General features: G+C 41.8%; 48 protein-coding genes, 3 tRNA genes, 1 rRNA gene and 1 pseudogene (1 of these 53 running past the window's edge). 38 read left to right on the top strand and 15 right to left on the bottom strand.

Annotation, left to right across the window (positions count from 1 at the left end):
- From cyoB to BM232_RS13465, 4 genes are all read right to left on the bottom strand, one after another.
- On the bottom strand, positions 1 to 1,586 hold the 5' portion of the coding sequence (gene cyoB / locus BM232_RS13480; RefSeq protein WP_245752964.1) for a cytochrome o ubiquinol oxidase subunit I. Its footprint begins 397 nt before the window's first position; only the first 1,586 of its 1,983 coding nucleotides appear in the window; it begins with the start codon at positions 1,584 to 1,586; its stop codon lies off the left edge, out of view.
- A 40-nt stretch (positions 1,587 to 1,626) separates the two neighbouring features.
- The gene (gene cyoA, locus BM232_RS13475; RefSeq protein ID WP_091715690.1) at positions 1,627 to 2,535 is read right to left on the bottom strand and encodes a ubiquinol oxidase subunit II; all 909 of its coding nucleotides are present in this window, start codon (positions 2,533 to 2,535) and stop codon (positions 1,627 to 1,629) included.
- A gap of 622 nt (positions 2,536 to 3,157) precedes the next feature.
- Complete coding sequence (locus BM232_RS13470) at positions 3,158 to 4,414, bottom strand: diguanylate cyclase (protein WP_091715688.1); 1,257 nt, start codon at positions 4,412 to 4,414, stop codon at positions 3,158 to 3,160.
- 98 nt (positions 4,415 to 4,512) lie between these two features.
- Positions 4,513 to 5,748: a cyclic di-GMP phosphodiesterase gene (locus BM232_RS13465; protein ID WP_091715686.1), complete on the bottom strand. Its 1,236-nt coding sequence runs from the start codon at positions 5,746 to 5,748 to the stop codon at positions 4,513 to 4,515.
- Between the two features lie 295 nt (positions 5,749 to 6,043).
- On the opposite strand from BM232_RS13465, the gene BM232_RS13460 reads away from it, so the two are divergent.
- From BM232_RS13460 to BM232_RS13425, 8 genes are all read left to right on the top strand, one after another.
- On the top strand, positions 6,044 to 8,161 hold the full coding sequence (locus tag BM232_RS13460) for a VTT domain-containing protein (protein WP_091715684.1): 2,118 nt from the start codon (positions 6,044 to 6,046) through the stop codon (positions 8,159 to 8,161).
- Between the two features lie 8 nt (positions 8,162 to 8,169).
- The gene (locus tag BM232_RS13455) at positions 8,170 to 8,856 is read left to right on the top strand and encodes an endonuclease/exonuclease/phosphatase family protein (protein ID WP_091715682.1); all 687 of its coding nucleotides are present in this window, start codon (positions 8,170 to 8,172) and stop codon (positions 8,854 to 8,856) included.
- Positions 8,857 to 9,002: 146 nt separating this feature from the next.
- Positions 9,003 to 10,349, top strand: coding sequence for a cell envelope integrity protein TolA (locus BM232_RS13450; protein WP_245752962.1), 1,347 nt, complete (start codon positions 9,003 to 9,005; stop codon positions 10,347 to 10,349).
- Between the two features lie 44 nt (positions 10,350 to 10,393).
- Positions 10,394 to 12,382 carry a BCCT family transporter gene (locus BM232_RS13445; protein WP_091715678.1) on the top strand — a complete coding sequence of 663 codons (1,989 nt, stop codon included), beginning with the start codon at positions 10,394 to 10,396 and terminating at the stop codon, positions 12,380 to 12,382.
- Between the two features lie 79 nt (positions 12,383 to 12,461).
- A complete protein-coding gene (locus BM232_RS13440; protein ID WP_091715676.1) occupies positions 12,462 to 12,791 on the top strand; it encodes a DUF2845 domain-containing protein in 330 nt (109 codons plus the stop codon).
- Between the two features lie 76 nt (positions 12,792 to 12,867).
- Complete coding sequence (locus tag BM232_RS13435) at positions 12,868 to 13,185, top strand: PepSY domain-containing protein (RefSeq protein ID WP_245752960.1); 318 nt, start codon at positions 12,868 to 12,870, stop codon at positions 13,183 to 13,185.
- Complete coding sequence (locus BM232_RS13430) at positions 13,185 to 13,850, top strand: response regulator transcription factor (protein WP_091715671.1); 666 nt, start codon at positions 13,185 to 13,187, stop codon at positions 13,848 to 13,850. The genes BM232_RS13435 and BM232_RS13430 overlap by 1 nt, the downstream gene beginning before the upstream one ends.
- On the top strand, positions 13,850 to 15,184 hold the full coding sequence (locus tag BM232_RS13425; RefSeq protein WP_091715669.1) for an ATP-binding protein: 1,335 nt from the start codon (positions 13,850 to 13,852) through the stop codon (positions 15,182 to 15,184). The genes BM232_RS13430 and BM232_RS13425 overlap by 1 nt, the downstream gene beginning before the upstream one ends.
- Here BM232_RS13425 and BM232_RS13420 read toward each other — a convergent pair.
- A complete protein-coding gene (locus BM232_RS13420; RefSeq protein WP_091715667.1) occupies positions 15,181 to 15,507 on the bottom strand; it encodes a PepSY domain-containing protein in 327 nt (108 codons plus the stop codon). The genes BM232_RS13425 and BM232_RS13420 overlap by 4 nt on opposite strands.
- Before the next feature lie 115 nt (positions 15,508 to 15,622).
- On the opposite strand from BM232_RS13420, the gene BM232_RS13415 reads away from it, so the two are divergent.
- From BM232_RS13415 to BM232_RS13385, 7 genes and pseudogenes are all read left to right on the top strand, one after another.
- Positions 15,623 to 16,126, top strand: a complete 504-nt coding sequence (locus BM232_RS13415; RefSeq protein WP_091715664.1) for a MarR family winged helix-turn-helix transcriptional regulator — start codon at positions 15,623 to 15,625, stop codon at positions 16,124 to 16,126.
- Between the two features lie 52 nt (positions 16,127 to 16,178).
- Positions 16,179 to 16,625, top strand: a complete 447-nt coding sequence (locus tag BM232_RS13410; RefSeq protein WP_091715661.1) for a YybH family protein — start codon at positions 16,179 to 16,181, stop codon at positions 16,623 to 16,625.
- 304 nt (positions 16,626 to 16,929) lie between these two features.
- Entirely contained in the window at positions 16,930 to 18,183 is a 1,254-nt protein-coding gene (locus BM232_RS13405; RefSeq protein ID WP_091715659.1) for an alginate export family protein, read from the top strand.
- A gap of 357 nt (positions 18,184 to 18,540) precedes the next feature.
- Positions 18,541 to 19,404 carry a nitrate- and nitrite sensing domain-containing protein gene (locus tag BM232_RS13400; RefSeq protein WP_091715657.1) on the top strand — a complete coding sequence of 288 codons (864 nt, stop codon included), beginning with the start codon at positions 18,541 to 18,543 and terminating at the stop codon, positions 19,402 to 19,404.
- A gap of 11 nt (positions 19,405 to 19,415) precedes the next feature.
- Positions 19,416 to 20,024: an ANTAR domain-containing response regulator gene (locus BM232_RS13395; protein WP_091715717.1), complete on the top strand. Its 609-nt coding sequence runs from the start codon at positions 19,416 to 19,418 to the stop codon at positions 20,022 to 20,024.
- Positions 20,025 to 20,294: 270 nt separating this feature from the next.
- Positions 20,295 to 21,533, top strand: coding sequence for an EAL domain-containing protein (locus BM232_RS13390; RefSeq protein WP_091715655.1), 1,239 nt, complete (start codon positions 20,295 to 20,297; stop codon positions 21,531 to 21,533).
- A 408-nt stretch (positions 21,534 to 21,941) separates the two neighbouring features.
- A pseudogene (locus tag BM232_RS13385) lies at positions 21,942 to 22,846 on the top strand (GGDEF domain-containing protein).
- A 69-nt stretch (positions 22,847 to 22,915) separates the two neighbouring features.
- On the opposite strand, the gene BM232_RS13375 reads toward BM232_RS13385, so the two are convergent.
- The 3 genes from BM232_RS13375 to rnr form a co-directional block, all read right to left on the bottom strand.
- Positions 22,916 to 22,991: transfer RNA gene (locus tag BM232_RS13375), tRNA-Thr, on the bottom strand.
- Between the two features lie 193 nt (positions 22,992 to 23,184).
- Positions 23,185 to 23,260, bottom strand: a tRNA-His gene (locus BM232_RS13370).
- A 180-nt stretch (positions 23,261 to 23,440) separates the two neighbouring features.
- On the bottom strand, positions 23,441 to 25,618 hold the full coding sequence (rnr, locus tag BM232_RS13365) for a ribonuclease R (RefSeq protein WP_091715715.1): 2,178 nt from the start codon (positions 25,616 to 25,618) through the stop codon (positions 23,441 to 23,443).
- 40 nt (positions 25,619 to 25,658) lie between these two features.
- On the opposite strand from rnr, the gene BM232_RS13360 reads away from it, so the two are divergent.
- The 4 genes from BM232_RS13360 to coq7 all read left to right on the top strand — a co-directional run bounded on the left by BM232_RS13360 (position 25,659) and on the right by coq7 (position 28,939).
- Positions 25,659 to 25,745 (top strand) — tRNA-Leu (locus BM232_RS13360).
- A 371-nt stretch (positions 25,746 to 26,116) separates the two neighbouring features.
- Positions 26,117 to 27,064, top strand: coding sequence for a chemotaxis protein (locus tag BM232_RS13355; RefSeq protein ID WP_091715649.1), 948 nt, complete (start codon positions 26,117 to 26,119; stop codon positions 27,062 to 27,064).
- A 149-nt stretch (positions 27,065 to 27,213) separates the two neighbouring features.
- Positions 27,214 to 28,272, top strand: a complete 1,059-nt coding sequence (locus BM232_RS13350; RefSeq protein WP_091715646.1) for a GGDEF domain-containing protein — start codon at positions 27,214 to 27,216, stop codon at positions 28,270 to 28,272.
- 19 nt (positions 28,273 to 28,291) lie between these two features.
- Entirely contained in the window at positions 28,292 to 28,939 is a 648-nt protein-coding gene (gene coq7, locus BM232_RS13345) for a 2-polyprenyl-3-methyl-6-methoxy-1,4-benzoquinone monooxygenase (RefSeq protein ID WP_091715712.1), read from the top strand.
- Between the two features lie 3 nt (positions 28,940 to 28,942).
- On the opposite strand, the gene BM232_RS13340 is transcribed toward coq7, so the two are convergent.
- The gene (locus BM232_RS13340) at positions 28,943 to 29,251 is read right to left on the bottom strand and encodes a PilZ domain-containing protein (RefSeq protein ID WP_091715643.1); all 309 of its coding nucleotides are present in this window, start codon (positions 29,249 to 29,251) and stop codon (positions 28,943 to 28,945) included.
- Positions 29,252 to 29,328: 77 nt separating this feature from the next.
- Between BM232_RS13340 and BM232_RS13335 the strand changes: the two genes are divergently transcribed.
- The 5 genes from BM232_RS13335 (at position 29,329) to BM232_RS13315 (ending at position 34,863) form a co-directional block, all read left to right on the top strand.
- On the top strand, positions 29,329 to 31,719 hold the full coding sequence (locus BM232_RS13335; protein ID WP_091715641.1) for a Lon protease family protein: 2,391 nt from the start codon (positions 29,329 to 29,331) through the stop codon (positions 31,717 to 31,719).
- 70 nt (positions 31,720 to 31,789) lie between these two features.
- A complete protein-coding gene (locus BM232_RS13330) occupies positions 31,790 to 32,197 on the top strand; it encodes a hypothetical protein (RefSeq protein ID WP_091715638.1) in 408 nt (135 codons plus the stop codon).
- A 97-nt stretch (positions 32,198 to 32,294) separates the two neighbouring features.
- Complete coding sequence (locus tag BM232_RS13325) at positions 32,295 to 33,533, top strand: hypothetical protein (protein WP_091715636.1); 1,239 nt, start codon at positions 32,295 to 32,297, stop codon at positions 33,531 to 33,533.
- Between the two features lie 51 nt (positions 33,534 to 33,584).
- Positions 33,585 to 34,223 (top strand): MBL fold metallo-hydrolase, encoded by a 639-nt coding sequence (locus tag BM232_RS13320; protein ID WP_091715634.1) that lies wholly within the window; start codon positions 33,585 to 33,587, stop codon positions 34,221 to 34,223.
- A 10-nt stretch (positions 34,224 to 34,233) separates the two neighbouring features.
- The gene (locus BM232_RS13315) at positions 34,234 to 34,863 is read left to right on the top strand and encodes a carbonic anhydrase (protein ID WP_091715631.1); all 630 of its coding nucleotides are present in this window, start codon (positions 34,234 to 34,236) and stop codon (positions 34,861 to 34,863) included.
- A 24-nt stretch (positions 34,864 to 34,887) separates the two neighbouring features.
- Here the strand turns inward: BM232_RS13315 and BM232_RS13310 are convergent, their stop codons facing one another.
- Positions 34,888 to 35,427, bottom strand: coding sequence for an outer membrane protein assembly factor BamE (locus BM232_RS13310; RefSeq protein ID WP_091715628.1), 540 nt, complete (start codon positions 35,425 to 35,427; stop codon positions 34,888 to 34,890).
- 78 nt (positions 35,428 to 35,505) lie between these two features.
- On the opposite strand from BM232_RS13310, the gene fur reads away from it, so the two are divergent.
- Positions 35,506 to 35,928: a ferric iron uptake transcriptional regulator gene (gene fur, locus BM232_RS13305; protein WP_091715625.1), complete on the top strand. Its 423-nt coding sequence runs from the start codon at positions 35,506 to 35,508 to the stop codon at positions 35,926 to 35,928.
- A gap of 7 nt (positions 35,929 to 35,935) precedes the next feature.
- Here the strand turns inward: fur and recN are convergent, their stop codons facing one another.
- The gene (gene recN / locus BM232_RS13300) at positions 35,936 to 37,609 is read right to left on the bottom strand and encodes a DNA repair protein RecN (RefSeq protein ID WP_091715622.1); all 1,674 of its coding nucleotides are present in this window, start codon (positions 37,607 to 37,609) and stop codon (positions 35,936 to 35,938) included.
- Entirely contained in the window at positions 37,603 to 38,478 is an 876-nt protein-coding gene (locus tag BM232_RS13295) for an NAD(+) kinase (protein WP_091715619.1), read from the bottom strand. The genes recN and BM232_RS13295 overlap by 7 nt, the downstream gene beginning before the upstream one ends.
- Positions 38,479 to 38,647: 169 nt before the next feature.
- Between BM232_RS13295 and ndk the strand changes: the two genes are divergently transcribed.
- From ndk to pgi, 7 genes are read left to right on the top strand one after another with little or no spacing between them, the layout of a single operon-like run.
- Positions 38,648 to 39,079, top strand: coding sequence for a nucleoside-diphosphate kinase (gene ndk, locus BM232_RS13290; RefSeq protein ID WP_091715616.1), 432 nt, complete (start codon positions 38,648 to 38,650; stop codon positions 39,077 to 39,079).
- Positions 39,080 to 39,088: 9 nt separating this feature from the next.
- Positions 39,089 to 40,189, top strand: coding sequence for a dual-specificity RNA methyltransferase RlmN (rlmN, locus tag BM232_RS13285; RefSeq protein ID WP_091715614.1), 1,101 nt, complete (start codon positions 39,089 to 39,091; stop codon positions 40,187 to 40,189).
- Positions 40,186 to 40,953 carry a type IV pilus biogenesis/stability protein PilW gene (gene pilW, locus BM232_RS13280; RefSeq protein ID WP_091715612.1) on the top strand — a complete coding sequence of 256 codons (768 nt, stop codon included), beginning with the start codon at positions 40,186 to 40,188 and terminating at the stop codon, positions 40,951 to 40,953. Before rlmN ends, pilW begins: the two co-directional genes overlap by 4 nt.
- A complete protein-coding gene (locus BM232_RS13275; protein WP_091715609.1) occupies positions 40,953 to 41,849 on the top strand; it encodes a RodZ domain-containing protein in 897 nt (298 codons plus the stop codon). The genes pilW and BM232_RS13275 overlap by 1 nt, the downstream gene beginning before the upstream one ends.
- Positions 41,846 to 42,976 carry a flavodoxin-dependent (E)-4-hydroxy-3-methylbut-2-enyl-diphosphate synthase gene (ispG, locus tag BM232_RS13270; RefSeq protein ID WP_177207336.1) on the top strand — a complete coding sequence of 377 codons (1,131 nt, stop codon included), beginning with the start codon at positions 41,846 to 41,848 and terminating at the stop codon, positions 42,974 to 42,976. The genes BM232_RS13275 and ispG overlap by 4 nt, the downstream gene beginning before the upstream one ends.
- Positions 42,977 to 42,978: 2 nt before the next feature.
- The gene (hisS, locus tag BM232_RS13265) at positions 42,979 to 44,235 is read left to right on the top strand and encodes a histidine--tRNA ligase (RefSeq protein ID WP_091715606.1); all 1,257 of its coding nucleotides are present in this window, start codon (positions 42,979 to 42,981) and stop codon (positions 44,233 to 44,235) included.
- Positions 44,236 to 44,264: 29 nt separating this feature from the next.
- The gene (gene pgi / locus BM232_RS13260; protein WP_091715603.1) at positions 44,265 to 45,902 is read left to right on the top strand and encodes a glucose-6-phosphate isomerase; all 1,638 of its coding nucleotides are present in this window, start codon (positions 44,265 to 44,267) and stop codon (positions 45,900 to 45,902) included.
- Between the two features lie 60 nt (positions 45,903 to 45,962).
- Here the strand turns inward: pgi and glgB are convergent, their stop codons facing one another.
- Positions 45,963 to 48,137, bottom strand: coding sequence for a 1,4-alpha-glucan branching protein GlgB (glgB, locus tag BM232_RS13255; protein WP_091715707.1), 2,175 nt, complete (start codon positions 48,135 to 48,137; stop codon positions 45,963 to 45,965).
- Between the two features lie 104 nt (positions 48,138 to 48,241).
- On the opposite strand from glgB, the gene glgC reads away from it, so the two are divergent.
- From glgC to BM232_RS13235, 4 genes are read left to right on the top strand one after another with little or no spacing between them, the layout of a single operon-like run.
- The gene (gene glgC, locus BM232_RS13250) at positions 48,242 to 49,510 is read left to right on the top strand and encodes a glucose-1-phosphate adenylyltransferase (RefSeq protein WP_091715600.1); all 1,269 of its coding nucleotides are present in this window, start codon (positions 48,242 to 48,244) and stop codon (positions 49,508 to 49,510) included.
- Positions 49,500 to 51,182 carry a glycoside hydrolase family 57 protein gene (locus BM232_RS13245; protein ID WP_245752958.1) on the top strand — a complete coding sequence of 561 codons (1,683 nt, stop codon included), beginning with the start codon at positions 49,500 to 49,502 and terminating at the stop codon, positions 51,180 to 51,182. The genes glgC and BM232_RS13245 overlap by 11 nt, the downstream gene beginning before the upstream one ends.
- A gap of 3 nt (positions 51,183 to 51,185) precedes the next feature.
- On the top strand, positions 51,186 to 52,634 hold the full coding sequence (malQ, locus tag BM232_RS13240; protein WP_091715597.1) for a 4-alpha-glucanotransferase: 1,449 nt from the start codon (positions 51,186 to 51,188) through the stop codon (positions 52,632 to 52,634).
- A complete protein-coding gene (locus tag BM232_RS13235; protein ID WP_091715594.1) occupies positions 52,621 to 53,010 on the top strand; it encodes a glycine cleavage system protein H in 390 nt (129 codons plus the stop codon). The genes malQ and BM232_RS13235 overlap by 14 nt, the downstream gene beginning before the upstream one ends.
- Here BM232_RS13235 and BM232_RS13230 read toward each other — a convergent pair.
- Both BM232_RS13230 and BM232_RS13225 read right to left on the bottom strand, forming a co-directional pair.
- Positions 52,986 to 54,107: an anhydro-N-acetylmuramic acid kinase gene (locus BM232_RS13230; RefSeq protein ID WP_091715592.1), complete on the bottom strand. Its 1,122-nt coding sequence runs from the start codon at positions 54,105 to 54,107 to the stop codon at positions 52,986 to 52,988. The two genes, BM232_RS13235 and BM232_RS13230, sit on opposite strands and share 25 nt — an antisense overlap.
- A 5-nt stretch (positions 54,108 to 54,112) precedes the next feature.
- Positions 54,113 to 55,699, bottom strand: coding sequence for an OapA family protein (locus BM232_RS13225; RefSeq protein WP_091715590.1), 1,587 nt, complete (start codon positions 55,697 to 55,699; stop codon positions 54,113 to 54,115).
- A 132-nt stretch (positions 55,700 to 55,831) separates the two neighbouring features.
- Here BM232_RS13225 and tyrS point away from each other — a divergent pair, with 132 nt between their 5' ends.
- Together tyrS and BM232_RS13215 are read left to right on the top strand one after the other, a co-directional pair.
- Positions 55,832 to 57,028, top strand: coding sequence for a tyrosine--tRNA ligase (gene tyrS, locus BM232_RS13220; RefSeq protein ID WP_091715588.1), 1,197 nt, complete (start codon positions 55,832 to 55,834; stop codon positions 57,026 to 57,028).
- Positions 57,029 to 57,572: 544 nt separating this feature from the next.
- Positions 57,573 to 57,671 (top strand): 16S ribosomal RNA (locus tag BM232_RS13215); the annotation flags it as partial.

Genomic DNA, 57,671 nt, shown 5'->3' with positions numbered 1-57,671 from the left:
GGAGAAGATGTTGACCACTCCAGTGTACGACCACCCCATGGATCACCAGTGACGTCCTGATTTTCGTGACGATCACGAATACTGACGACTAGTTGAACTATGGTGAAGATAATGCCCATCAGAATAATCAAAGCACCGAATGCAGCGAGTATTAACCATGGCTGGAATGCTGGATTATCATAATGGTCGAGGCGACGAGTCATACCTAAGAAACCAAGATAATAGAGTGGCATAAAGGCCAGGTAGAAGCCTACCAACCAGCACCAGAATGAATATTTACCCCAGCGTTCATTTAGTGTGAAACCAAATGCTTTCGGGAACCAGTAGGCATAACCAGCCATTGAACCGAAGACCACACCACCGATAATCACGTTATGGAAGTGAGCAATCAGAAACAGACTGTTATGCAACACAAAGTCAGCACCCGGCACCGCCAGAAGAACTCCGGTCATACCACCGATACTGAAGGTGATCATAAAGCCAAGTGTCCACAGTAAAGGCGTGCTGAATTCAACACGACCGCCATACATAGTGAACAGCCAGTTAAATATTTTCACACCTGTCGGAATGGCAATAATCATCGTCATGATGCCAAAGAAGGCATTGACGTTTGCTCCCGAGCCCATGGTGAAGAAGTGATGCAGCCAGACTACAAACGAAAGTACGGTAATTGCAATGGTTGCATACACCATAGATGTATAGCCAAACAGCGGTTTTTTAGAATAAGTTGCAACGACTTCAGAGAAGACACCAAATACTGGCAGCACCAAAATATAAACTTCCGGGTGGCCCCAAATCCAAATCAGATTGATGTACATCATCATATCGCCGCCCAGAGCATTGGTGAAGAAATGCATGCCGAGGTAGCGATCCAGTGTTAATAATGCCAGCGTCACCGTTAATACTGGGAATGCACCGATGATCAACACATTGGTACATAGTGCAGTCCAGCTGAATATCGGCATTTTCATCAGCGTCATGCCAGGGGCACGCATCTTGATGATGGTGGCGAAGAAGTTAATACCGGTAAGCAATGTCCCTATCCCGGATATCTGTAGACTCCATATATAATAATCAACACCAACATCCGGACTGTATTGCATTTCAGACAACGGTGGATAGGCCAGCCAGCCTGTTTTAGCGAAATCGCCGATAGCGAGTGACAGATTGACCAATATCACACCGACGACAAACAGCCAAAAGCTGACTGAGTTCAGATAGGGGAAAGCCACATCGCGGGCACCGATTTGCAAGGGAACCACAATATTGATGAGACCAATCACGAACGGCATGGCGACAAAGAAAATCATGATGACGCCGTGCGCTGTGAAAATCTGGTCATAATGTTCAGGTGGCAGATAGCCTTGATCAGCACCTAGCGCCACTGCCTGTTGTGAACGCATCAGAATGGCGTCGGAAAAACCTCGAAGTAACATCACCAATGCCACTACGAAATACATCACACCAATTTTCTTGTGATCAACTGATGTCAGCCAGTTTTTCCATAGATACGTCCACTTACCATAGTAGGTAATCAGGGCAAAAATAATCAGCCCAGTAAGCACCATAAAGCCGACCGCACCCATTACGATAGGGTTATCGTAGGGAATGTCCGCAAGCGTTAATTTACCTAACATCAGTTACTCCTGAATCTGATTGCATTTCTACTGAGGCCGTATCCGAGTTCGAATTCATGTAGCTAGCTACAATTGATTTGAACAAGTCAGGCTTCACTGACGAATAGTAAGCAACTGGATTTTGCTCACTGGGTTTGGCTAAGGCGTCATAACTGGCTTGATCCAGTGGGTCTTGCGCCTGTTTAACTTTATTAACCCACTCATTAAATTGAGATTGGCTTGTCGCGATTGCTTTGAAATTCATATGTGCGAAGCCATCACCGCTAAAGTGAGCTGACATACCATCAAAAGTACCGGTTTCATGGGCAAGCAAATTGACTTCAGTTTGCATGCCAGCCATTGCATATATCTGACTACCCAGTTGAGGGATAAAGAAGGAATTCATGACTGTGTCTGAGGTGACCTTGAAACGAACAGGTACATTTTCAGGGAAGGTAACTTGGTTAACCGTTGCTATATGTTGTTCTGGGTAGATGAACAGCCACTTCCAATCCAAGGCAACGACTTCAATCGTGATTGGTTTCTGATTATCAGCTGTTTCAAGTGGTTTAAATGGGTCGAGAGAATGTGTTGTTTTCCAGGTTATCGTTCCTAAAATCAGAATGATGATACAAGGCACAGTCCAGACAACAACTTCGATTTTATTTGAATGTGACCAGTTCGGTCTGTATTCCGCTTTTTTATTGGAAGCCCGATATTTCCATGCGAAAGCTATCGTCATCACGATGACAGGAATAACGACGACCAGCATGAGTAATACTGCAGTAATGATCAGCGTGCGTTCATCATGACCTATAGGCCCTTTTGGATCTAAAACACCTGCCTTACAACCGCTCAGCAGAACTGCTGAAGCCATTGATAACCATCTGACAAAAGCAGAATACTTTGTTCTTTTCATTTAAAATCCTCGGCTTAGGCGCCTCTTCATGCAGTTTTCCCTGCCATTTTCTTCCTGAGCGAAAAAAATGTTGTACATTTATTTAGCAACGGTGCGGAATAATGCGATGTAATACCTGAGTCGACCAGTATCAGCTGAATAAATCCTATAGCGTCCGTAAATATAGGCTTCGCTAAGAATCTCTTTTGTTAAAGACTTTTGATTCAGCCACTGGGTCTATCTCGTTGTTGCGCAAGATAATACTGGTAAAGCAGTGCTGTTGCCTATACAAACTCGCAATTTTAACAATACTTTACATAACGGCAGTGCTATTGAAGGCATCGAAGTACCTCAAAACTCATCAAAATTGACTGGATAGTGGAAGGGCGGTTAACGGTAAATTGGTAGTGAGACCCAAGGTAAATATCACGCTGTAAGGACACTGGTCTGTTTGAATGACACAGCAGTGGAAGGCGTGTCGAAAAGTCGACGTCTATCTGCTAACTGCAGACTCAAGTTCAAACCGTTTCCAGACCATTTAAATTGCTCATTGGCTGAGTTTGAGTACCATGACCAGACCGAAACTGTAGCGATAATGCTAAAAATTAACTTCGAATTTATGTCAATTTATTTGAAGTTTTGTCTACATCTTTGTAGCTAAGGTCAGCCTGTTTCTGCCATTCGCTTTTGATTCATACAGTGCTTTATCAACGACGAAGAATAAGTCTCTTTGATTGGATATTGGAAAAAGTTCAGTATGGTATAAACCTACACTGATCGTGGCATTGATTTGTTGACCTTCAAACCTAAAGTGATGAGAGCTGGTTTTATTGATTAAGTCCGATATGATTTCTTGTGTTTTCTCACATGGAATTCGGTTTAGCATGACAACAAATTCTTCACCACCGACCCGATAGACTTTATCGGTGCCACGTCCCAGAGACTGCAAAATAGTGGCAAACTCTTTCAACACCTGATCACCAGCTAAGTGGCCGTATGCATCATTAATCTTTTTGAAAAAGTCGATATCGATAAGGGCGATACCAAAAGGGCATTGGTGGGCATGAAAGCCTTTAATTAAGGTTTCTATATCGACCTCTAGTGTCAAACGGTTATTTAAGTTTGTTAATGGATCTTTGCTGGCTAATTCTCTTAGTTTTTTATTGGCTTCTTCGAGTTTATAAGTACGTAACTCAACCTGATCTTCCAAGCTATTGAGTAAACGTTGCTCTGCATCACGTGACTTGATGACTTCTTTTGCCATCGGTCTAAAGATAAAAATAACTTCCAGCCCAAGCGTGAGTAGCGTGATTAACCACAAACCTATTTCTAAGCGTTGAATGATATCAAGTCGTTCATCGCCTTCACGTTGATATTGATTAACGGCCTCATCTAAATCGATTAATAAGTCTTCAGAAGAATTATCAATCTCGTTCATAATCTGTAAAAAAGGTTTCTCAGACGTTGTCTCTATGATTTGAGTAGCCATTTTTAAGTAATAGTTCACACGGTCATATAAATCTGTGTCGCCAAAATAGATATCCCGGATTGCTGGAGAGAGCTTGAGTTGTTGTCCATTCTTGAGCTGCCCTGAGGCAAGCTGGTGATTGGCCGATTTCATTTTTTCTATATGTTGAGTCAGTATGGTTTCAGTTTCGGTCTGTTTTGTCTTCGTCACAAAACGTTGCTGATACAAACGGTGAATATCCAATGCAATATGTTGACTCAGCATGCGTTGGCTACCAGAGATATTGACAAGATAAGCGGTGTTATCAACATCAGAGAGAGCAGACTTCATGATATATGCTGCAAAACTGGATAACAGGGCGATAAGCGTTACAGCCAGTACATAACGCTTGGTGATGAGTGTATGTAAGGAGGAGTCTGTCTTATCTGCCATTATATCTATCCCTCAATATCGTTTAACAAGACAAAACTCATTCATCTTTGCTCCATCAATCTGGTGATGAGTTTTTATAACTTGGTATGCATACTAACCTATAACCATAGATTATCTAAGGATTTAAAATCCCAGTCTCTAGGCTCTTCTGGCCCTTCAATGCGTTCTTTACAGTTTTTTGCTGCAAGATCGATAATTTGTATTGGAATAGGGGCTTTGGAACGAATAGAAAAAAATACTTTTACTATGGGTGAGAGTAATGAACCAGGATGAGTTTCAATAACAACAGCCAACCGCTGTGAACTGAGACGTACAAGTGAGCCAATAGGGTAGATACCAACAGATTTTACAAAGGCGTTAAAAATTTGTTTATCAAAATGCCCATCCCATTTAGCCATCTCCCGAATACTATTCGCTGGTTCCCAGGGCTTTTTATAGGATCGCTCAGAGGTTACTGCATCATAGACATCACAAATAGCAGCCATACGAGCCAACAGAGAGATTTTTTCAGCTGGTAGTTGATTCGGATAACCTGTGCCATTGATTTTTTCATGATGGTTTAAGGCGATATCAATCACTTCGGCTTCTGCACCGCTGTCTTCAAGTATTTTGGCACCGACCAGGGTATGTTTTTTCATTACGGCGTACTCTGCATCACTGAGTTTGCCTGGTTTATTCAGAATTTCCAGCGGCATAACCGCTTTACCTAAATCGTGCATCAAGCCGCCGATACCTGCCAGCCGGGTTTGTTCATTATCTAATCCCATTTGATTGGCTAGAGACAACATCAGCGCACAGACTGCAACAGAATGCATATAGGTATAGTCATCATGAGTTTTTAAACGAGCGACACTGAGAATAGCAGCAGAATTACGTTGTACTAATGAGTTAATCTCGCCGACCAATGGCAGAGTAGTTTGTGGATCGATGGCTTTGCCAAGACGAATATCATTAAACATCGATATGATCTGGGGTTTTGCATCCTGGCAGAGTTTTTTAGCCCGTTCAATTTCATTCTCGATTGACGTGGAATCTGTTTTAGCTTTTACGTCTGAGTGAGGTTTGTCTTGAACTGGATCAGCATCAGCATCAGTGCTCTCGATTGTCTCTTGCGGTGAATCTGGCGACTCAACAGTCTCTGTCTCGGGCAGTTCACCTTTCTCATCATCAATCCATAACTCTTTTATACCGGCTTGTTTGATGCGTTTGATGTCATTGGGATCGGTGAGCAAAAAACTACTGCGAACAAACGGATGCTGAATCCATGAACCGCCTAGCTTTTGAATATACATACCTATATGTAATTCATTTACAGCAATGCGTTTTATCGCCATTGCTTCTCCCCTTAAAGTGAAAATATTTTTATAGTTTTTTTGTAAAACATACCCCGCCTATACGGTGGCATCAATAGATATTTTAATTATTCCTTTATGACTTATATTCTGCTTTATGTGAGTCTGAAATTATTGTGAAAAAGCAGAACTGGATTCACTAATAATGTCGATTATTTTGCAGCCCTAAGGGAGATTAAAACGACGTATTCTTAACCTAAGTTAACGGTGTGGTGACATATTCTTATGTTATGCTCAGTGGCAAAATCCCTCTATATATATCATTTAGGAAGAAAGTGTGACGAAAACACCCATACTGAAAGAAGGCAACAATTGCTGGCATAAAAAACACGCGGACCAAGTTGCTTTACTTATTGATGGGGAAAATTATTTCGGTGCATTGCATGCTGCCATTCAGCGAGCTAAACACACGGTATATATCCTTTCATGGGATATTGATAGCCGTATGCAACTTGTACGTAATAGTGATGAAGTACAAGAGCTGCCTGTAGAACTGGGTGCTTTTATCAGTGCAGTGCTTAACCGAAACCCTGATTTACATGTTTATATTCTGAACTGGGACTGGGCCATGGTGTATACCTTGGAGCGTGAGTGGTTGCCCATGTATAAACCGGCGTGGAAGTCCCAAGCCAGATTGCATTTCAAACTCGATGGCGAGTGTCCAATGGGAGCATCTCAGCACCAGAAAGTGGTGGTCATTGACGATGAGATTGCCTTCTCCGGCGGCTTTGATATTGGCAAAAGCCGCTGGGACAGCTCAGAACATAAAGCCAAAGAATCAAGACGTATTGATCCTGATGGTCATCATTATCCGCCGTTTCATGATGTACAAATGATGGTGCAAGGTGATGCTGCAGTCGCTTTAGGTGATCTGGCACGAGAACGCTGGTTAAAAGCAACGGGTGAACAACTCAATCAACCACCACAAAAGACCGGATCTGCATGGCCGGACTATATCGAACCCTGGTTTAAAGACATTGAAGTCGCTATCAGTCGGACAATACCTCAATACAAAGATCAGCAAGAAATTCGTGAGGTTGAACAGCTCTATATTGATAGTCTGAAAGCAGCTGAAAATCTTATATATATGGAGAATCAATATTTTACTTCATGGAAAATTGCTGACTTATTAGCTGAACGTCTTCAGGAACGTGATGGTCCTGATGTGGTTTTAGTGCTGCCATTAATGACCGGCGGCTGGCTGGAACAAGCCACCATGGATGTTTTACGTTTTCGTGTGGCTTGCAAATTAAAAGAAGCTGACAAACATAATCGTTTACGTCTTTGTTATCCGCACCGTGATGAGCTTGGTGATGTATACATCAGCGTTCATGCAAAAATTACAGTGATAGATGATTGTTTGATGCGAGTCGGTTCAGCGAACTTAAGTAACCGTTCCATGGGGTTCGACAGTGAATGTGACCTGGTGATTGAAGCGGAGACAGACGAACATAAAGCAACAGTCAGTCAGTTTCGTGAGCGTTTATTGACAGAACATTTTGGTATGTCAGCAGATGAGCTCCGGCAAAATTTATCTCAGGAAGGCTCTCTTCTTCGCTTGATCGATGCTTGTCAGGAAAATAGTCATACATTACGTGAACTTGATTGTTCGGTGTCTGATTATGCAAATCAGATGTTACCCGACTCTGCCATTGTGGATCCTGAAAGACCGATTGAAACGGAAAAACTCACCAAGATGTTTATTCCGATTGATGAACCAAAATCAGCCCAGAAACAGTGGTGGAAAATCGTTGCTGTTTTACTTGTTGTATTAGCGTTAACGGCTATTTGGCGATGGACTCCACTCAGTGAATGGTTAAACCCGGAAACATTACAGCATGCTGCTGAAGGCATTAAAGCACATCCATTAACGCCGTTAATTGTGATTGGTATTTTTGCCATTGCGGGCTTGATTGCTTTCCCTGTGACCTTGCTGATTATTACAACGGCGCTGACATTTGGCCCTTTATGGGGAAGTGTTTATTCGATTGTTGGTTCGCTGGTCAGTGGCTTGATGGGCTATGCCGTTGGGCACTATATGGGGCGAAATACTATTCAGAAATTAGCTGGTTCCAGTATCAATAAATTAAGCAGACGTCTGGCTAAACATGGTGTTTTGGCGATTATTACCGTACGTATTATTCCGGTAGCACCGTTTACTGTGATTAACCTTGTTGCAGGCGGCTCGCATATTAACACCCGTGATTTTACCATTGGTACGGTAATTGGTATGTTGCCCGGGATATTGGGCATTACCGTGTTTGCTGACTCACTAATGCGAACTGTGCAAAACCCTGAACCTGAACAAATCGCTATATTTGTCGGAGTGGTCATCATCATTGTTGGCATTATGGTGGGGTTGAAGCGACTGATTAATCGTAAAGAAGATGCATAAGAGATTGAATGGAGCTTAAGTTAGCCAGTTATAACATTCATGCCTGTATCGGCACCGATGGACATTTTGATCCGTTTAGAATAGTGGATGTCATTCGTGAGATGGATGCTGACATTATTGCACTGCAAGAGGTCGAGCATCACATGGTCAATGATATTGATCTGCTGGACTTTATTGCCCAACAAACAGGCATGATCGGCATTGCCGGACCGACGATGTTTCGTGAAAGTCGTCATTATGGCAATGCGGTGTTGAGCAAATATCCATTAACCTCGCATGAACTGATTGATTTGAGTCTGGAGCCACATGAGCCCCGAGGGGCTATTCAAATAAACCTGACTATAGAACAACATCAACTAGTCATTATGACAACGCACTTTGGTTTAAAACCAGCTGAACGGCAATATCAGGTCGAAAAGCTGTTGAGTCGACTTCCTCAGCATGAAGTTGATACGGCGGTGTTGATGGGGGATTTAAATGAATGGTTTATATGGGGAAGTACTCTTCGCCGCTTAAAAGCCTATTTTGATACAACCCCGGCAAAGAAAAGTTTCCCAAGTTTTTTCCCGATATTTGCATTGGATCGTATTTGGGTTCATCCTCGTCAGCATCTACTATCTTTAGATGTACACAAAACAGCTCTGGCAAAAAAAGCATCAGATCATCTGCCTGTCGTGGCCCGAATTCTATTCTGATAATTTGAAGTAATGGCTTCAAATTGTTAGGGTGATTTATATGTGTCCTGAACACACCTCTTCGTTTTCACATAGTGAATAACGTTTCTCAAGAAAGTTCATCAGTAATCTAAACGGAAAATTACATGATAAAACGAGGAGCTATCTTGTCCACAAGAAGCTTGTTTTTTAGTCAATCAGTTATTGTTTTATTAGCGATGGGGCAATTATCAATTGCTTTTGCTGATACTGAACGAGAAACGGTTGAACAACTACAGACCCGCGTTAAAGCGCTACAAATTGAGCTGGAAAAAACACGTGCTGCTCTTGCTAAAGCCGAGCAGGAAAAGCAGCAATCAACAGCGAAACTGGAAGCACTATCACAATCTCAAGTCGAGGCTGAAGCTAAACCAGATAATAAAATTCGGTTTGGTCACCTTAAGGTAGGTGGTGCCATCCGGGCTAATTATGCGATTGGTGATTACCCTGAGACAGGAGGTGCCTCACGATCTTTTGATGATGATGGTAACTTTGCTCTCGATACGTTTCGCCTGAATCTTGACTATGAAAATGGCCCTTATCTGGGGAAATTAGAATATCGTTGGTATAACGGTTATAACTTTCTGCATACCGGTTGGTTGGGGTATCAGTTTGATGATAAGCGTCAAATACAAGTCGGTGTAAACAGAGTGCCATTCGGTCCTGGACCATATGGCGTCTCACAAAGCTGGTTTTTTGATCAGCATTATTATCTTGGTTTATCCGATGATATGGATCTGGGGGTTAAATACCATCAGTCCACAGAACAATGGGACTGGGATGTAGCCTATTACGTCTCTGATGAAGGTTCATATACTGGCTCCTCTCATCAGAGTGCTCGTTATTCTTATGATGTGGTCAACGAGTCTGGCCATGGTTATAAAGAACGTAACCAATTTAATTTACGTGGTATCACTCACCTTGGTTCCGGTGAATTAAAAACTGATCTTGGTTTCTCATTGCAGTATTCGCAACTAAAAAGCAGTGGTTCACAAGATGATGGTCATCAGTATGCTGTATCTGGCCATATGCTGAACAAATGGCAAGCATTTACACTGGCAACACAATTAACTTACTACCGTTTTGACGTAGACAAAGATCAGCCTCTGGGAACGAGTAAGTTAGTACAAATGGGAGCTTATGACTTCCCTAATACGGTAGCCGCAGAAGCCTGGATACCTGCCGTTTCTCTCAGTTATCGCTACGACACAAATCAGTTGCCATGGCTTGATTATGTGATGCCATATGTTGAATACAGTGTTTTATTAAAAGATGAGAGTGACTTTAACGATAGTGCGCTGGCAACCTTGGGCGCCGCATGGGCAAGTGGTAACTGGTATATCTACACCGATTTAAGCGCCTCAAATGGTAATGAATTCATTGGTGGTGACGATCCATTCGGTGATCGTTTAGGTGCCAACCAGAATGATGATTGGCAGACTCGCTTTAATATCAATTTTGGCTATTACTTCTAAACAACCCGCATTAATAAAATAATAATCAGAGAGTTCATATATATATGACTAGTCCGACTATAGATAATAAGAAAGCACGTAAAGCAGAAATCAATCCGCCGGTATTTTTTGGCTCAGCTATTTTAATTATCGCTTTTGTGATTTTTGCTGCCTTTTTTTCTGATACCGCCTCAACCGTATTTACGGCCACTCAAACCTGGATAGTGGAGACTTTTGGCTGGTTTTACCTGCTTGCTGTCGGCTTTTTCCTTATCTTCAGTATTGGTCTGGCGATGAGTTCCTATGGTGCTATAAAACTTGGCCCAGATCATTCTGAGCCTGATTATGGTTATTTATCCTGGTTTGCCATGCTGTTTAGTGCTGGCATGGGCATAGGTTTATTATTTTTCGGTGTTGCTGAACCTATCATGCACTTTTCTTCACCACCTGTAGGGCAGGGGGGAGATATTGAGGCTGCCAGAGAAGCGATGTCGATCACGTTTTTCCATTGGGGCTTACATGCCTGGGCTATTTATGCCGTGGTGGGGTTATCATTGGCCTATTTTGGTTTCAGACATAATTTGCCATTAAGCATTCGCTCGTCACTTTATCCATTAATCGGTGAACGTATATACGGACCGATTGGCCATACCGTGGATATTTTCGCGGTATTAGGCACCATGTTTGGTGTCGCGACCTCACTTGGTCTTGGGGTGTTACAGGTTAATGCCGGACTTACCTATATGTTTGGCTTACCAGCAGAATCAGTGGGGCTGCAAATCGGCTTGATTGCAGGGATTACCTTACTGGCGACTATTTCTGTGGTGGCCGGACTGGATTCTGGCATCAAGCGTCTGTCTGAACTCAATCTGGGGCTGGCAATTCTTTTATTGTTGTTTGTTTTATTTGCTGGTCCGACGCTGTTTTTATTGCAAACATTAGTACAAAACACGGGTAATTATTTAAGCGAAGTCGTTAATAAAACATTTAATCTATATGCCTATGATCCTAATGGCTGGATAGGTGGCTGGACATTGTTCTATTGGGGCTGGTGGATCGCCTGGTCACCCTTTGTCGGGATGTTTATTGCCAGAGTTTCAAGAGGTAGAACAATCCGTCAGTTTATTTTAGGTGTGTTATTTGTGCCTGTTGGTTTTACCTTTATGTGGATGACCTTTTTTGGTGGAACAGCCATCCATATGGAATTGGGTAATCTTGCCGGGGTTATCTCTGGTGCGGTAAGTGAGAATAGTGCCATTGCCGTTTTCTCGATGTTTGAGCATATGCCGCTGAGTATGATTTCTTCCGGCTTAGCCACAATACTCGTCATCACATTCTTTGTGACATCATCGGATTCAGGCTCGCTGGTAATCGATATGATTACCTCTAACGGACATCCAAAACCGCCGGTTTGGCAGCGTATTTTCTGGGCGTTAACAGAAGGTTGTGTCGCAGCTGCGCTATTGGTCGCGGGTGGATTAAAAGCCTTACAAACGGCTTCTATTGCTGGCGCTCTGCCATTTGTTGTCATCATGTTACTGATGTGTTTTGGCCTCATGAAAGGCTTAAGAATGGAAGGCATAAAACGCTTGATTATCGGTGTGCCGCAGACCCCAGTCAGTACGGGACGACAAGTGAACTGGAAACAACGCTTAAAGAATTTAAGTGAATATCCCGATAAAGCATCCATGCAGAGTTTTCTGGTTGATGTAGTTAAACCCGCTTTGAAAAAAGTGTCTGCTGAATTAAAAACAACTGGGGTTGAAGCTGAAATTGTCACCAAAAAAGATTCGGTTGAACTTGCGGTCTACTATGGTGGTGAGAGAGATTTTGTTTATGGTGTTCATAGCGTCAGGCATATAATGCCGAGCTTTGCCTTAGATGCATTAGACGATGATGATGAGACAAAACGTTATTATCGTGGTGAAGTGTATCTTGCTGAAGGCAGCCAACATTACGATATGTACGGATATAATCAGGAACAGGTTATTGATGACATTCTGATTCAGTACGAAAAACATATGCATTTCCTGCATATTGTTGGCGAAAGTTAAATTTGATTACAAAATCTGGCAAGATTTTTCAGCACAGTTCATGATATTGTCCTGAAAATAAAAATGAACGGAGAGAGAAATGCGTTTTTATTGCTTGGCTTTGACAGCCTTAGGTTTGAGTTTTACGAGCTTAGCTCATGCGGGTAGTAGTCAGTATTTAGATCAATATTCCTGCGGCAAAAGTGCCATAGAAGTGGGCATGGATATTGACCAGATTAAGCATGTATGTGGCGAGAGTTGGCATCCCAGCAATGTCGTGAAGTCTGTCAGACCGGCATTGAAAGTGGGTAAAGATGGTGAGCGACTTCAGGATAACTTTGAAAAATGGATGTTTAAAACGATGAGTAAAGGTAGCACTCACGTTTTACTTAAAAACGGTAAAGTTATCCGCATTTTTACAACCCAGTAAGACATCGTTATTCAGTTTGGTTTAAGTTTGAATTTCTACACTTAAGCTTATTTAAACCATATAAATAATGTATACGATGAAACGTACTCTCTCGATATTCAGATACATACTTGTTTCCGTGAGTGCTCTGCTTGCTGTATCGCTAGTGCAAGCCGATGAAAGTGCCAGTGTTGCCAGACAATTGCTGAAAGAGGGCAAAATTATGCCTCTTCAGGAAATCCTGACAAAAGCAAAAGCAATAAAACCCGGCCAGGTCATTGAAACTGATTTAGAAAAAGATGATGGCCGTTATATATACGAACTCGAGATTCTGGATGAACAAGGTCAGGTCTGGGAATTGGAGTTGGATGCTCAAACAGGTGAATTTGTTGAGCTGGAAAATGAGGATAATTAATGCGCTTGTTACTGGTTGAAGATGATCCTTTATTAGGACCGAACCTACAGCAAGCATTAAATAAAGCCGGTTTTGCCACAGATTTATCTGCTGATGGTATTGATGGCGAAGCCATGGGTGAAATCGAGCCTTATGATCTGATTGTATTGGATCTGGGATTACCTGGAAAACCAGGTTTAGACGTGTTAGAAACCTGGCGAAGCAAGGACAATGCGGTACCAGTGATTATTCTGACTGCACGTGATGACTGGGAAGATAAAGTACTGGGGTTTAAAGCCGGTGCAGATGATTATCTTGCTAAACCTTTTCAAACCGAAGAACTTATCGTTCGGATTAATGCTGTGTTACGACGCTGTTCTGGTCAGAATCCGGGTGAGCTTAGTTATGGTGGTTTATCTCTGGATGAAGCAGAACAAGCCGTGATATTAAAAACCGGTGATAAACACAGCCTGACCGGCACGGAATTTAAGCTGTTAAGGTACTTTATGCTGCATCCCAAGCAGTTACTTTCTAAAACCACATTAACAGAGCATGTCTATCAACTGGATAGTGATAAAGACAGTAATGTGATGGAAGTGTATGTGAATCGATTACGTCAGAAAATCGGAGCTGACTGGATTGTCACCCGACGAGGCCAGGGCTATATTTTTGGTCAGCCAGACTAATGCGATCAGTACGTAGCCGTTTATCAATTGGCTTAGCTATTTTTTTAGCTGCTCTGTTGATAGGACAATGGCTATGGCTTACCTTCACCATCGATCGTTTGATCGAAAAACAAGTTATTACCCGCCTGCAGGAAGAAACCCAAACCTTAGTTGCTCATATCCATATTAATGCTGATGGGGAAATCCTGCTGGATGATCGCCGGTTGAGCAGCAGCTATCAGCGGGCATTCTCCGGTCTGTACTTTTCTATTCAAACACCTCAGCAGCAACTGTTCTCCCGATCTTTGTGGGATTTTGATTTATCTACACCGGCCTTAAATGTTGGAGAAAAAGCTACTCTTTATCTGGAAGGGCCGGGACAGCAACCTTTAATGGCTGTCTCTGCGGGCTATCTGAAGCAGGGTCAGCAAGTGACGATTACTGTAGCTGAAGATATTGCCTGGATGTTGGAAGATAAAGCCCATTTCCAATGGACATTTACGACCTTATCACTACTTGGCGTTTTAGCTTTATTGGGGCTGCAGTTTTGGATTGTCAGACGTGCATTGAGACCACTGAATAAAGCCAAGAATGAATTAAAACTGTTGGGGCAGGGCGATATTGAGAAAATTGATGAGCAGGCCCCTGATGAAATCCGGCCATTGCTGGTGGAATTAAATCGCTTGATGGCCAGTATGGTGATAAAAACGCGTCGCTCAAGACAGTCGTTAGGCAATCTGGCTCATCGCTTAAAAACACAATTAACCTTATTAAACCAGATCGCCGACAGTGATGAGCTGCAGAACGACGCTGTGACAAAGACGGAAATCTATAAGCAGACCCAGGAAATCAGGCAAATTATAGATCGTGAATTAAAACGCGCTCGTGTGTCAGGTTTAACATTGCCTGGAAGAGGTGTTGATATTCATGAATTAGTGACGAGTCTGGCTGATACATTAAAACGTATTTATCAGGATAAGCAGCTGACTATTACCTGCCAGGTAGACAAACAACTGCGTTTTCATGGTGACCGAGAAGATTTGCTGGAACTGCTGGGAAATATCATGGATAACGCCTGTAAGTGGTGCCAAAGCCAAGTGGAATTACAGATTTATAGTGATGAAGGAATTGTTATCCGGGTGATAGATGATGGGCCTGGGTGCCCCGATAATGACTTGTCAGCTTTGACGCAACGTGGTTTTCGGGCTGATGAGTCAACGCCTGGAAGTGGCTTAGGGTTGGCAATCGTATTTGATATTGTTGAAAGCTATGACGGTAATATGCAGTTTACTCAATCCCAGAAATGGGGAGGCCTGCAGGTGGATATTCACCTGCAGGCCTCAGTAGCTGATTAGAACCAGTCTTTAGTTGTTTTACGAACTTCACCAGTTTTGGCGTCGATTAGGACTTCCCACTCGCCACCATCGGCGTCAACAATCTCAAATTCATAATCCCAACCTTTATCAAAGGCGCGGTCTTCCAAATCGGCATCTTCTACAATACCGGGTTTGGCTTCAAGCGCTTTAGCTTCTGCTTCTTCTAAAGAGATTAAGCCAAAACCTTCAGAGATTTTTCTGATTTCACGCATATCATCAGCATCTAAATCCGCATGAGCAACACCCATTTGCATCATCATTGTTGCCGCACCAATTAAGCCAATTGTTTTTACGTTTTTCATTTTGTGCTCCTTTTGTTGAGGTACGGGTCACATACTAGGAGGCGTAGCTTAAACCAAGCTGAATTTATTTAAGATAAAGGTTTACTAAAAATTAGGAAGCTAACTATAATGCGTTATGCTTCAACTTAAAGACCTGCCAGATAAGGCAATATTAGAAAAATTTGCTTCCCGCTACCCTGAAGTAGATATCAATGCAGTGATGCAGTTTCTACATCTTTTAGGGGTAGCGTCTGAGCTTTCTCTCGGCTTAGATAAGTTTTTGAGACGCCATGATTTACTCCAGGGGCGCTGGTGGGTGTTAATTCTACTTATGCGTGAAGATAACTTTATGTCTTCACCTTCAAAGTTAGCTGAACAATCTGGGGTAAGCCGAGCGACGATGACAGGCCTGTTAGATGGTCTGGCGCGAGAGGGATTAATAAAGCGTATTGTCGATGAAAAAGATAAACGGCAAACACAAATCAAACTTACCAAGCAAGGTCAGCAAAAATTAGATGATGTCATGCCTGATTATTATCAGCGTTTGGGACAATTGATGTCCGCGATAGATAAAGAAGAAGGCGAGGCATTAATGAATGTGCTGGCAAAGTTAAAGCAAAATTTAACGATTTTTGATTGAACGTTAAAGCAGCTAAGCAATAGGTAACACTAAATTTAATGAGGAGTGTGTAATGAAAAAGTTTTTAGTTTTTATGTTCAGTATGTTTTCTGTGCAATTTTCTGTGATGGCTGAAGAGCTATCGGTAAAGAATCAGATTGAGTTTGCTAATGGGCAATGGAATAAAGCGTTTAATGCAGGCGATGTCGATAGTTTGAAACAGTTATATAAAAATGATGCAACCTTGTCACCGGGCAATGGCGCTATATTAAAAGGTAGAGATGCTGTTGCACAGTTGTTTCAAAGTTTTGTTGATAATGGTGTGACCAATCACCAAATTGAAACAGATGCCATTTATTCAACTGACGATCAGATAACACAAGTTGGTTACTGGCATGCAGATGGAAAAGATTCTAATGGCGAGAAAATAAGTTTTGGCGGTGTTTTATCGTTGGTTCTGGTTAAAACAGAAGATGGTTCATGGCTAATCCAATCACATATCTGGAATATGCAACCTTAAACACTGTCTGCAAGTTTGACTAAAAAAAGCCCTTCTGATGAAGGGCTTTTTTTTATGTGTTCTCAAAGTGGTGCATAGATCCAAAAAATGGTGCAAAAATAAGTGTCTAAACTACTTAATTAAAAGCTGGCACTAATTACGGTTCCCGTGTGCCGGGGCTGAAAAATTACTCGCTCGTTAATAATGAGTAGTTGTTATTGAAAAGAAAGTCTGCCTGCAAAGAAGTTGTTGAAACGATTAGATTTGTCGATATTGATGTTAAAGACATTGATTCATTGAAGAATAGCTTGCAGAGGAAAAAATTATGCTAAAACGAAAAACTCTAAACCTAATGTCATTACTCAGCTCAGGGGTTATGAGTGTTGCTTTGCTACCTGGCACAGTAATGGCCGAGGACAGCTTTTATGAGGCTTTAACTGGAGGAAAAGTCAGTTTTTCTGCCCGTTTACGCTATGAGTCTGTTGAGCAGGATAATGCACTAAAAGATGCAGATGCGGTGACTTTACGGACAACCTTAGGTTATAAGACCGGCGATTTTCATGGCTTTGGTGCCTTTCTGGAACTGGAAGATGTGTCGGATTTAGGCGGTAATTATGAAGAGTACCCACAAACAGCAGTTAAGAAATACTCGGTTATAGCCGATCCGAATGGTACAGAAGTGAATCAGGCTTACCTGAGTTATAACGGTTTTGATACAGAAGTGAAACTAGGACGACAAGAGCTGACCTATCGTGATGCACCATTTCATCGTTTTATTGGTAATGTGCTCTGGCGTCAAAACCATCAATCATTTGATGCCGTCAGTCTAAGTAATACCTCAATTAAAGATCTCAAATTGAGTTATGCCTATATCAATAAAGTGAACACCATCTTCGGTGATGATCTTACTGCAGGCCTTATCGATGATGGTGTGATTGATATGGATAGTCACTTATTTAATGTTCAATACACAGGCTGGTCTGTTGGAAAATTAGAAGCCTACAGTTATTTGCTGGACTATGAAGATGCGGCTAAAGATAATCCTAATTCAACGGCAACCTATGGTTTGAGATTATCAGGTGCCAAGCCTATCAATGAAAATGTAACGGCAATTTATACTGCAGAGTATGCAACGCAACATGAATATGCCGATGGCAAAATGGATCCACAAGATTATTACTTGCTGGAATTAGGTGGCAAATATCAAGGTTGGTTAGCTAAGCTATCTTATGAAGTTCTGGAAGGTGATGGTCAGTACAGCTTCAAAACTCCTCTGGGCACAAATCACGCGTTCCAAGGTTGGGCAGATATGTTCCTGTCAACACCTGCTCAAGGACTGAAGGACATCTATTTCACAGTGGTCGGTAATGTGGCAGGCGCTAAATTGATTGCTGTGTACCACGATTTTGAAACAGACAAAGGTAGCCTTGATGCCGGTAATGAATTCGATGTGATGCTGCAAAAAACCTTTATGCAACACTACACGCTGGGTATCTCCTATGCTGATTACAATGCAGATAAAGAGTTAGGTGGTGCTGATACTGATAAATTTTGGTTATATGGACAGGTCAAGTTCTAAATCATTCTCCTCAGTTTGCCGGGCAATGCCCGGCTTTTTTTTATCTGTTAAATCTGCACCACAATTGTTCAATAGTAATCTCCCTAACGCCATTTTGAAGCAGTCGAAAATTATTGATTCAATTTAAGTTGTTGTATTTAAATATGTATTTTTTTTGGCATAGCTTATGCAGAATTGTGATTGTCGTCCAATACTGCAAGGAGCATGTTATGGGGTATTTCGTTGATTTAATGATGGCAGTAAAAGAACTAGTGAAATTAGTTTTTATGGTGATGATTTCGCCTCTAGGGATTTTGGCTGGATATTTAGCGACTTGGGAATGAATCAGGTCTGATCGAGTTTCACTGGAGAACAAAGATGTATCCAATGATAATAAGTGGCGTAGTTGTCACATGCATAGTGCTGGTAATTTATAAACTTCTGTCTCGTCATTTGCAGCAGAAGCAGAAAATAAAACAAGGTATTTTGCTGACCAGTCACTTGAAACTAATTATTGATCGCTGCCAAAAGCATCGTGGTACAACGAATGCCTATATGCAAGGTAATGCTAAGTTGTTACCACAATTAACTGATTTACAAGCAGATATTGATAGTCTTATCAATAATGATGTGAGTTCATCATTAGCTGAATTCCCACAGTGGTCATCATTTGCTGAACACTGGCCAAAACTCAAAAAGCATGCTCTGGATAATGATCTTCCTGCACAAAATATCGTCAGACAACATAGTCTTATGATTGATGGTCAACTGATGCTGCTGGATGATGTTATGAGGGCATATGACATTCATCGCTTAATGCTGGATTCATATACCCATGTTTCCGAGATATGTCTTGATACCCTGCGTGCGGCTGAAACTCTTGGTTATACCCGCACCATTGGTTCTGGTGTTTGTGCCAGAGGACTATGTTTAGCGGCTGACAAAGTTCTTCTTGAGTTTTTACGTATCTCAGTTAGAACTTCCTCAGAACGACTACTTTCTGAAATTAATCGCATCAAAAATAAAGACCTGACGTCATTATTGGCAACATCATCTGTGGCTATCCAGCAGCAGGTTGATGCTCTGTTAAATATGGTTGATAAACGTGTGCTTCAGCATGGTCAGCTGAAGCTTGATAGTCATGAATACTTTACCCTTTCTACCCGGGCAATTGATGAAGTGCTTAAGATTTTCAGCATCGTTATTCAGTATGCCTCCCGACAACAGACACGAATAATATGAGCAATGCTGCTATGAAAACAGTCACTAAAACGATTAACACGGTTGTTATCAGTGAATTTACGGAGTTTATGAACACCTTGCAAAAGGTCTTTGAAAATACCGACTATAAGGTTATTTTTGAAGCAACCAATTTACAACAATTACTCAATCTGAAATGGACTATCGAGCCTGACTTGATTATTGCCATTATGAATACCAGTGATAGTCAGTTGTTGAGTAAATTTAAGATCATTAATGAACGCTTTCCTTTGCCGATTGTGATCTTCACCCATGATGACCGAGATGAAGCGATTGAAGAAGCGATTGAAGCTGGTGTTAGTGCCTATATCGTTGATGGTTTTCATGAGAATAGAATTCACGCCATTTTACGCACTGCCATAGCCCGGTTTAAGCAAGTGCAGAATATGCAAAAACAGCTGAAAGATTTAAAAACATCATTGGCTGACAGAAAAATTATTGATAGGGCAAAAGGGCTTATTATGGAGCAGCGTAAATGCACCGAGAACGAAGCATACAGCCTGATGCGAACGTCAGCCATGAATCAGAACATGCGACTCGGCCAACTTGCTCAAAATATCCTGGCTGCAGCTAACTTACTTGAACCTCAAAAAAATGTTTAATAATTAATACGATAAACATAATTATTGAAGCCACTTAAATAGAGTGGCTTCTTGTTTTTATATGGAAGACTGTCGTTTTATTATCATCTGATTCGGACTCAATATTATTGGCTTAGATCCTGCTTATGCTTTGTACCCTCTAGTGGTTGAAGCTGTCATCGGGATATTTGATTTGAACTATTGTGGTAATTGATAAACGGACGCATTAAGATTTAAGGTAAAGTAATGTTAAAACCACATTGCACACACAAATCAAAGGTACGAGTAGGGATGACTGAACTGTCACTGAATGAACACCATTATGAAACAACATATAAATCGTTCTGCCTGACATCGGTTTTTCAACCTATTTTCAGTATTGCTCACCGAAAAGCGGTAGGCTACGAAGGTTTACTACGTGCTAATGATATTGAGGGAAAAGCGGTATCGCCGATTGAGATTATGTCTCAACCAAGCAACCAGCGTGAACATCTGGAGCTAGATCGGACCTGTCGGTTTCTCCATGCGTCCAACTTTTCTCATCAACCTGATAATAATGCCTGGTTATTTCTCAACCTTAATTCTCAATGTCTTGTCGCTGAGCGTCCTGATGCAGGGTTTATGCATGACCTGATGCAAAAAACTAAACTGCCTGCCAGACGGATTGTGATTGAAATCCTTGAGAGCGAAATTGACGATCGTGAATACCTTCTAGAACTGATTCAACATTTCCGTCGGTTAGGATGTTTAATTGCGATTGATGATTTTGGGGCTGGGCATTCTAACTTTGATCGTATCTGGAATTTGCAGCCTGATATTGTGAAAATTGATCGCAGCCTGGTTAAGAAAGCCGGCCAGTCTATGAAGGTGGAAAGAATACTCACCGGTATCGTGTCATTGATACATGAGACTGGGAGCCTAGTCGTCATTGAAGGTGTTGAGTCGGAAAAAGAAGCACTGGTCGCTATTTCCAGTAATGCCGACATGATCCAGGGGTTCTATTTTGCTACACCTAAACCTGATCTACAGCAGGACGTTGATTTTGGTAAGGCGATGGATCAGCTTTTACAGCAACATCAGAATGTACGTAGTCAATATGACCGTAAGCTTCAACAACACTTCCGGGCTTTCCAGTTAATTTTTGAAAAAGAGGTTAGTACATTTCAACACGGTCAGGCTTTTGAAGAGTGTGGGACTGAATTGTTTGACGATGAACGAGCTGTGCGCTGTTATTTACTTGATGAATCTGGTTATCAGATTGGTAGAAGCCTGTATTCAAAAAAATACACTGCAAAACTGGATATCCGCTTTTCACCATTACTTTCCGGAGATAATGCGAACTGGTCGCACAGACACTATCACTTCAGAGCGATACACAATCCAAATACAACACAAATAAGTCGACCATACCTGTCTGTAGCTGGCTCTCATATGTGTATTACTGTGTCTCAGGCTGTAGAAGTTAATGGAAAGATGTTTGTATTCTGTTGTGATCTTGATTGGCCTGACGAAGATCTCGCCATAAACTGATCTATCTGTAATCAGAGCTTTTCATTGGCTCGATATGCTGTATCAGACCTGTTTTCGTTTATGAAATGCTAACGCGCAAACTTCCATATGGCGAAAACTGGCATCATCTGAATTTACAACAGACTTGATAAAACCCAATCCGGCTTATTTAAATGATGAAAAATTACCGCTGATGTATCGATATCCGGTTAAATTCTGGCAAGTATGTTCTCTAATTTTACTTTTATCGAATTGTCTGTTTTTATATTTTTTGCTGAAATAATCTGACATAGCTGGGTTTCCCCGATGGGTTATTGCCATGACCGCTTACTCATTCAAACCATGATTATTCAAATATTTACACTATAGCCATGCGGAGAGTATGGTTGTTTATAGAGGCAGTAAATGTAAACCATAGTTGAGATTAAAATGGAACTAAAGCCAAGATCAAAAGAAAAAAAATCAACGGATTTAATTAGTCTGGAGCAAATTGATTCTGCATGGCCTTTGCTGGATGTTTTACCTTATCCTGTGACTGTAATTGATAACAACTATATGGTGGTGCGTGCCAATCAAGAGGCTATTCATGAGTATAGTCACATTGACCAGCCGTGCTACAAAATGAGCCATGGTTATGACAGCCCATGTAATGAGAATGGTGAAGCTTGTCCAAAGCTTGATGCTCAGACTCTGAAAACAACAATCAGCCATTTACACATTCATCAAACCAACAGTGGTCCCCAGAAATTTAAAGTGATGGCAATGCCTATGGAAAATGGTGGGGCGATGGAAATGCATATTCCACTGGATGATGTGACTTCACTTGATGGCGTAACTGGACTGACAAACCGGACAGAAGGCGAGCAGGGGGCACGCCGTTTAGTTGCGTTAATGCAGCGTTTGAGCAGTCCTTATAGTGTCATCATGGTGGATTTGGACTATTTCAAACGGATTAATGATCAACATGGTCATCATGTAGGAGACATCGTTTTAAGGCGTACTGCTGAAGCCATGGCGGATAGTATCCGTGCTTCAGATATTCTTGTGCGTTGGGGGGCGAAGAGTTTCTTGTGATTCTGTCAGGAGCTCAAGCAGAACATGCTGCCAAGTTTACAAAAACATTATTAGACGCTATTCGTAATATCCGTGTTGAGTTACGTAATGAGACGCTTTCTGTTTCGGCCAGTGCTGGTATTCGTGCCGTCAGTTCTGATGAGCTAAGCCAAACAAATTTTGATTTAGCTTTAAAACATGCCGATCTGATGCTTTATGCCGCTAAAAAAACAGGTAGGGATCAACTGATGGTTTATAAAGAGTGTTGTAATTTAGCCTGAGATGGCAGATAACAATACCGAAGAAATAAAAAAAGCCTCGGCAGTAAACTGACGAGGCTTTTTATATTCTGGAGCCGGAGATAGGACTTGAACCTACGACCCGCTGATTACAAATCAGCTGCTCTACCAACTGAGCTACACCGGCAATGAAGAAGCGCATTATACGGAGGCATTTTGGAGCTTGCAAGCCAAAATCGAGATTAATTTTTAGTTTTCATGCAAGTCATTGTTTCAAAATGATGAAAATTTTTAATAAAAAAGATGGAGGTTGTCGTCGACGCGATATAGACAAACGTTACGCTGGGTATTGTCTATTTATCTGGAGTTTGGGGGGAAGGTGGGGTGAGTGATGGGGCTCGAACCCACGACAACCGGAATCACAATCCGGGACTCTACCAACTGAGCTACACTCACCATTATTCTTGTTTGAGGTGTGGATGACTTAGGATGTCGACCTCAAGAAAGACGATAATTCTACTGTGATTATTTTTCTGGTCAAGGAAAATCTCTGTTTAGATGCAAAATAACATGATGACTCTTTCATCTTGTATTGAGAGAAATGGCTGTTATTGTTTCTCATAACAGCCATTTATATTATTTCGTCTCGACTAATTCCAAATCGATTTTTTTCTCATCAAGATCAACGCGAGCCACTTTGACTTTTAATGTATCACCTAATCGATACACTTTGCGCGTTCGCTCACCGGTAAGGCGATGTCCAGTCGGGTCAAATTGGTAATAGTCGTTTTTCAATGAAGTGACGTGGACTAAACCTTCTATATAGATATCACTTAGTTCGACAAAGAGTCCAAAGCCAGTGACGCCACTTATCACGCCGTCATGAACTTCACCCACACGATCACGCATATATTCACATTTAAGCCAGTCACTGACGTCTCTGGTGGCTTCATCGGCTCGACGGCTGGTCATTGAGCAATGTTCACCCAGTTGAGCCATTTCCTCATGAGAATAACGCCACTTTTTGTCTTTTCTCTGATTGAGAACATGACGAATTGCACGATGCACCAATAAATCAGGGTAGCGACGAATCGGTGAGGTGAAATGAGCGTATGCTTCAAGCGCTAAACCAAAGTGTCCAACATTATCCGGACTGTAAACCGCTTGTTTCATGCTACGCAGCATAACAGTTTGTAATAGATGACCATCAGGCCGTTTACTGGCTGTCGCTAGTAATGAGGCGTAATGGCGAGGTTCTGGTTCTTCACCACCGCCTAAAAATAAACTGAGTTCACCTAAAAAGTCCCTCAGGCCAGAGAGTTTTTCTTCTGACGGGGTTTCATGAATACGATATAAAGCGGGGATTTTATTTTCCAGCAGGAATAACGCAGCGCTGACGTTGGCTGCAATCATAAATTCCTCAATAAGACGGTGAGCATCATTACGTTCACGTGGCTCTATCGATTTGATTTTTCTGTTTTCATCAAAAATGAATTGCGTTTCCGTCATCTCAAAGTCAATTGCACCACGTTCATGGCGGGCTTCCAGCATGACTTTATATAAGTCATACATGGTTTCAACAGCAGGTAATACATGCTGATATTGCTCGCGTAAAGCCGTGTCATTATCAACAAGCATGGCCGCTACTTTGTCATAGGTTAACCGGGCTTTTGAGTGCATCACCGCTTCATGGAAACGGTAAGAAACGGTTTTACCTTGCTGGTCAATTTCCATTTCACAGACCATACACAATCTATCGACTTCAGGGTTCAGTGAACACAGGCCATTAGATAAAGCTTCAGGCAACATGGGGATAACTTGACTAGGGAAATAGACAGACGTGCCTCTTTCCTGTGCGTCCTGATCCAGCGGGCTGTTAGGCAGAACATAATGTGACACATCGGCGATAGCCACCCATAAACGCCAGTTGCCCGATTCCAGTTTTTCAGCGTAAACAGCATCGTCAAAATCTCTGGCATCAGCACCATCAATAGTGACCAGAGGCATATCACGAAGGTCGAGTCTGCCTTCTATTGCATTCTCAGGAATCGTTTCACCCAGATTATTGGCTTGTTCTTCAGCTTGAGGTGACCATTCATGTGGTAATTCAAACGCACGCAGGGCGATATCAATTTCCATACCTGGTGCCATATGGTCACCCAGAACATTCACAATTTTGCCTAGAGGGGAACGGTGTTTATTTGGCTGCTCGGTAATTTCTGCTTCGACAATCTGATTAACTTCAGCATTCAATAAATCGCTGGGCGGGATCAAAATGTCCTGACTGATTCGACGGTTATTGGGAATGAGATAATAAATTCCAGCATCCTGAACCAAGCGGCCAACAATACGTTCATTGCTGCGTTTAACTACCTCAACAATCGCACCTTCTTTACGACCTTTTCTATCTGTTCCGGTGATACGGGCTAGGGCACGGTCACCATGAAGCACCATTCGCATTTCACGTTCGGTCAGGAAAAGGTCGTCGCCTCCCTCATCAGGTATAAGAAAGCCATAACCTTCCGGATGGCCCATGACGCGACCACTGATGAGGTTCATCTTAGAAACCACACCATAGGCGCCTTTTCTGTTGCGAAGGAGTTGTCCATCACGTTCCATCGCACGTAAACGCCGCCGAAGTGCTTCGTTAGCATCTTCACCTTTAACATCAATTAGTTTGGCGATATTTTTGCGCGATAATGGGGTGTTATTTTGTTTAAGAATATCTAAGATAAATTCACGACTGGGGATTGGGTTGTCGTATTTTTCGGCTTCTCTATCGAAAAAGGGATCGTTTTCGTTATTATTGGTCATTGACAGTTTTTGTTTCACTCTGTATCTTTGCGCGTCTGTTGCCCAGGTGGCGGAATTGGTAGACGCGCTAGCTTCAGGTGCTAGTGTACTTATGTACGTGGGAGTTCGAGTCTCCCCCTGGGCACCATTCCGACAGCATTCTTTTGCTGTATATGTCTCGATTTTCAATTGTATTCTATTTCTAAAGTCATTATTGAACAATCTTTAAACGACTTCAGTATCCTACTCTAACAATCATCGAATTTTACTGCTACTCAATTCTGATTGATCATTTTTTATTTCCACGCACGCTCTTTGGCATCAGTAAAAAATGACTTCTCGATATGAATAATTTTTCTCTGGCAGCTAAGATAACTTCATGATTTAATTGAGGCTTGTTAACACGTCTGATAATTTTTCAGATATTGTGGCTAACTCTGCTCAAGCTTTCGTGCTAATGTCCGCTATTATTTTTAGACATATTCACGTTAATTTATCTGAAGTTTTGCGAGAATTCATATGGCCACATTTATTGATTCCATCGACGAGCGCACCAAGCTAGCTGGTACAAATCACCTTGAGGTGTTGTTGTTCAGTCTGGGGACAAGTGATGAAACAGGAAGAAATGAACTGTTTGGTATCAACGTTTTTAAAGTCAGGGAAGTGTTGAATATTCCTGAGATAACAACAGCACCGGAAATGCCTGACGGGGTAGAGGGCTTTGTTAGTTTACGTGGCGATATGGTGCCTATCATCAACTTGCAGAAGTTTTGCAAACTCAGATCTAAAGATAAGCCACGTATTTTGATGATTACTGAATATAACACGCATGTTCAGGGATTCTTAGTCAGTTCAGTAGATACGATTCAAAGGCTTAATTGGGAGCAAGTTAAAGAGCCGCCTCAACTTATCTCTCAACGCATGGGCGGATTGGTGACGGCTGTCGCAGAGTTAAATGATAAACGACTCGTTATGATTATGGATGTTGAAAAAGTGCTGGCTGATGCTGGTGACTTTTATGACGACAATGTGTTTGATGGTATAAGACAGGTCGATAAAAAAGGCCATTATCGTTTACTTTTTGCTGATGACTCGAACATCGCACGTAAACAGATTACCAAAACACTTGATGTTATGGGGGTTGAGCATATCGGCACTGTTAATGGTGCAGAAGCATGGAAAATGCTAAACAAGATCGCTGCCCAATGTGAACAGGAAGGACGCGATATAACCTCAGAAATTCAGATGGTCTTGACCGATGTTGAGATGCCTGAAATGGATGGTTATGTTCTGACACAGAAAATTAAATCTGATCCACGGATGGTTAATTTACCCGTCATCATGCATTCATCGTTGACGGCTAAAGCAAATAAAGCAATGGGCGTGGGTGCAGGTGCTGATGACTATGTGTCCAAGTTTCAGCCAAGAGATCTGGCGGATACACTATTTAAGTATCTGGAACATTAGAGCCTAAAGTCTTTTAAATCAAGGCATAACCATTGATTTAATAATAAAAAAAGTATATGTTGTGCGATTGGGTAGGGGATTCCCATACTAATATTAAGTGATACTGCAACATCGATCACTTAATTCATGAGCATACAAGGCATGTGGCAATGAATCATAACAGTATAAGGATTATAGATAATCTTGCAGAGATTACGAGCTATCATGATCGCCACGTTCTAGAAAAAAGCCTTCTAAAAACACTTAATGAGATTTTTCCTTCTCAAGACATCAGATTGTTTCGCGTAAGAGAACACCGAGGCAGTCATGAGCTAAGTTTATTAGCTTTTTGTGTGAATAGTGTCATCGTATCGAGCCAAGAAAATCCACGCCTGATAACCGAGCCATCCGAGCTTAGTGAAGCCATTTTTCGAGCCATTAATAATGCAGATGTTGAGTTAATCTCAAATGATGAAGGTAAGTGGAATGTTATTTATCCTGCATTTGATGCTCATGGCGCTATTTTTGCCGTCTTATTGATATCAACCGATCTGGTACCATCAAATGGTGACCAAAGATTAATTTATGGTTTACTTCGAGTCTATTCTAATTATCTTGTCCTGATTGAAAAAACACAGAAAGATAAATTAACGGGTTTATATAACCGCGAAACATTAGATGATGAAATTACCAAAGTTTTGGTACGCCAAGCTCCCCATTTTAATGAGGAGATGTCATCTCCTAATGATTCCCGCCGTCGTACTTTTGCAGTCAAATATTGGTTGGGTGTGATTGATATTGATAACTTTAAAACCATTAATGACAATTTTGGTCATTTATACGGTGATGAAGTCATCATTCTTGTTGCTCGATTAATGACCTCTGGTGTTATTAGAGATGATGATCTGGTTTATCGTTATGGTGGTGAAGAGTTCGTAGTTGTTCTGAAAGCACCGAATGAAGAAGATGCAATGAGGACGTTTGAGCGCATCCGAGAAATGGTTGCAACTCACGACTTTCCTCAGATAAAACAAGTAACAATAAGCATTGGTTTTGTTGAAGTCTCTTCCCAGCCATCGCCTGCAGATGTTATTGGGGAGGCGGACGAAGCGCTCTATTATGCAAAAGGTAATGGTAGAAACCAGGTACATAGTTACAGTCGCTTACTGAGTGAAGGAAAGGTTAAGCAAGTATCTCAAGTTGTACATGGTGATATTGAGTTATTTTAATGTCAGGGGAGTTGTTAGGTTGAAATTAAGACAGTTGAGTTTTTCTGATCGGGTTATTGTTGAATTAGATAAAGCCATCACGACTGTAGTCGGACAGCCAGAGACGACTCAACGTCAAGTACCAGGCAGCGAACTCATTGAGGACTCAGCTTTAACATCTGTCGAGCAAAGACAGTCAGCTGGGTTGATGAGAGTTAACCACTCTGGTGAGGTTTCTGCACAAGCTTTGTATCAGGGGCAAGCGTTAACGGCGAAGCTACCTGAAGTGCGTCAAGCTATGGAACAAGCTGCACTGGAAGAAAATGATCATCTGGTTTGGTGTGAGGATCGTCTCAAATCACTGTCTTCTCATCGTAGCGTTCTAAATCCTTTCTGGTATATAAGCTCTTTTGCTATAGGAGCAGTAGCAGGCAAGATCGGTGATAAATGGAGTTTAGGATTTGTTGCTGAAACAGAAAAACAAGTCGTCAAACATTTGGATGAACATTTAGAAAAAATCAGCTCTCATGATGTTAAAAGTCGTGCTGTCCTTGAGCAAATGCGTGACGATGAGCTGCATCATAGAACAACGGCTTTGAATGCTGGTGGTGCTGAGCTGCCAACGCCGGTTAAAATACTGATGGCCATCACGTCCAAGGTGATGACGAAAACAAGTTACTGGATATAAATTCTACTGACTCTGTTCTATTAAAATAGAAATCAGATAATGTCCTGATGATTCGGCCTCAGACTCTACTCTTAGTACACGTCCCTGAATAATAAATGGTGAGAACCGGTCATTACCTGTGTCCATCACAATCTCTATTTTGTCATTTTCAGCCGGTGAAAACTCTGATTGGATAAGTAAGCCACTTGCACTGAGATTTTTACTGATGCCTTGATGCGTTATTTGTGTGTTGTCATTGAGGGAAAATGTAATTGGCGTATTCACTTTCATCCGATGATATGCTCGTTTTTCATCATAATCATTTGGTGACATCTGATTCTCCCTTCATATATTGTCTATATTATTCAGTCGACTTAAGCTTAAAGTAACTTATTCAAATCGAGAAAACTATGCCTGAGAGCACAAAATTACAAGTCAGTGATTTATATCATCATTGTATGCCAGAGCAATGGACTTTTTCTTCTACCGCTGATCTAAAGGCGACGAATGAAGTCATTGGTCAACAACGCGCAATAAGCGCTATCGAGTTTGGCAGTCATATCGATGCAGATGGTTACAACCTGTTTGTGATGGGACCAGCTGGCGCAGGAAAGTATACCTTAACGCGACGCTATCTCGAGCAGCATGTTGAGCATCTTCCAACGGCGAAAGATTGGGCTTATCTCAATAATTTCAGTGATTCACAAAGACCTTATGCCGTCAGTTTACCCGCAGGACAAGGCAAACAATTACGTCAGGATATTGAGGATGTGATTGATGATTTGAAAGATGAGTTACCTCAAGCATTTGATGATGAATATTATCGGGGAAGATTAAGAAGTCTTGATGAAGCAACTCGAAAGCACAGGGTTAGATTGTTTGGTGTATTACAAAAAGAGGCTGATCGTAAAGGCGTTGTTTTATTGAGGTTACAAGATGGTCATTATGCTTTTGCTGCTCAGCATAATGGCGAGGCTATGACCTCTGAAGAGTTTGAGCAATTACCCGCTGCGCAACAAGAAGAAACCGAGAATGCCATTGCTGATTTACATGAGGAACTGCAGCACACTTTATTAGAACTAAGAGAGTGGGAAAGAAATAATGCCAAGCAGCTTCAGGCACTAAATGATGAGGTAGCACTCGAAGTTATCAGCAAACAAGTGAATAAACTCAAGCACGCTTACCCTAATTCAAGCAAGTTACAGCAGTATTTTGATGCCATGCTAAAAGATATTCGCAGCAATGTGGATGCGTTTTTAAAAGAAGAACAATCAGCAGAAGATACTATCTCAGACATTAATATTCATAAACGCTATCAAATCAACTTAGTCGTTGATAATAGTCAGAAGCATGGTGCTCCTATTGTTTATGAAAACCTACCCAACCATCAAACTTTACTGGGTTGTATTGAAAATATGGCGATGATGGGCGCGCTGGTAACAGACTTTACTCTCATCAAAGCTGGAGCGCTTCACAAAGCCAATGGAGGCTTTTTGATCATCGATGCTGAGCAACTGCTTATGCAGCCATACGGTTGGGAAGGACTGAAACGTGCATTAAAATCGCGTGAGGTCAGGTTTGACGCGTTAGAGCAAATCTATAGCTTGGTGGCGACGGTGTCACTGGATCCTGAGCCTATCCCTTTAGATTTAAAAGTCGTTTTACTGGGCGATAGAGAGCTGTATTACCTGTTGTATGAAATGGATCCAGAGTTTGCTGGCTTGTTTAAAGTGGTGGCTGATTTTGAAGATGAAATGCCGCGCAGTGTTGAAAATGACACCTTATTTGCTCAAATGATGGCAAGCACAATTGAAAAGTACAAATTAATTGATTTTGATAAACATGCGATTGCCAAGGTGATTGAGCATAGTGCCAGGACGATTGAAGATAGCCAGAAAATATCTCTGCATATGGGGAGTATGGCTGATTTATTACGAGAGGCTTCCTTTCTGGCGAAACAGCAAAAGAGCCAAATGGTCAACCGGGATAATGTTCAAAGTGCTATTAAGTTAAGAGAGCAAAGACTTGACCGTTTACGAAGCCAGATTTATCAGCAAATAGAACGAAATATTATAGATATTGCAACGTCAGGTTCAGTGATTGGCCAGATAAACGCACTATCCGTGCTTGGGATTGGTGGATTCAGCTTCGGGCAACCCTCACGAGTGACTGTTTCAGCACGCTATGGTGATGACAATATTATTGATATAGAGCGAGAAGTCGATTTAGGTGGGGACATTCATTCCAAGGGTGTGTTGATTCTAAGCGGTTATCTTGGACGAACGTATGCCTCTGACAACCCATTATCGATGTCAGCAAGTATTGTTTTTGAACAAAACTATGGTGAAGTCGATGGTGATAGTGCGACTGTGGCCGAGCTTTGTGCTTTGTTATCTTCCATCGCTAATATTCCGATGAAGCAATCTATTGCCATCACTGGTTCAATGAATCAGATGGGACAAGTACAGGCAATTGGTGGAGTTAATGAAAAGATTGAAGGCTTTTTTGATATCTGTCGTCTGACCGAATTAACAGGTGAGCAGGGCGTTATTATTCCGGCCACAAACGTACAGCATTTAATGTTACGTGATGATGTTATCCAGGCTGTAGAGGCTGGTAAATTTCATATTTACGGTATAGGTCATGTTAATCAGGCATTAGCATTATTATCAGGAATGGATGCAGGTGAATATGTTCAAGAAACAGGATTTCCAGAAAACACATTCAATGCTCATGTGATGGCACAAATACAGAAATGGGGTGATCACAACCGTAATGATAAAGAGTCATCAGCGGAATAAATTGTTATTGAAGACTTTGATGCCAATGACGATAACCCGAACATGAATCAGGTTTTTACGGAGTATGTATATGCAAAGGTCGAGTATTTTTTTTAGTTTTATTTTTATGCTTGCATCTAATGCCAATGCTTTGACGTTGCCTCCCGTGCCTTCTGAGCCTATTTATTTTGATCCTCCAGTAGTGAAGGCAGATCAAAAGATGCAGGAAATGAGTTGTTATCAGGTAGATAAGGCAATTAACCAATTACATCCATATCGATATAGCTATAAACCAAGCTTTTACAAAGATGATGCCAATAAGGCGGCTACCGCACTTATCATGTTTGATAATATTCCTATTGTGCAAGGCTGGTTAGGAATAGGGTATTTAGGGTATTCTGCTCTGGTTGAAGAGAAAGAAGACAGACGACAACTACAAGTAGAGCAACAGATTTCAGCTTTGCAGCGTATAAAAGCTGAAAAACATTGTTACGAATAAAACTGATCTTAATCAAATATCATACTGATTTTGTTGTGAACTTGATTAAAAGTCATGTACTATCAAAATACTTAAATGCCCAGCAGAGGTAAGAAATATGACTAGCACGTTTGAAATTAAAGCAAAGTGGTACGAAGCTAATCTTAAGACCGCGAGAGAGTCTAGAAGCAAATGGTATGAGGCTAACCTGAAACCCTCTATCAATATTGCAAAGCCTTGGTATAACGCCAATAAACGTCCCGCAAAAGATGTTGAGATTCCATGGTACAAAGCAAACCTGGTTGAGCATCTTGAAACAAAAAACAAATGGTATGCAGCCAACCTCCAGCAGGCAGTTAAATCAGTTCGTGCCACGCGTAAATGGTATGAAGCAAATAAAAGCCAATCTGATGTTGAAAAGCGTTGGCAGCATTTCAGTGAAGAAATGTACAGTGATGTGAAAAAAGCATGGATGCGCGTGAACCTTGATCAGGCTCGTCAAAAGCGTATCAAATGGTATGAAGCTAATCTTGATAACACACCAACTGAAAAACATTGGTACGAGTTTAGTGATGAAAAATATTCAGACACTAAAAAGAAATGGTATGAAGCGAATCTACAAGCAGCTCGTATTAATCGCAGCAAGTGGTATGAAGCGAATGTTCACCCAGATCCACATGCTGAAGTTAAGAAACGTTGGTATGAGTCTAATTTGAGTTTGATTCGTACACGCCAAATCAAATCAAAATGGTTTGCAGAAAACGCCGCTATCGCGAGAGAAAACCAGAAGTGGTATGAAGCCAATCAGCGACCAGCAAAGGTGACTGATACACCATGGTATGAAGCTAATATTGCTGCGCATATTCATACTAAAAATAAATGGTACGAAGCTAATCTGAAATCAGCTGTGGCTGCTGTTCGTGCTGAGCGTAATCGTTGGTATGAAGCGAATGATAATAAGCCAACGCATGCTCATTGGTATGACTTTAAAGAAGCCAATGATACTGAATGGAAGTTAGCATTCCGTGAAGCGAACTTAAAACAAGCGCGTGAAAAACGTATCAAATGGTATGAAGCCAATCTTGATAACACACCAACAGAAAAACATTGGTATGAAATCAGTGATGAGCTAACAACTGAAACACACAAAAAATGGTATGAGGCTAATTTGCAGAAAGCGCGTATCAGCCATAGCAAATGGTATGAAGCGAATATGCATCCTGACCCACATGCGGATATCAAGCAAAAATGGTATGAGGCAAATCTCGACCTGGCAAGAACTCAGAAAGTGAAAACTGACTGGTTCAAGCAGAATATGATTACTGCACGTGAAACAAGGAAAAAGTGGGATAAGTAAGAAGTAGAGATAACTCTCTATTGTAAAGGCGTTAACGGTGATGGATTTTAGATGTTAAAAATCGAATGTATCACCGTTGGCGCCTTTTTTGTGAATACTTATTTGATCATTGATGAAGCAACAAATGAAGCTGCGATTATTGATACCGGCGAGACACATGAACTTGCTGACTACCTTAATGAGAGACGTGAGCAGTTTAATCTGACAAAAATTTTACTCACCCATGGCCATCTCGATCATGCAGGTTCCCTAGTACAAATTCAGAATCACTTTGATGCTGAAACATATCTTCCCAGACTAGAAAAAATCCTCTTTGAAACCTTGCCGCAACAAGGTGACTGGTTCGGCGCTCCTCATATGAATCGCCCATGCGGTAGAATAGATCGTTTAGTTGATGATGGTGATGTTATAAACTTAGGTGAAACGACGCTAAGATTTATATCGACACCGGGACATACACCCGGACAAGGTTGTTACTATACGGACAGTGATATCTTTGTAGGTGATACCTTGTTTGCTGGGAGTGTTGGGAGAACAGATTTACCAATGGGTAATGCTGAAGTGATGCAACAGAGCTTGAAAAAGCTACTTACTTTACCGGATTCCTTAATTGTCCATTCAGGTCATGGGCAAACCACCACCTTAGCTGAAGAGAAACGCCATAACCCCTTTTTACAATTTTTGAGATAACAAACATAACATGCCAACAACTTATAAATTATTAGAGGGTTTTTCTCGATTTAAAAAAACGTATTTTGGTGATGATAAAGCGCTCTATGACAGTATGAAAACAGGGCAACCGACTAAAATACTTATGATTGCTTGTTGTGATTCACGTGTTGACCCCGCTATTTTGACGGATTGCGATCCTGGCGATATTTTTACGGTAAGAAATGTTGCGAATTTAGTACCGCCATGCGAAACAGATAATAATCATCACGGAACCAGTTCGGCTTTAGAATTTGCGGTCAACGCGCTTAAGGTTGAAAGTATTGTTGTGATGGGCCATGGTAATTGTGGTGGGATTCGCGCATTGTGGCAAAGCGAAGGTGTAGAAGATTCGAAATTTATTCACCGCTGGGTATCAATTGCCCAAAGTGCAAAAGATTGGGTGAAAGTGAATCATAAACATGAACACGAAAGTGTTCAGTTAAAAATATGTGAACAACGTGCGGTACTTGTTTCTTTACAAAACCTGATGACCTTCCAGTGCATTAAAGAACGCGTTGAGGCAGGCACTCTCAGATTACACGGCTGGTATTTTGACCTCGATAAAGGGGAGTTAATGTGCTACAACCCGGCGACGGATGACTTTGAAAAGCCGATATAAAAAAGGCGCCTAAGGCGCCTTTTTTTATTGAATATCTGTATCAGGAACCTGTTGTTGATCAATCTCTGGTTTCGGTGGATTTGTTCCTTCGATAACTTCTACATCTTCATCATCGTCGCCGATACCTATCAAGCTTTTCAGTTTAGAAAAAAGTCCTGATTTTTTCTCAGTGAGAGGAACAATAACATTTTTATCCTGACGTTCCACTTGCGGTAAGTCGGCTTTTGCTACAGTCCGGATATCACCATCAATACGCGTCAGTTTATCTGTATCGTCAAAATGAAGAGTTATTCTGCGCTGTTCTCGCTCACCGCCGCCAGGCTGGTAACTATAAATATAGTCCCAACGATCAGGGTTAAAAGTATCAATAAGTAATGGGGTTCCCATGACATAAGCCACTTGATTTTTTGTCATGCCTGGCTCAAGTTGATTGAGCATTTCTTGAGTAACATCATTACCTTGCTGTATGTCGATGCGGTAAACACCGGGAATTTTATCAGTGCTACAAGCTGACAATGATAAAAGAACTGCCAAGGAAAGGCTGTAAACAACGGAGCTTTTCATTTAGTATTAATTTCTGTAGTTAATTACCAATCTGCGATGATACTCTATTCGCAGCATTTCTACGAGGCAACAATAATAATGGAAAGACAAGATTTACGAAAAGCTGGATTAAAAGTGACGCTGCCAAGACTAAAAGTTTTGGAAATTCTGGAAACATCTGAACTACGTCACATGAGTGCGGAAGATGTCTATAAGGCATTGCTGGATATGGGGGAAGAAATTGGCTTAGCCACAGTCTATCGTGTGCTGACACAATTTGAAGGTGCTGGCTTAGTTTCAAAATTAAGTATTGAAGGTGGTCATGCCGTATTTGAGCTGCAAGATGGCAGCCATCACGACCATCTTTTATGTGTTCGCTGCAATCGCATTGAAGAGTTTGTTGATGAAGTGATTGAGCAACGTCAACAAACTATTGCTAAAGAAAAAGGATTTGAGATGACGGATCATAGTTTATACATCTATGGCATTTGTCGTCTATGTCAAAAAGAGCAACAGAGCTAGGGATTTTTTATTGTTGAGCCTGATCTAACATTTCCTCTGCATGAGAGCGTGTTTTTTGGGTCAGGTTCACACCGCCTAGCATTCTGGCAATTTCTTCAATGCGCTGTTGTCTGTCGAGCTTATCAACAACAATATGAGTGCTGTCATCTAAATGTTTCTTATTCACTTGTAGCTGATGATGTGCTTGCGCGGCGACTTGAGGTAAATGAGTAATACAAATGACTTGCTGCGTCGTTGCCAGTTTTCTTAAATGTTGTCCGACGACTTCTGCCACGCTTCCGCCAATACCTACATCAACTTCATCAAAAATTAAGGTGGGTACAGTACGTTTTCCTGCTGTGACCACTTGAATCGCCAGACTGATCCGTGCGAGTTCGCCACCAGATGCCACTTTTGCCAGCTCACCTGACGGTTGTCCCGGATTTGTTCTCACTAAGATCCGTACATTGTCCATCCCATGTTCTGAAAACTTTTCATTTTCATTAGCTGTGACTTCGATATCTATTTCACCAGAAGGAATCGCCAGTTGTTTGATAGAGGCCGAGATTTGTTTTGCTAATGGTTTAGCTGTTTTGATTCTTTTCTCGTGTATCTTACGGCTTAATGCGAGGCAATTGGCTTCTTTAGTCGATAACGCTTTCTGCAGTTCAGCGAGATGAACTTCGCTATTGGATAGTCTTTCAAACTCTGCACTTAACTCTTCATAAAGTGCGGGTAGTTGTTCGACTTCAACATGATGTTTACGTGCAATATCGTGAAGTTGTGACAATTCATCTTCGATAGCATTCAAACGAGCCGGATCGAGATCGATATGGTCGAGGTAATGTCGTAACTCATTTGCAGTTTCATCAAGGTTGATAATCGCGGCATTAAGGGTTTCAACAGCGCTGGCAAAGCGTGGCTCAAAATGTTGGAGTTTTTCAAGCTCATTTAAGGTGTGGTTGATGATATCGTAGGCTGCTACTTGTTCTTCATCAAAAATACGATGCAAGCCTGCTTCGGCCACACGAGTTAATTCAGAGGCATTAGCAAGCTGGCTTTGCTGTTGAAGAAGATGTTGAATATGCGCTTCTGTTAGCTGAAAGTTTTCCAGCTCAGAGACCTGATACTGTAGTAATTCTTGTTTTGCCTTTTGTTCATCGGCCTGACTTTGCAGCAGCTCAAGTTGTTGCTGTGAGGATGACCAGTCACGATAAGCCGTTTTTAACTCATTTAGTAAGGTTTTGTTGTCCGCGACAATATCTAATATTTCACGTTGGGTTTGTGGACGTATTAACGATTGATGTGCATGTTGACCATGAATATCGATACTGCGCTCACTGACTTCTTTCAGTAGGGCGAGAGGAACTGTACGGCCATTTATATAGCCTTTTGAACGACCATCACGACTTATGGTACGACGTAAATGACATTGTTCATCTTCGTCTAACTCATTCTCTTTTAACCATTTTGCCAGGGTGGTATTATTGTCTAAATTAAAATCAGCTTCGATTTCAGCCCGCTCAGCACCATGTCGAATCATATTTGAATCTGCACGATCACCAAGTACCAGACTCAGTGCATCAACCAACATTGATTTACCCGCACCAGTTTCACCCGTCAGCGATGTCATGCCTGGTTCAAATGTCAGAGCGAGATCTTCTACAACGGCTAAATTCCTAACAGTCAGACTGATTAACATGTCAACTTTCTTCCCCATTCCAGTTTGGCGCGGAGAATAGAATAATGGTCGTGATCTTCAAGATGCAATAGTCTGATTCGACTTTCATGTTTTTCGATGCGAACTGTCTGCCCTGGTTGTAAAACCAGTCCAGGACGCCCGTCGCAAGTCACCATGGCTGTGGTGATATTATTTTCGCTTAATGTAATTTCAATCACATTATTGGCAGAAATGACTAAAGGGCGATTGCTTAATGTGTGTGGGCAGACTGAAGCTAAAACGACGACATCCAGATCAACATCAAGGATAGGTCCACCTGCAGACATTGCGTAGGCGGTTGAACCTGTAGGTGTAGAGACAACAATCCCATCTGCACGCTGACTATTGAGAAAACGGCCATTGATATGGGTTTCAAACTCAATCATATGTAAATTCTGATGAGAATGGATGACGACATCATTCATCGCAATACTTGGCGCTTTTGTAGAGTCTTTTATTGTTGCATTGAGTAAAAAACGGCTATCGTCACGATAGTGTCCGCAAAGAATCGCGTCGAGTTGGTGCGATAAATTCGTCAATGTGACATCAGCCAGAAAACCCAATCTACCAACATTAATACCAACCACAGGCATATTTGTACCTGCCAATGCTCGTGATGCAGAGAGCAGAGTGCCATCACCACCAATGGCGATTGTCAGGTCACAATGGGTTTTGAATTCTTTAATTGAAATGACATCCAGTGACGGTAAAAATGATAGGGGTTCGTTACACACGACCGTTAAATCACGTGTCGCTAGAAATTCGTTTACCTGCTCAACCGCATTTTCCATAACAGGGTCGTCTTTACGAATAAAAAGTCCGATGCGCTTAAATGCAGATTGGGTAGTCAAAATGGCTTCCTATGGTTACTAAATGGTCATCTGATAGTAATGCTTTTGCCATAAAATCCAAAGTAAAAACAGATTTAACGTGATTTGTTTCATAACATTGATATTAGATGGCTGAGAAATGCTAGAATATCAAGATTTTCTTGACTCAAATTAAATATAGAGGAATAACATGGCGATTGAACGCACTCTTTCTATCATCAAACCTGATGCTGTTGCAAAAAATATCATCGGTGAAATCTACACTCGCTTTGAAAAAGCGGGCTTAAAAATTGTGGCTGCAAAAATGATGCACCTGTCACAAGAAAAAGCAGAAGGCTTTTACGCTGAGCACAAAGAACGTCCTTTCTTTAAAGATCTGGTTAGCTTCATGACTTCTGGACCAGTTATCGTTCAGGTATTAGAAGGTGAAAATGCGGTTTTAACACACCGTGATTTGATGGGTGCAACAAACCCAGCTGAAGCTGCTGCAGGTACGATTCGTGCTGATTTCGCGCAAAGCATTGATGAAAACGCTGTACATGGATCCGACTCTGTTGAAAGTGCAGCGCGTGAAGTGTCTTACTTCTTCTCTGATGATGAAGTCTGCGCACGTACACGATAAGAGCATTTTATGACTGAACGCACGAATCTTCTTGGATTAGATCTGAATGGTCTGGAAGCGTTTTTCGTCGAGCTCGACGAAAAACCTTTCCGTGCTCGTCAGCTTTTACAGTGGATCCATAAATATCGGATCACCGATTTTGCTGAGATGAGTAATCTGAGTAAAGTTTTAAGAGAAAAGTTACAGACAGTAGCGGAAATCAAGCTACCAGAAGTCATGCATGAACACATTTCTCAAGATGGCACGCGTAAGTGGATTATCAAGCTATCATGTGGAAACGCTATTGAGACAGTGTTTATTCCTGAAGGCGGAAGAGGCACTTTATGTGTGTCTTCTCAAGTTGGGTGTGCACTCACCTGTACATTCTGCTCAACTGCACAGCAAGGCTTTAATCGCAATCTGGATGCAGCAGAAATTATTGCTCAACTATGGATTGCCAATGAAGCTTTAGGTAAAGATCCCAAAGGTAATCGTGTTGTCACCAATGTGGTGATGATGGGAATGGGCGAGCCTCTCGCGAATTACAATAATGTCGTTACCGCGATGAACTTAATGCGTGATGATTTTGGCTACGGCATATCATGGCGAAGGCTTACGCTGAGTACCTCTGGAATAGTGCCAATGATTGATAAGCTTCGCGAAGATTGTCATGTTAGTTTGGCCATTTCACTTCACGCCGCTAACGATGAGTTAAGAAGTCAAATTGTTCCGATTAACCAGAAGTATCCCATCGCTGAATTATTGGCCGCTTGTAAACGGTATGTTGTCGGTCAGCAACGACGTCATATTACCGTCGAATATGTGATGTTGGATGGTATTAATGATTCTATCCAGGATGCAAAAGATTTAGTTCGAATTTTAAAAGGCTTACCTAATAAGATTAATTTAATTCCTTTCAATCCTTTTCCGGGAACACACTACAAATGTTCTTCGCGGAATCAAATTGTCAGGTTTCAGCAATATTTGATCGATCAAGGTCTCGTTGCTACGGTGAGAAAAACAAGGGGTGATGATATTGTTGCTGCCTGTGGTCAGCTAGCTGGTGAAGTCCAGGATAAGTCACGTCGAAGTGAGCGCATGAAGGCCCAGAAGGTTGTGATTTATCGATGAGTAATCGCATCAGTCATGTTTTAGTATTGATGACATTTTTTGTTCTTACTGCTTGCAACAGCACCGGTGGAACAAGAAATGAATATATAGCAAAAGACGCAAAAGCTGCTGATATCAATATGCGTCTGGGTCTCAATTACATGCAGCGTGGTGATTACAAGATCGCTCTGGAAAAATTAGAAAAAGCTTTAAAGCAAAATCCTAATTTGCCCAGTGCACATAATACTATCGCACTTCTTTATCAGCGCTTAGGCGAAAATGATAAAGCTGAAAAGCATTTTGAAATAGCTGTAAAGCAAGAGCCGGATTATTCGGAAGCACAAAATAACTATGGTGTTTTCTTGTGTCAGCAAGGTCGTTACGATGAAGCGGAAAAACGATTCTTAAAGGCGTTAGAGAACCCGCTTTATTCCAGTGCTGCTTTTGCTTATGAAAATGCCGGTTTATGTACAGAAAAAGGTGGGGCAACCCAGCGCGCGGAAGGATACTTTCGTAAAGCACTACAGATGGTGCCGACTCTACCTAAGTCTCTATTGCAAATGGCTTCCATCAGCTACCAGCAACAAAATTATTTACAGGCCAGAGCCTATATTCAACGGTTTCAGAAAGCAGCAAACTGGACACCACAAGCCCTTTTATTGGGGATCAAAACTGAAACTAAATTAGCTGATAAAAACGCTGTATCTAGCTATAAACTTATTTTGCGTTCTCGTTTTCCTGATTCGGATGAGATGCGTATTGTTAACCAAGGGCTTGTTGAGTGATGAGTGATTTGAATGACGATTTTGTAGTGACTTCGAATACCCCAAGTCTAGGGGCTCGTCTTCAGCAGGCACGTGAAAATAAAAAATTATCCATAGCAGAAGTGGCCACACAGCTTCGTTTAACACGAGATATTATTATTTATCTCGAAAACCAACAATGGGATAGACTTCACGGACGCACATATGCTCGAGGCTATTCTGCCAGCTATGTAAAATTTCTGGGCTTGCCCCAAGAAGAAATGCTTGCTGTCTTCAATGATGAATATGTACTCATTGATAACGAACCACGGCTAGTTAAGACTCTTGGAGCTGTGGAGCAAAAACCATTTCCATGGTTGATGATTGTTCTCTTGCTTGTTGGTGTCTTTATCATTTGGTCCGCTTACCAACAGTGGCAAATTAGTCAAACATCATCGTCAAATGAAGTAGACGAGGTTGGTTCGGTATCACCGGATAAAACTGAGCTTGATAAACCCGCTGATAAAGAGACGATTACTATTCAGGAGTCGGTGCCAGAATCATCAGATTTATTGCCTGAAAATGATGCTGCTGAGGTATCAGAATCAGATAACAATGCGATTGATTCTACCGAGGATATTCAGATTAATGATACGGCGACTGCAACGTCGCAGCCAGCGGAAGAAGCTAAACAAAATATCCTCAAAATGTCTTTTAGCGGTGACTGTTGGGTTGAAGTGACTGATACCGCAATGAATGTTTTATTAAGTCAAGTAATGAAAGCGAAGCAATCTGTTGAATTGAAAAGCGAACTACCGATGAAAATCTTATTGGGTAAAGCAGATTTTGCTGATGTGACTTATAACAGTAAACCAGTTGATCTGGCGCCATATACACAGGGCAATGTCGCAAAACTGACGTTAGGAGCTCAGTCATGATGGAAAACACGACAGTCAATATTCAGCGTAGAAAATCCCGACAGATCATGGTCGGAAATGTTGCTGTTGGTGGTGATGCACCTATTGCCGTACAAAGTATGACGAATACTGAGACGACAGATGTGGCTGCCACTGTGGCACAAATTCAGGCGTTACAAAAAGTCGGCGCTGATATTGTGCGGGTTTCTGTACCGACCATGGATGCTGCAGAAGCCTTCGGTAAAATTAAACAACAAGTTTCTATCCCGCTTGTCGCAGATATCCATTTCGATTACAAAATTGCATTACGTGTTGCTGAGCTTGGTGTCGATTGTCTGCGAATTAATCCAGGTAATATTGGCCGTGAAGAGCGGGTTCGTGCTGTTGTAGATAGCGCGCGTGATCATGGAATTCCTATTCGTATCGGTGTGAATGCCGGGTCTTTGGAAAAAGAGCTACAGAAAAAGTACGGTGAACCAACACCTGAGGCTTTAGTTGAGTCAGCATTGAGACACATTGATATTCTGGATAGATTGAACTATCCCGATTTTAAAGTCAGTCTCAAGGCGTCTGATGTTTTCATGACGGTGCATGCCTATAGAATACTTGCCCAGCAGATTGAGCAGCCACTGCACCTTGGGATTACCGAAGCTGGTGGTTTACGTTCCGGTTCAGTCAAGTCAGCTATTGGTTTGGGTATGCTTTTATCAGAAGGGATTGGTGACACTATTCGGGTATCGCTTGCGGCAGACCCAGTGGAAGAAATTAAAGTAGGCTTTGATATTCTGAAAAGCTTACGCATCCGTAGTAAGGGCGTGAATTTAATTGCTTGTCCTTCCTGCTCACGTCAACAGTTTGATGTGATTTCAACAGTTAATGCGCTTGAAGCCAGACTTGAAGATATTACCGAACCAATGGATGTCGCTGTTATTGGCTGTGTCGTTAACGGCCCTGGTGAAGCAAAAGAAGCTGCTATCGGCCTGACGGGTGGTACACCAAACTTGCTTTATGTGGATGGAAAGCCAAACCACAAAGTAGAAAATGAAGCATTGGTCGACGAATTAGAACAACAAATACGTAAACGTATTGAAATACAAAAACAACAAAAAAGTAATATTAAAACAATACCGATAAAGGATATTAGTTAGACGTGGCAGAGATTATCCGCTCTATCAGGGGAATGAACGATATTCTTCCTGAGGCAACCCCTTACTGGCAAGTTATAGAAACAACTCTAAAAGATGTGCTTGCTGGTTATGGTTACCAAGAAATTCGTTTTCCAATCGTTGAAAAAACAGAGCTTTTTAAGCGCTCAATCGGTGAAGTCACCGATATCGTCGAAAAAGAAATGTATACCTTTGAGGACCGCAATGGCGACAGTTTGACATTGCGTCCAGAAGGTACAGCAGGATGTGTTCGTGCAGCTATGGAAAACGGTTTACTTAACCAAACGCAACGACTCTGGTATATGGGACCGATGTTTCGTCATGAACGCCCTCAAAAAGGTCGTTATCGCCAGTTCCATCAATTAGGTGTTGAAGCCTATGGCTTTGAAGGGCCGGATATTGATGCTGAGATGATTATGCTGACAGCACGTCTCTGGAAAGCATTAGGCTTGAAAGGGGTAACACTGCAGATAAACTCTCTAGGCAGCACTGAAGCACGCTTAGCTTACCGTGAAGTCCTAATTGCATACTTTGAACAGCATCATTCAGAACTGGATGATGATAGTCAGCGACGTTTACATTCGAACCCTTTACGGATTCTGGATAGTAAAAACCCAGAGATGCAATCACTTAATGAAGCAGCACCTAAATTAATTGATTATCTGGACGATGAATCTAAGCAGCATTTTGAGCAGTTATGTCAGATTCTTGATAGCGTAGGCATTGCTTATGAAATCAATCCAAGACTGGTCAGAGGCTTGGATTATTACGGTAAAACCGTATTTGAATGGGTGACAGATCAGCTTGGCTCTCAAGGTACTGTTTGTGCAGGAGGGCGTTATGATGGCTTGGTAGCGCAGCTTGGTGGTAAAGGTGCTACGGCAATTGGTTTTGCTATTGGTTTAGAACGTCTTGTGGCTTTGCTTGAAGCAACAGACGCTCTACCTGAAATCAAACCAACCGATGCATATTTAGTTGCCGTGGGTGAGCAAGCAATGTCTCAGGCTGCGTCATTAACAGAACGCTTGCGTGATGAGCTGCCTGGCATAAGGTTGATAAGCCACTGCGGTGGTGGTAGTTTTAAAAGCCAATTCAAACGCGCTGATCGAAGTGGAGCTCGTTGGACACTTATCTTGGGGGATGAGGAAGTGTCTAACCAAACAATCGGTATTAAAACCATGGCGACAGGGGAGCAGCAGACCATAAAATGGGCTGAACTACCTTCATTCCTCAGTCAATAATTATAACTAATACAAGAAATCTAAGAACTATGACACCTTTGAATATACCTGAATGGCAGTCTTTGGTCAGACACTATTCTGACCTGAAATTCGTATCCATGCGTGAACAGTTTGCGCTCGACTCAAACCGGTTTGAACGATTTTCTATAAAAAGTGGTGATTTGTTACTGGACTATTCCAAAAACCGCATCACACAAGAAACAGCAGATAAGTTAATCCAGTTAGCTGAAGCCGTTGAAATCCAGGACTGGATTGAGCGTATGTTCAAAGGTGAAGCAATAAACCACACGGAAGGACGAGCAGTACTGCATACAGCACTGCGAAATCGAAGCAATACACCGGTGATGGTCGATGGCAAAGATGTGATGCCAATGGTCAACGCTGTGCTCGATAAAATGCGTAATTTTTGTGAGCAGGTACACAATGGCACCTGGTTAGGATTCACAGGTAAAAAGATCACTAATATTGTTAATATCGGCATTGGCGGTTCAGATTTAGGACCAGCGATGATTTGTGATGCCCTTGAGCCTTATGGCATCGATGGTATGGGCGTGCACTTTGTATCTAATGTTGATGGCACCGATTTAAGTACAGCGTTAGAAAATTTAAATCCAGAAACGACCTTATTTGTTGTTGCTTCAAAAACATTCACTACCCAAGAAACCATTACTAATGCACATTCAGCACGTAATTGGTTTTTGAAAAAAGGTAAACAACAAGACGTAGCAAAACACTTTGTCGCAGTTTCAACCAATGCAGATGAAGTTGCTAAATTTGGTATTGATACTGCCAATATGTTTGAAATCTGGGACTGGGTCGGTGGTCGTTATTCTCTATGGAGCGCAATCGGTCTGCCGATAGCGCTATACACCGGTATGGATAATTTTGAGCGTTTGCTCGACGGTGGTCATGAGATGGATAAACACTTCCGTAATCAACCATTGGCTCAGAATATTCCTGTGATCATGGGCATGTTGGGTATTTGGTATATCAACTTTTTTAATTCACAAACCCAGGCAATTGTGCCTTACGACCACTCACTGACACGTTTCCCCAGCCATATGCAACAGCTGGATATGGAAAGTAACGGTAAATTTATTAATCGTTCTGGCGCGCGTATTAACTATAAAACAGGTCCTGTTATCTGGGGTACACCGGGTACCAATGGACAACATGCCTATTTCCAATTAATCCATCAAGGTACACAGTTAATTCCTGTGGACTTTGTGTTACCTGTTAATAGTCACTATCCAGAGTGTGATCACCAGTCAATCCTATTAGCTAATGGCCTCGCACAAGCTGAAGCGCTGATGAAAGGTAAAACGGCGGAAGAAGTACGCGCTGAGCTTGTTAAAGAAGGTTATGAAGGCAAAGAACTGGAAGCGCTGTTACCTCACAAAGTCTTCCCAGGAAATAGACCAAGTAACGTCTTGTTATTCCCTAAACTGACTCCAGAAATGTTGGGACAGTTAGTGGCATTGTATGAACATAAAGTGTTTGTGCAAGGCGTGGTTTGGAATATTAACTCTTTTGACCAATGGGGTGTTGAGCTTGGTAAACAGCTGGCTAAAGCCATCGTACCTGAACTAAAAGATGATGCAGAAATTTCAGCTCATGACAGTTCAACAACACATCTGATTAAACTCATTCGCGAGTTAAGACAGTAAGTGATTTTCAATAGCTTATTCCCCCTGCCTATCAGGGGGAATAAGTCTCTCTCTTTTATCTCAATGTTTCTTTTGTAAAATCAGCCCGGATAATGGCGGTAAATTAAGCTGTATTGAATATGGTCTATCCGACCAAGGTGTTGGCTCAGCACTAATACTCGGTAGATTATGGTAATTACTGCCGGCATAATATTCAGAGTCTGAATTAATAATGATTTCGTAATCCCCCAATTCAGGGACACCAAGGCGATAATTATCTCGTGGAACTGGTGTAAAGTTGAATACAGCAATAATAAATTCTTCATTATTTTTGCGTAAATAACTCAGAATCGAGTGTTCTCTGTCATTACAATCAATCCATTCAAAACCTTGCGGTTCAAATTCGTGTTTATATAAAGCTGGTAGATTTTTATAAGTATTATTGAGATCTGCCACCAACTTTTTTAAGCCTTGATGTACAGGATAATCAAGTACATACCAATCTAAATCTTTTTCACAATTCCATTCGCTTCCCTGACCAAATTCACAGCCCATAAATAGTAGTTTCTTGCCAGGATAACTAAACATAAAGGTATAGAGTAGTCGCAGATTAGCAAACCGTTGCCATTCGTCACCAGGCATTTTGTAGATCATGGGGCGCTTGCCATGCACAACTTCGTCATGAGAGAAAGGTAAAACAAAGTTTTCGGTGAAAGCGTAGAGCAAACCAAAAGTCAGATCATCATGATGATAGCGACGATGGATGGGATCCTGTTGCATATATTCTAAAATATCGTGCATCCAGCCCATGTTCCATTTCATAGAAAAACCGAGGCCACCCATATCTGTCGGCCGTGAAATCATTGGATAGGAAGTGGACTCTTCAGCAGTGATAATACAGCCTGGATGTTCACTATGTAGCACGCTATTCACATGCTTAAAGAATTCGATGACTTCAAGATTTTCACGACCACCATATTGGTTAGGAAGCCATTCACCTTCTTTTCTTGAGTAATCAAGATAAAGCATAGATGCGACAGCATCGACACGTAAGCCATCAATATGAAACTCTTCCAGCCAATAAAAAGCACTGGATAATAAGAAGTTAAATACTTCTTTTCTACCATAGTTGAAAATGAGAGTTCCCCAGTCCTGATGTTCACCACGGCGAGGATCAGCATGTTCATACAAAGCGGTACCATCAAATTTGGCTAGGCCATGCGCGTCTTTAGGAAAGTGACCTGGAACCCAGTCTAAAATGACGCCAATATCATGTTGATGGCATTGATCGACAAAATAACGGAAGTCATCAGGTGCGCCAAAGCGACTGGTGGGGGCAAAGTAACCTGTGGTTTGGTAGCCCCATGAGATATCCAGTGGATGCTCGGTAATTGGTAATAATTCAATATGGGTAAATCCCATCTCATTGACGTAAGGAACAAGATCGTCGGCTAACTCACGATAGTTATAAAAACGACCATCCTGATGGCGTTTCCATGAACCGAGATGGACTTCGTAGATTGAGTGAGGGGTATGTTGCCAGTTACTACGTTCCCGTGTTGTAAGCCATTCATCATCATCCCATTGGTGTTTGCTTGGATGGGCAATGATAGATGCTGTGCCGGGTCTTAACTCGCATTGCTGTCCATAAGGATCCATTTTCAGGTGTAGTGAGCCGCCTTGGCGACTACGAATTTCAAACTTATAGAGCTCTCCCGGCATGAGTTCAGGAATAAACAGCTCCCATACGCCAGTTCCACCTCTTACTCTCATTGGGTGACGTCGACCATCCCATTGATTGAAATTACCGACGACACTTACACGTTCCGCGCCAGGGGCCCATGTTGCGAATAAGGTGCCTTTAATGCCTTCCACTTCATAATAGTGCGCACCGAGAATTTTATAGGCATGCCAGTGCTTACCTTCAGAAAAAAGATGTAGGTCATAGTCCGATATTTGCGGCATGATACTGTAGGGATCGTGATAGGCAACTTGCTCACCGCTATGACAGTGACGGTGTATTTTATAAGGCCATGTAATCTTTTCCTGAGGACCTTTCCAGATAAAAAAGTCACTACCTTCAACACGTTGCATTGGATGTTTGCCGTCAATTGTTGCTGTTTCTGTATCCGGTAAGAAGGCACGAATTTCAGCTTGTCCTGCATTTTGATGAAGGCCAAGCACGCTGAATGGGTCATGATGACGAGCTTCTATAATTTTAATGATGTCTTCATTCAAATTGTTGTCAAAAATCATCGTCATATCTGTCCTGTAAATTTTAATTGCTGTTCAATGCTTGCTTATGGCAGGCTAACAATATTACAGCACAAATAATAGGTTTTATGCCGGAGAATTCATCTATGAGTGAAAACAATAGTACTCGTTTCGTCAGTCGTCTTACCCGTGATACCTTGGCTTTAATTTTAGCCGGTGGTCGCGGCTCCAGGCTGAAACAACTGACCGATTGGCGTGCTAAACCCGCAGTACCCTTTGGTGGCAAGTTCAGAATTATTGATTTTCCTTTGTCTAACTGTGTTAATTCAGGTATCCGACGTGTTGGTATCTTGACACAATATAAGGCTCATTCCTTAATCAGACATGTTCAACAGGGCTGGGGCTTTATGCGAGGCGCGCTTGGCGAGTTTGTGGAATTGTTACCAGCTTCACAGCGTAATGAAAGAGGATGGTATGCCGGTACGGCAGATGCGGTGTACCAGAATATCGATATCTTGAGAAATCATGGTCCAGAATATGTCTTGATACTGGCTGGTGATCATATCTATAAAATGGATTATGGTGATATGCTAGCTGAGCATGTTGCTCAAAATGCGGATATGACTATTGGCTGTATTGAAGTCCCGATTGAAGAAGCCAAGTCATTGGGCGTTATGTCAGTAGATGCAAACAGACGCATTGTGGCGTTTAATGAAAAACCTGATGAACCAACCCCTATTTTAGGGCGAGAAGATGTGGCGCTGGCGTCAATGGGCATTTATGTTTTTAATGCTGCATTTTTATATGAGCAATTAATCAAAGATGCTGATACACGTACGTCAACTCATGATTTTGGTCACGATATTATTCCCAACTTGATTAAGAACTATAAAGTCGTTGCTTTCCCTTACAAAGACGTTCAGGGCAACGACCCCGGTTATTGGCGTGATGTAGGGACTATTGATGCGTTCTGGTCAGCCAATCTGGAACTGATTGGCGTTACACCTGAATTGAACTTATACGACGATGATTGGCCTATATGGACACATCAGGCACAACAACCGCCGGCAAAATTTGTTTTCGATGATGATGACAGAAGAGGGATGGCTGTAGATTCAATGGTGTCTGGCGGCTGTATTATTTCTGGTTCTACTGTTCGTCACTCAGTGTTGTTCTCAAATGTTGAGGTACACAGTTATTCATTAGTCGAAGATAGTGTTATTTTGCCGGATGTGACTATTGGTCGCCACTCTGTACTCAAACGTGTTGTTATTGATAAAGGCTGCGTTATTCCAGAAGGCACAATAATTGGCGAAGACCTGGAACAAGATGCAAAACGTTATTACGTCTCTCCCAATGGTGTGGTGTTAGTCACACCTGAAATGTTAGGACAAAATTATCGTTATGTCAGATAAAATAAAAGTGGTACTTTGCTGGCACATGCACCAGCCTCAATACAGTGAGCCGATGGGCGGACTGTATCAGCTACCATGGACATATCTTCATGCTATTAAAGATTACGTCGATATGGCGTGGCATTTGGAGAATGTGGCTGGTGCTAAAGCTGTTGTCAATTTTGCTCCGACCTTATTGGAGCAGCTTGCCGACTATGATGAACAACTACAAGGGCGTTTTAAGGGTACCGGTAGGTTAAAAGATCCGTTACTTATCGCGTTGGATTCGCCTGTCCAGCCAGTCCATGCAGAAGAACGTAAAACATTAATTAATGCTTGCTTACGAGCAAATGATGAAAAATTAATCCAACCGTTTCCGCATTTTGCCAAGCTTGTCAAAATGGCGCGTTGGCTCCTGAACGAGCCTGAACGCCTGAATTATGTGAATGATCAGTTTATGATCGATATGCTGGTCTGGTACCACTTAGTTTGGATGGCTGAGTCTGTCAGACGCAGTGATGTACGCATTCAGGCTTTAATGAAAAAAGGCAGACATTACACGTTTCATGACAGACGTCAGTTGATGATTGTTATTGGTGAACTTTTAAAAGATTTGATACCACGCTATCGTCGCCTTGCTGAAACAGGACGTGTTGAGCTATCAATGACGCCATACGCACATCCCATTATCCCATTGTTACTTGATATAAATTCTGCTCATCAGGCGATGCCTGATGCTGAGCTTCCACTTGAAACTCATTATCCGGGGGGCGAGGAACGTGCTCATTGGCATATGGAAGAGGGCATCAAAGTATTTAAATCTTTTTTTGGTTTTACACCTAAAGGCTGTTGGCCTTCGGAAGGTGCGGTTTCAGAAGCTGCACTAAAACTGATTGCCAAACATGGCTTCACCTGGGCTGCCACGGGTGAAAATGTACTCCGGAATAGTTTAAAACTTTCAGGGATGGCTGACGCAAGCATACATAAACCATATAAATTACCTGGCACATCTCCGGTCTGCTTTTATAGAGATGATGGGCTTTCGGACATGATTGGCTTTACTTATACGAAGTGGGGCGCTGATGATCCTGTGAATGATTTCATCCATCATATCCAAAATATTAAAGCCAATACCGAAGGGGATGATGATCGCGTTATTTCTGTGATTCTGGATGGCGAAAATGCCTGGGAATATTATTCATACAATGGCTATTACTTCTTACAGAGTTTGTATCGAACCTTATCTGAACACCCTGATATTGAACTCACTACATTTAGTGAATGTCTTGAAAATGGTGTTAAAGCTGCCGAACTACCCAAAATGGTAGGGGGAAGCTGGGTGTATGGCACTTACTCAACCTGGATTGGAGATAAAGATAAGAACCGTGCCTGGGACTTATTGAGTGATGCTAAAAAAACCTTTGATAAGGTGATGGCAAGCAAAGAGTTTGAGCCAGAAATGAAGCTGGCACTTGAAAGACAATTAGCTATCTGTGAAGGATCAGACTGGTTCTGGTGGTTTGGTGACTATAATTCGGCTGATAGTGTGAGCGATTTTGAACGTTTGTATCGACTGCACTTATCCAATCTGTATCAAATGTTAGGTGAGGTTGTGCCGCAAAAATTATCTGAGGTTGTGTCACATGGCGGTGCTGGCGTGGAACAGTCGGGGACAATGAGACGTGGAAGTTAACTAGTGGCCCAAGCAAAAGTATTTAATAAGCGTCGAAGTGGCATTCTTTTACATATAACGAGTTTACCTTCCGGTAATCTCGGAGCAGATGCCTTTAAATTTATTGATTTCCTCTGTGCTTCTGGTGGGACTATCTGGCAGATGTTACCACTGGGCCCAACTCATGAAGATGGCTCTCCGTATCAGTGTTTGTCTGCTCATGCGGGTAATAACCGCTTTATTTGCCGTGAAACATTAAAATCACAAAGCTGGGCTGAACCGACAAAATTAAATGACCCTAAAATGTCCCGCTTAATGGCCACGGCATACCGGCAGTTTCTGAAAAATGCTACTGAGGAAGATAAGCAGAAGTTTAGTTCATTTTGTAGCGAACAGCAGTATTGGCTCGATGACTATGTGTTATTTCGTGAAATTCGTCATCTGAATCAGGCACGGGCTTGGTTTGACTGGCCACTGGAGCTACGTGAACGAAATCCTGAAGCATTAAATAAAGTAAAGCTGGAACGTGATGAAGCATTGATGATTCGTCGCTTCGAGCAGTATGTTTTTTTCACGCAGTGGCAGCAATTACGTGAATACGCCAATAAGAAAGGCATAAAGTTATTTGGCGATATGCCTATCTTTGTAGCTCATGATAGTGCTGATGTTTGGGCGGAGCCATTATTATTTACCTTGGACGAGCATGGTGCTTCTACCAGAGTTGCCGGCGTCCCACCTGATTATTTTTCTGAAACAGGCCAACGCTGGGGTAATCCGCTGTATGAATGGCAATATCATATTCAACAGAATTTTGACTGGTGGAAACGCCGATTAAAGACACAGCTCGCACTTTTTGACTTGATCAGGATTGATCATTTCCGAGGGTTTGAGGCTTGCTGGGAAATCCCTGCAGCATGTGAAACGGCAATAGATGGTGAATGGAAGCCTGCGCCGGGTGAGCAGTTATTCGATGAGTTATTAGACTATTTTGGGGAGCTCCCGTTAGTCGCTGAGGATTTAGGTATTATCACTGAAGAAGTGACTAAACTTCGAGAAAAATATGGTATGCCTGGCATGAAAATTCTTCAGTTTGCTTTTGGCGGCGATGCTTCAAATCCATATCTTCCACATCAGCAGTGTGAAGACAGTGTGACTTATACCGGCACACATGATAACAATACAACCTTAGGCTGGTATCAGCAGCTAGATGAGCATACTAAAGCTCATATTCTGGCCTACTTCGGGGAAACAATTGAACCTATGCCATGGTTGCTGATTCGTTCTGCCTTACGCTCAGTATCAGAGTTAGCGATTTTACCATTGCAAGATATTCTCTCTTTAGATGGCAAACATAGAATGAATGTACCCGGCACGATGGCGGGCAACTGGCTTTGGCAATTCAACTGGGACATGTTTAGTCCCGATATTTCAGTAAGGTTAAGATCGCTTAACAGCTTATATGGTCGATGCTAATCAACGCTTTTTCTCGCCACAGCATATCTGGTTGACCCCGATATATGAGAGAAATGAGGTAAGACTTGGTATTAGTGAGTTTTTTCAGGATCAACTTGGGGAGATTACCCATGTGCATCTACCTAAACTCGGACAAAATTATCGTATAGGCGATAGTTTATTTGTTATTGAATCAATGAAATCAGCTACAGAGTTTTATTCGCTGATGACTGGGGCTGTATCTGTAGTTAATCTATCATTAATAGATACACCACAATTGATTAACCAGGATCCCTTCGAAACAGGCTGGTTATGCCAAATGAAAGTGAATAACTTAGCTCATCTGACAGAGACACTAATGACTTTGACTGCTTATGAAGCAATGTTAGATGGATAGATGGCCCCAAGGATACTCAACTTTTCTGCCCCGGTGACGGCGGGTAAATTGCCTGAGGCATGAGATAGTGTTCGCATAGCCAACCAGGCAAAGGCGCAGGCCTCGACCCAGTCAGGAGCCAATCCAAGACTGGATGTCGTATCAACTCTGGCATGAGAGAGGTTACTGGCTAAGGCATCCATCAAAACTTGATTATGTGATCCACCGCCGCAGACAAAGATGGCATCAGTATTATCAGCATAATTTATGATGGCATCAGTTATTGAACGAGCCGTCATTTCTAACAAGGTCTTTTGAATATCTTTGGCAGGGATAGGTTTATCAATATTTGCCAGAATATTACTCAGCCACTTTAAATTGAAATATTCTCGACCCGTACTTTTCGGGATAGGTTGTTGGAAAAAACTATCTGCCATAAGTGTTTCTAGTAGCTGTTCATCTACGACACCATCACGAGCCCAGTCACCATTGGCATCATACAAAGCGAGATGATGTTGCTGATACCATTCATCCATCAGCACATTTCCTGGTCCAGTATCAAAGCCGGAAACTGCTTTATTTTTATCCTTTGGCAAAATGGTGATATTGCCAATTCCACCAATATTTACGATGACCCTGTTTTCATTGTCAGAGTGGAAAAGCGCCTGGTGAAATGCAGGAACTAAAGGTGCTCCCTGACCACCAAGGACCATATCTCGTTGACGGAAGTCTGCGACAGTCGTGATCCCAGTTTTTTCAGCTATAACGTTAGCGTTACCTATTTGCATGCTAAAGGGATATTGAGTCTCGGGTGCATGGAAAATCGTCTGTCCATGGCAGCCAATACCTGCAATATCATTTGCAGCAATTTGTGTTTCATGAAGTAACTGATTGATAGCCTGACTATATGCATGACCTAAGGCAATATCAATTTGTCCCAACTGTTGTAAATGCGTTCTGGCAGAACTAATTAGCTGATGCAAATCTCTTCTTAACTGATTACTGAACGGGTAAGTCTCAGCAGCAATCAAATGTATCTGCTGATCACTGAAATCAGTAATAGATACGTCGATACCATCAAGACTGGTGCCAGACATCACACCAATATATAGAGTCATATATTTTAGTTTTGGTTAAGTGCCAATGTTGGGACTTTTAAAGAATCCAGTTGCACAAGCAGTGGTTGAGACTTTTGTTTGAAATCGGCCATATACTTCGCATTCAGAGGTTCAGCTTTTGGCAGCGCCACGGTTAATGGATTATGGTGAACACCGTTAATACGGAATTCATAATGCAAGTGAGGACCTGTTGCTAGACCACTCATACCGACATAGCCAATCACTTGTCCTTGTTTTACTCGTTGACCACGTTTTAAACCAGGTTTGAATTTTGACATATGGCCATACAAGGTAGTGTATTTACCACCGTGAGATAAGATAATTACACGACCATAACCACCTTTATTACCAACGAAGTCGACCTTACCGTCGCCGGTTGCCAAAATAGGTGTGCCTGTTGGTGCGGCATAATCAACACCACGATGCGGTCTACTTGTTTTTAAGACTGGATGCTTTCTATTAGGGTTAAATACAGAGCTAATACGACTGAAGTGTACTGGTGTTCTGGTGAATGTTTTTCTCATACTTTCACCCTGCGGGGTGAAATAATGTGTATTGCCTTCACTATCTGTGTAACGAACAGCACGGAAAGTTTTGCCTTTGTTTGTAAATTCGGCAGCTAAGATATCACCATCATCGAATTTTTTACCATCAAGATAAGCTTCTTCAAATATAACTTTGAAGCTATCTCCCTGACGCAAGTCCAAAGCAAAGTCGATGTCCCAGCCAAAAATATGGGCTAATTCCATCACGAGTTTATCTGACAAACCTGCTTGTAGACCGGAACCGAATAATGATGATTCAATTTCACCAAATACTTGTTTCTGGCGTTTATCCGTTTCTTTTGTCAGCGTTTCTGCTTTATAGCCGTTTTCAGTGGCGACTAACTGTAATTTTTTGATAGGGCTAAAAACAAGCTCAAGCTGTTTGAGCTGTGTTTTTCCTTCTGCATCTTCAGTAAGGCCGAATCTTAATTCCTGACCTGGTTTTAGATTGAGTAAAGGTTTGATTGATTTTCCGGTCTGAGCAACGTTATAGACATCACGTGCTGATAAACCAACTTTTGGGAAGATAAGAGATAAATTATCACCAGACTTAACAGTGACTTGTTTCCATTCTGTTATTGGAGTATCGCTCGCTTCTTCAAGTGGACTAGTGCTAGTCACATTTTTGTCTGTATTAGCTGATATAGCTTGTTCATTTTGTTGCGACTCTTTTAACATGATGCGCTCAAGCTGGGCAGATTCAGCAACACCAAGATCGCTAGAGTCAGGAACATCTACTAGTTCAGTTTGTGGATTATTAACCGTCTGTTGTTCAAGTGTTGCGAGACTTAATTTAATAGACTGTTTTGATGAATCATCGGCGTTTGCTGTATGTTCAGCACCAATCTGTCCAGGGAGGTTGATTGTCTGTGATTTGGTATCAGTACTAACAGGGGTGCTGGTTGCGAGAACCATGCTGGTGACAAATACACCGATGACACTTGCAATAGATAAGGCTATGAAATGATGACGTTTGCCATAGAACTTTTTTTCACTTGAGAACAGTTTTGACTTAGTTGGAGAGTTCAAAAGTCTATTACGTTTCATATGCAAACTCTTGGTAAAATTATAAATTCTTCTAATTCTCTCAATAAATGATCAGAATTGGAACCCCTTATTTTCTGACTGTTGTGATAATATTGCCGACCACTTAAAACACAAGAACTTGGAGTACTGTAAATGATCCCTGTAGATGAGGCGATGCTTGAGATTCGTCGTGGTGCGGAAGAAATTTTGGTTGAAAGCGAACTTATTGAAAAACTCTCCACAGGAAAACCTTTAAGAATAAAGGCGGGTTTTGATCCCACTGCACCTGATTTGCATCTTGGACACACAGTCCTCCTAAACAAAATGCGCCAATTCCAACAGATGGGGCACACCGTTATCTTTCTGATTGGTGATTTTACCGGCCTTATTGGTGATCCAACTGGGAAAAGTGCTACTCGACCACCACTCACTGCTGAAGAAATTGAAGAGAACGCGAAAACGTACAAAGAACAAGTCTTTAAAATTTTAGATCCAAGCAAAACAGAAATACGTTTTAACTCTGAGTGGTTTAAAGAAAAAGGCGCTGACTTTATGATTAAGTTAGCAGGTAAGTTAAGCGTGGCTCGGATGTTAGAGCGTGATGATTTCAAAAAACGCTTTAAAGCGAATCAATCGATTTCAATCCATGAGTTTCTTTATCCATTAGTACAGGGATATGACTCCGTTGCGTTGCAAGCTGATGTGGAACTCGGTGGAACCGACCAGAAATTTAACTTATTAATGGGACGTGAATTACAAAAGGCTGAAGGGCAAGATTCACAAGTCGTTATCATGACACCATTATTAGAAGGACTGGACGGCATCAAGAAAATGTCCAAATCTTTGGGAAACTATGTGGGCATCACCGAAGCTCCTGGCACTATGTTTCAAAAGATTGTTTCTATCCCAGACTCACTCATGTGGCGTTGGTATGAGTTACTGTCGTTTAAATCTATCAAAGAAATTGAAAGCCTGAAAATCAGCGTTGAGAATGGTGCTAACCCTCGTGATGTGAAGATTGAGCTGGCAAGAGAAATAGTAGCTCGCTTTCATGGTGAGGAAGCTGCAGCCACTGCACACAAAGGGGCGGGTAATGTCATTACAGAAGGTGAAGTACCTGAAGGAACACCTGAAATCGAAATATCACTGGATGGACAAGCCGAGCTTGCTATCGGTGCTGTTATCAATAAAGCCAACTTAGTAGCTAATTCAGCACAAGCAAAAGACATGCTTAATAACGGTCGAGTCAAAGTTGAGTGGGCTGTGGTTGAACCTACTTTGCAGCTTGGTGCAGGTAAATATTTAATTCAAGCAGGTAAAAAGAAGATCGCCTGGGTAATGCTGAAATAAGTTATATGACTAAGCCAAACTAAGTATCTGCCTTGATCAAAAAGTCAGTTTCAATCTATTGAATAGCGTAGAAGACAATAACTATAAGACTTTGTGACCGGAACGAGCAGCCAAAAACTGACTCTAGAATGAAAGTTTTCACAGATATTTGAGTTGATGAAAATAAAAAAACATATAGATTCAAACAGCTAGCTGATAAAGCTGCTAAAAGGGAAAATCTTCCTGTTGACGCAGCGCCAATACGCTGTAGAATGCGCCCCTCTTGCTGATGAGAGAGCCTGAAAAGGCGGATTGAGTTGGCATTCGATTTAAGGTTTACGCAGTAACAAAAACGTAAAAATTAAGTTGACAGTCTGGCAGAGAGCTGTATAATTCTCGCTTCTTTGTTGCAGTGAACATCAGCAACAAAACGCTCTTTAACAAACTGGTATCAAGTAATTTGTGTGGGTGCTTACGTTAGGTCACTAGAAGATCTGACGCTTAGTATTTACATGCTAACGTCAAAATGAGTTTTGTAGTTTTTTTAAAAGCTACGCCAAAAATTAAACTGAAGAGTTTGATCATGGCTCAGATTGAACGCTGGCGGCATGCCTAACACATGCAAGTCGAACGATGAAGTCTAGCTTGCTAGACGGATTAGTGG

Source organism: Methylophaga sulfidovorans (genome assembly GCF_900114205.1).
In the GTDB taxonomy this organism is placed as follows: Bacteria; Pseudomonadota; Gammaproteobacteria; order Nitrosococcales; family Methylophagaceae; genus Methylophaga; species Methylophaga sulfidovorans.
Note: the sequence above shows the minus strand (reverse complement) of the source record. Positions and strands in the feature narration are given on the sequence as shown.

Bases quoted from the DNA above. Each gene is read 5' to 3' on its own strand.
- cyoA (WP_091715690.1), bottom strand. From the start codon at position 2,535: ATGAAAAGAACAAAGTATTCTGCTTTTGTCAGATGGTTATCAATGGCT.
- BM232_RS13470 (WP_091715688.1), bottom strand. From the start codon at position 4,414: ATGGCAGATAAGACAGACTCCTCCTTACATACACTCATCACCAAGCGT.
- BM232_RS13465 (WP_091715686.1), bottom strand. From the start codon at position 5,748: ATGGCGATAAAACGCATTGCTGTAAATGAATTACATATAGGTATGTAT.
- BM232_RS13455 (WP_091715682.1), top strand. From the start codon at position 8,170: ATGGAGCTTAAGTTAGCCAGTTATAACATTCATGCCTGTATCGGCACC.
- BM232_RS13445 (WP_091715678.1), top strand. From the start codon at position 10,394: ATGACTAGTCCGACTATAGATAATAAGAAAGCACGTAAAGCAGAAATC.
- BM232_RS13440 (WP_091715676.1), top strand. From the start codon at position 12,462: ATGCGTTTTTATTGCTTGGCTTTGACAGCCTTAGGTTTGAGTTTTACG.
- BM232_RS13435 (WP_245752960.1), top strand. From the start codon at position 12,868: ATGAAACGTACTCTCTCGATATTCAGATACATACTTGTTTCCGTGAGT.
- BM232_RS13430 (WP_091715671.1), top strand. From the start codon at position 13,185: ATGCGCTTGTTACTGGTTGAAGATGATCCTTTATTAGGACCGAACCTA.
- BM232_RS13425 (WP_091715669.1), top strand. From the start codon at position 13,850: ATGCGATCAGTACGTAGCCGTTTATCAATTGGCTTAGCTATTTTTTTA.
- BM232_RS13420 (WP_091715667.1), bottom strand. From the start codon at position 15,507: ATGAAAAACGTAAAAACAATTGGCTTAATTGGTGCGGCAACAATGATG.
- BM232_RS13415 (WP_091715664.1), top strand. From the start codon at position 15,623: ATGCTTCAACTTAAAGACCTGCCAGATAAGGCAATATTAGAAAAATTT.
- BM232_RS13410 (WP_091715661.1), top strand. From the start codon at position 16,179: ATGAAAAAGTTTTTAGTTTTTATGTTCAGTATGTTTTCTGTGCAATTT.
- BM232_RS13405 (WP_091715659.1), top strand. From the start codon at position 16,930: ATGCTAAAACGAAAAACTCTAAACCTAATGTCATTACTCAGCTCAGGG.
- BM232_RS13400 (WP_091715657.1), top strand. From the start codon at position 18,541: ATGTATCCAATGATAATAAGTGGCGTAGTTGTCACATGCATAGTGCTG.
- BM232_RS13395 (WP_091715717.1), top strand. From the start codon at position 19,416: ATGAAAACAGTCACTAAAACGATTAACACGGTTGTTATCAGTGAATTT.
- BM232_RS13390 (WP_091715655.1), top strand. From the start codon at position 20,295: ATGACTGAACTGTCACTGAATGAACACCATTATGAAACAACATATAAA.
- rnr (WP_091715715.1), bottom strand. From the start codon at position 25,618: ATGACCAATAATAACGAAAACGATCCCTTTTTCGATAGAGAAGCCGAA.
- BM232_RS13355 (WP_091715649.1), top strand. From the start codon at position 26,117: ATGGCCACATTTATTGATTCCATCGACGAGCGCACCAAGCTAGCTGGT.
- BM232_RS13350 (WP_091715646.1), top strand. From the start codon at position 27,214: ATGAATCATAACAGTATAAGGATTATAGATAATCTTGCAGAGATTACG.
- BM232_RS13340 (WP_091715643.1), bottom strand. From the start codon at position 29,251: ATGTCACCAAATGATTATGATGAAAAACGAGCATATCATCGGATGAAA.
- BM232_RS13335 (WP_091715641.1), top strand. From the start codon at position 29,329: ATGCCTGAGAGCACAAAATTACAAGTCAGTGATTTATATCATCATTGT.
- BM232_RS13330 (WP_091715638.1), top strand. From the start codon at position 31,790: ATGCAAAGGTCGAGTATTTTTTTTAGTTTTATTTTTATGCTTGCATCT.
- BM232_RS13325 (WP_091715636.1), top strand. From the start codon at position 32,295: ATGACTAGCACGTTTGAAATTAAAGCAAAGTGGTACGAAGCTAATCTT.
- BM232_RS13320 (WP_091715634.1), top strand. From the start codon at position 33,585: ATGTTAAAAATCGAATGTATCACCGTTGGCGCCTTTTTTGTGAATACT.
- BM232_RS13315 (WP_091715631.1), top strand. From the start codon at position 34,234: ATGCCAACAACTTATAAATTATTAGAGGGTTTTTCTCGATTTAAAAAA.
- BM232_RS13310 (WP_091715628.1), bottom strand. From the start codon at position 35,427: ATGAAAAGCTCCGTTGTTTACAGCCTTTCCTTGGCAGTTCTTTTATCA.
- fur (WP_091715625.1), top strand. From the start codon at position 35,506: ATGGAAAGACAAGATTTACGAAAAGCTGGATTAAAAGTGACGCTGCCA.
- recN (WP_091715622.1), bottom strand. From the start codon at position 37,609: ATGTTAATCAGTCTGACTGTTAGGAATTTAGCCGTTGTAGAAGATCTC.
- ndk (WP_091715616.1), top strand. From the start codon at position 38,648: ATGGCGATTGAACGCACTCTTTCTATCATCAAACCTGATGCTGTTGCA.
- rlmN (WP_091715614.1), top strand. From the start codon at position 39,089: ATGACTGAACGCACGAATCTTCTTGGATTAGATCTGAATGGTCTGGAA.
- pilW (WP_091715612.1), top strand. From the start codon at position 40,186: ATGAGTAATCGCATCAGTCATGTTTTAGTATTGATGACATTTTTTGTT.
- BM232_RS13275 (WP_091715609.1), top strand. From the start codon at position 40,953: ATGAGTGATTTGAATGACGATTTTGTAGTGACTTCGAATACCCCAAGT.
- ispG (WP_177207336.1), top strand. From the start codon at position 41,846: ATGATGGAAAACACGACAGTCAATATTCAGCGTAGAAAATCCCGACAG.
- pgi (WP_091715603.1), top strand. From the start codon at position 44,265: ATGACACCTTTGAATATACCTGAATGGCAGTCTTTGGTCAGACACTAT.
- glgB (WP_091715707.1), bottom strand. From the start codon at position 48,137: ATGATTTTTGACAACAATTTGAATGAAGACATCATTAAAATTATAGAA.
- glgC (WP_091715600.1), top strand. From the start codon at position 48,242: ATGAGTGAAAACAATAGTACTCGTTTCGTCAGTCGTCTTACCCGTGAT.
- BM232_RS13245 (WP_245752958.1), top strand. From the start codon at position 49,500: ATGTCAGATAAAATAAAAGTGGTACTTTGCTGGCACATGCACCAGCCT.
- BM232_RS13235 (WP_091715594.1), top strand. From the start codon at position 52,621: ATGGTCGATGCTAATCAACGCTTTTTCTCGCCACAGCATATCTGGTTG.
- BM232_RS13230 (WP_091715592.1), bottom strand. From the start codon at position 54,107: ATGACTCTATATATTGGTGTGATGTCTGGCACCAGTCTTGATGGTATC.
- BM232_RS13225 (WP_091715590.1), bottom strand. From the start codon at position 55,699: ATGAAACGTAATAGACTTTTGAACTCTCCAACTAAGTCAAAACTGTTC.
- tyrS (WP_091715588.1), top strand. From the start codon at position 55,832: ATGATCCCTGTAGATGAGGCGATGCTTGAGATTCGTCGTGGTGCGGAA.